Source organism: Amycolatopsis sp. NPDC043887 (assembly GCF_056435665.1).
Genome location: NZ_JBWKEB010000009.1, coordinates 30,378 through 85,605, shown reverse-complemented (window position 1 = coordinate 85,605; position 55,228 = coordinate 30,378). Strand labels below are relative to the sequence as shown.

General features: G+C 68.2%; 55 protein-coding genes (1 of these 55 running past the window's edge). 26 read left to right on the top strand and 29 right to left on the bottom strand.

Annotated elements, in window-relative coordinates; genetic code table 11:
- Together AC069H_RS24200 and AC069H_RS24195 are read left to right on the top strand one after the other, a co-directional pair.
- Positions 1 to 765 carry the 3' portion of a S8 family peptidase gene (locus AC069H_RS24200; RefSeq protein ID WP_478233908.1) on the top strand. It extends 648 nt beyond the left edge of the window, so the window shows 765 of its 1,413 coding nt (coding positions 649-1,413); its start codon lies beyond the left edge, outside the window; it ends in the stop codon at positions 763 to 765.
- A gap of 118 nt (positions 766 to 883) precedes the next feature.
- Entirely contained in the window at positions 884 to 2,101 is a 1,218-nt protein-coding gene (locus tag AC069H_RS24195; RefSeq protein WP_478233907.1) for a M14 family zinc carboxypeptidase, read from the top strand.
- 62 nt (positions 2,102 to 2,163) lie between these two features.
- Here AC069H_RS24195 and AC069H_RS24190 read toward each other — a convergent pair whose 3' ends face one another.
- The 5 genes from AC069H_RS24190 to sdhC are packed head-to-tail and all read right to left on the bottom strand — an operon-like array spanning position 2,164 to position 6,708.
- Positions 2,164 to 3,273, bottom strand: a complete 1,110-nt coding sequence (locus tag AC069H_RS24190) for a hypothetical protein (protein WP_478233906.1) — start codon at positions 3,271 to 3,273, stop codon at positions 2,164 to 2,166.
- Positions 3,274 to 3,284: 11 nt separating this feature from the next.
- Entirely contained in the window at positions 3,285 to 4,055 is a 771-nt protein-coding gene (locus AC069H_RS24185; protein WP_378444421.1) for a succinate dehydrogenase iron-sulfur subunit, read from the bottom strand.
- Positions 4,055 to 5,809 (bottom strand): succinate dehydrogenase flavoprotein subunit, encoded by a 1,755-nt coding sequence (sdhA, locus tag AC069H_RS24180; RefSeq protein ID WP_478233905.1) that lies wholly within the window; start codon positions 5,807 to 5,809, stop codon positions 4,055 to 4,057. The genes AC069H_RS24185 and sdhA overlap by 1 nt, the downstream gene beginning before the upstream one ends.
- A gap of 33 nt (positions 5,810 to 5,842) precedes the next feature.
- Complete coding sequence (locus AC069H_RS24175) at positions 5,843 to 6,262, bottom strand: succinate dehydrogenase hydrophobic membrane anchor subunit (protein ID WP_016331258.1); 420 nt, start codon at positions 6,260 to 6,262, stop codon at positions 5,843 to 5,845.
- A gap of 2 nt (positions 6,263 to 6,264) precedes the next feature.
- Positions 6,265 to 6,708, bottom strand: coding sequence for a succinate dehydrogenase, cytochrome b556 subunit (gene sdhC / locus AC069H_RS24170; RefSeq protein ID WP_478233904.1), 444 nt, complete (start codon positions 6,706 to 6,708; stop codon positions 6,265 to 6,267).
- A 543-nt stretch (positions 6,709 to 7,251) separates the two neighbouring features.
- Between sdhC and AC069H_RS24165 the strand changes: the two genes are divergently transcribed.
- From AC069H_RS24165 to AC069H_RS24140, 6 genes are all read left to right on the top strand, one after another.
- Positions 7,252 to 8,391, top strand: coding sequence for a BMP family lipoprotein (locus tag AC069H_RS24165; RefSeq protein ID WP_340684615.1), 1,140 nt, complete (start codon positions 7,252 to 7,254; stop codon positions 8,389 to 8,391).
- Positions 8,392 to 8,468: 77 nt separating this feature from the next.
- Complete coding sequence (locus AC069H_RS24160) at positions 8,469 to 10,046, top strand: ABC transporter ATP-binding protein (RefSeq protein WP_478233903.1); 1,578 nt, start codon at positions 8,469 to 8,471, stop codon at positions 10,044 to 10,046.
- The gene (locus tag AC069H_RS24155; RefSeq protein WP_478225091.1) at positions 10,043 to 11,140 is read left to right on the top strand and encodes an ABC transporter permease; all 1,098 of its coding nucleotides are present in this window, start codon (positions 10,043 to 10,045) and stop codon (positions 11,138 to 11,140) included. The genes AC069H_RS24160 and AC069H_RS24155 overlap by 4 nt, the downstream gene beginning before the upstream one ends.
- On the top strand, positions 11,137 to 12,411 hold the full coding sequence (locus AC069H_RS24150; RefSeq protein ID WP_478225092.1) for an ABC transporter permease: 1,275 nt from the start codon (positions 11,137 to 11,139) through the stop codon (positions 12,409 to 12,411). The genes AC069H_RS24155 and AC069H_RS24150 overlap by 4 nt, the downstream gene beginning before the upstream one ends.
- Position 12,412: 1 nt before the next feature.
- A complete protein-coding gene (locus AC069H_RS24145) occupies positions 12,413 to 12,802 on the top strand; it encodes a cytidine deaminase (RefSeq protein WP_340684611.1) in 390 nt (129 codons plus the stop codon).
- On the top strand, positions 12,799 to 14,079 hold the full coding sequence (locus AC069H_RS24140) for a thymidine phosphorylase (protein ID WP_478225093.1): 1,281 nt from the start codon (positions 12,799 to 12,801) through the stop codon (positions 14,077 to 14,079). Before AC069H_RS24145 ends, AC069H_RS24140 begins: the two co-directional genes overlap by 4 nt.
- Before the next feature lie 432 nt (positions 14,080 to 14,511).
- Here the strand turns inward: AC069H_RS24140 and AC069H_RS24135 are convergent, their stop codons facing one another.
- Positions 14,512 to 15,600: a PA containing protein gene (locus AC069H_RS24135; RefSeq protein ID WP_340684609.1), complete on the bottom strand. Its 1,089-nt coding sequence runs from the start codon at positions 15,598 to 15,600 to the stop codon at positions 14,512 to 14,514.
- Positions 15,601 to 15,810: 210 nt separating this feature from the next.
- Here AC069H_RS24135 and AC069H_RS24130 point away from each other — a divergent pair, with 210 nt between their 5' ends.
- Entirely contained in the window at positions 15,811 to 16,920 is a 1,110-nt protein-coding gene (locus tag AC069H_RS24130; RefSeq protein ID WP_478233902.1) for an adenosine deaminase, read from the top strand.
- Positions 16,921 to 16,976: 56 nt separating this feature from the next.
- Complete coding sequence (locus AC069H_RS24125) at positions 16,977 to 18,206, top strand: MFS transporter (protein ID WP_478234051.1); 1,230 nt, start codon at positions 16,977 to 16,979, stop codon at positions 18,204 to 18,206.
- A gap of 179 nt (positions 18,207 to 18,385) precedes the next feature.
- Here the strand turns inward: AC069H_RS24125 and AC069H_RS24120 are convergent, their stop codons facing one another.
- Entirely contained in the window at positions 18,386 to 19,633 is a 1,248-nt protein-coding gene (locus tag AC069H_RS24120; protein ID WP_478225096.1) for a primosomal protein, read from the bottom strand.
- Between the two features lie 151 nt (positions 19,634 to 19,784).
- On the opposite strand from AC069H_RS24120, the gene AC069H_RS24115 reads away from it, so the two are divergent.
- Entirely contained in the window at positions 19,785 to 22,304 is a 2,520-nt protein-coding gene (locus AC069H_RS24115) for a DEAD/DEAH box helicase (RefSeq protein WP_478233901.1), read from the top strand.
- Here AC069H_RS24115 and AC069H_RS24110 read toward each other — a convergent pair.
- Complete coding sequence (locus tag AC069H_RS24110) at positions 22,267 to 22,905, bottom strand: hypothetical protein (protein WP_478225098.1); 639 nt, start codon at positions 22,903 to 22,905, stop codon at positions 22,267 to 22,269. The genes AC069H_RS24115 and AC069H_RS24110 overlap by 38 nt on opposite strands.
- A gap of 54 nt (positions 22,906 to 22,959) precedes the next feature.
- Complete coding sequence (locus AC069H_RS24105; protein WP_478233900.1) at positions 22,960 to 23,550, bottom strand: NADPH-dependent F420 reductase; 591 nt, start codon at positions 23,548 to 23,550, stop codon at positions 22,960 to 22,962.
- A gap of 76 nt (positions 23,551 to 23,626) precedes the next feature.
- On the opposite strand from AC069H_RS24105, the gene AC069H_RS24100 reads away from it, so the two are divergent.
- Positions 23,627 to 23,986 carry a winged helix-turn-helix transcriptional regulator gene (locus tag AC069H_RS24100; RefSeq protein ID WP_478233899.1) on the top strand — a complete coding sequence of 120 codons (360 nt, stop codon included), beginning with the start codon at positions 23,627 to 23,629 and terminating at the stop codon, positions 23,984 to 23,986.
- A 25-nt stretch (positions 23,987 to 24,011) separates the two neighbouring features.
- On the opposite strand, the gene AC069H_RS24095 is transcribed toward AC069H_RS24100, so the two are convergent.
- Complete coding sequence (locus tag AC069H_RS24095) at positions 24,012 to 24,992, bottom strand: sugar-binding transcriptional regulator (RefSeq protein WP_478233898.1); 981 nt, start codon at positions 24,990 to 24,992, stop codon at positions 24,012 to 24,014.
- Positions 24,993 to 25,121: 129 nt separating this feature from the next.
- On the opposite strand from AC069H_RS24095, the gene AC069H_RS24090 reads away from it, so the two are divergent.
- From AC069H_RS24090 to AC069H_RS24075, 4 genes are read left to right on the top strand one after another with little or no spacing between them, the layout of a single operon-like run.
- The gene (locus AC069H_RS24090; RefSeq protein WP_478225102.1) at positions 25,122 to 26,126 is read left to right on the top strand and encodes a zinc-dependent alcohol dehydrogenase family protein; all 1,005 of its coding nucleotides are present in this window, start codon (positions 25,122 to 25,124) and stop codon (positions 26,124 to 26,126) included.
- Positions 26,119 to 27,459, top strand: coding sequence for an ABC transporter substrate-binding protein (locus AC069H_RS24085; RefSeq protein WP_478225103.1), 1,341 nt, complete (start codon positions 26,119 to 26,121; stop codon positions 27,457 to 27,459). Before AC069H_RS24090 ends, AC069H_RS24085 begins: the two co-directional genes overlap by 8 nt.
- Positions 27,459 to 28,394: a carbohydrate ABC transporter permease gene (locus AC069H_RS24080; RefSeq protein ID WP_478225104.1), complete on the top strand. Its 936-nt coding sequence runs from the start codon at positions 27,459 to 27,461 to the stop codon at positions 28,392 to 28,394. The genes AC069H_RS24085 and AC069H_RS24080 overlap by 1 nt, the downstream gene beginning before the upstream one ends.
- Positions 28,391 to 29,206 carry a carbohydrate ABC transporter permease gene (locus tag AC069H_RS24075; RefSeq protein ID WP_126735250.1) on the top strand — a complete coding sequence of 272 codons (816 nt, stop codon included), beginning with the start codon at positions 28,391 to 28,393 and terminating at the stop codon, positions 29,204 to 29,206. The genes AC069H_RS24080 and AC069H_RS24075 overlap by 4 nt, the downstream gene beginning before the upstream one ends.
- A gap of 59 nt (positions 29,207 to 29,265) precedes the next feature.
- On the opposite strand, the gene AC069H_RS24070 is transcribed toward AC069H_RS24075, so the two are convergent.
- Positions 29,266 to 29,460: a ferredoxin gene (locus AC069H_RS24070; RefSeq protein ID WP_034304647.1), complete on the bottom strand. Its 195-nt coding sequence runs from the start codon at positions 29,458 to 29,460 to the stop codon at positions 29,266 to 29,268.
- A gap of 8 nt (positions 29,461 to 29,468) precedes the next feature.
- Entirely contained in the window at positions 29,469 to 30,683 is a 1,215-nt protein-coding gene (locus AC069H_RS24065) for a cytochrome P450 (RefSeq protein WP_478233897.1), read from the bottom strand.
- Positions 30,684 to 30,900: 217 nt separating this feature from the next.
- Between AC069H_RS24065 and AC069H_RS24060 the strand changes: the two genes are divergently transcribed.
- A complete protein-coding gene (locus AC069H_RS24060; protein WP_478225106.1) occupies positions 30,901 to 31,539 on the top strand; it encodes a TetR/AcrR family transcriptional regulator in 639 nt (212 codons plus the stop codon).
- Between the two features lie 140 nt (positions 31,540 to 31,679).
- Here AC069H_RS24060 and AC069H_RS24055 read toward each other — a convergent pair whose 3' ends face one another.
- From AC069H_RS24055 to AC069H_RS24035, 5 genes are read right to left on the bottom strand one after another with little or no spacing between them, the layout of a single operon-like run.
- A complete protein-coding gene (locus AC069H_RS24055; RefSeq protein ID WP_340684597.1) occupies positions 31,680 to 32,546 on the bottom strand; it encodes an aldehyde dehydrogenase family protein in 867 nt (288 codons plus the stop codon).
- On the bottom strand, positions 32,539 to 33,972 hold the full coding sequence (locus AC069H_RS24050) for an aldehyde dehydrogenase family protein (RefSeq protein WP_478233896.1): 1,434 nt from the start codon (positions 33,970 to 33,972) through the stop codon (positions 32,539 to 32,541). The genes AC069H_RS24055 and AC069H_RS24050 overlap by 8 nt, the downstream gene beginning before the upstream one ends.
- Positions 33,973 to 33,975: 3 nt before the next feature.
- Positions 33,976 to 34,950 (bottom strand): deoxyribose-phosphate aldolase, encoded by a 975-nt coding sequence (gene deoC, locus AC069H_RS24045; protein WP_478233895.1) that lies wholly within the window; start codon positions 34,948 to 34,950, stop codon positions 33,976 to 33,978.
- A gap of 19 nt (positions 34,951 to 34,969) precedes the next feature.
- Positions 34,970 to 36,133 carry a serine hydrolase domain-containing protein gene (locus AC069H_RS24040; RefSeq protein WP_478233894.1) on the bottom strand — a complete coding sequence of 388 codons (1,164 nt, stop codon included), beginning with the start codon at positions 36,131 to 36,133 and terminating at the stop codon, positions 34,970 to 34,972.
- A gap of 22 nt (positions 36,134 to 36,155) precedes the next feature.
- The gene (locus tag AC069H_RS24035) at positions 36,156 to 36,764 is read right to left on the bottom strand and encodes a DUF1707 SHOCT-like domain-containing protein (protein WP_478234050.1); all 609 of its coding nucleotides are present in this window, start codon (positions 36,762 to 36,764) and stop codon (positions 36,156 to 36,158) included.
- A 105-nt stretch (positions 36,765 to 36,869) separates the two neighbouring features.
- Between AC069H_RS24035 and AC069H_RS24030 the strand changes: the two genes are divergently transcribed.
- From AC069H_RS24030 to AC069H_RS24015, 4 genes are read left to right on the top strand one after another with little or no spacing between them, the layout of a single operon-like run.
- Positions 36,870 to 37,313: a protein-tyrosine phosphatase family protein gene (locus AC069H_RS24030; protein WP_478225111.1), complete on the top strand. Its 444-nt coding sequence runs from the start codon at positions 36,870 to 36,872 to the stop codon at positions 37,311 to 37,313.
- 18 nt (positions 37,314 to 37,331) lie between these two features.
- Entirely contained in the window at positions 37,332 to 37,955 is a 624-nt protein-coding gene (gene upp / locus AC069H_RS24025; RefSeq protein WP_478233893.1) for a uracil phosphoribosyltransferase, read from the top strand.
- A gap of 54 nt (positions 37,956 to 38,009) precedes the next feature.
- Positions 38,010 to 38,603: an RNA polymerase sigma factor gene (locus tag AC069H_RS24020; RefSeq protein ID WP_340684592.1), complete on the top strand. Its 594-nt coding sequence runs from the start codon at positions 38,010 to 38,012 to the stop codon at positions 38,601 to 38,603.
- Positions 38,600 to 39,883, top strand: a complete 1,284-nt coding sequence (locus AC069H_RS24015; protein WP_478225112.1) for a hypothetical protein — start codon at positions 38,600 to 38,602, stop codon at positions 39,881 to 39,883. The genes AC069H_RS24020 and AC069H_RS24015 overlap by 4 nt, the downstream gene beginning before the upstream one ends.
- Positions 39,884 to 40,100: 217 nt before the next feature.
- Here the strand turns inward: AC069H_RS24015 and AC069H_RS24010 are convergent, their stop codons facing one another.
- Complete coding sequence (locus AC069H_RS24010; protein WP_378444722.1) at positions 40,101 to 40,694, bottom strand: TetR/AcrR family transcriptional regulator; 594 nt, start codon at positions 40,692 to 40,694, stop codon at positions 40,101 to 40,103.
- An 84-nt stretch (positions 40,695 to 40,778) separates the two neighbouring features.
- On the opposite strand from AC069H_RS24010, the gene AC069H_RS24005 reads away from it, so the two are divergent.
- The 3 genes from AC069H_RS24005 to AC069H_RS23995 are packed head-to-tail and all read left to right on the top strand — an operon-like array spanning position 40,779 to position 43,186.
- Positions 40,779 to 41,180, top strand: a complete 402-nt coding sequence (locus AC069H_RS24005; protein ID WP_340684589.1) for a MerR family transcriptional regulator — start codon at positions 40,779 to 40,781, stop codon at positions 41,178 to 41,180.
- On the top strand, positions 41,177 to 42,160 hold the full coding sequence (locus AC069H_RS24000; RefSeq protein ID WP_478233892.1) for an aldo/keto reductase: 984 nt from the start codon (positions 41,177 to 41,179) through the stop codon (positions 42,158 to 42,160). The genes AC069H_RS24005 and AC069H_RS24000 overlap by 4 nt, the downstream gene beginning before the upstream one ends.
- Positions 42,161 to 42,184: 24 nt before the next feature.
- Positions 42,185 to 43,186, top strand: a complete 1,002-nt coding sequence (locus AC069H_RS23995; RefSeq protein WP_478233891.1) for an aldo/keto reductase — start codon at positions 42,185 to 42,187, stop codon at positions 43,184 to 43,186.
- 48 nt (positions 43,187 to 43,234) lie between these two features.
- Here AC069H_RS23995 and hisS read toward each other — a convergent pair whose 3' ends face one another.
- The 8 genes from hisS to AC069H_RS23955 all read right to left on the bottom strand — a co-directional run bounded on the left by hisS (position 43,235) and on the right by AC069H_RS23955 (position 50,732).
- On the bottom strand, positions 43,235 to 44,521 hold the full coding sequence (hisS, locus tag AC069H_RS23990; protein WP_478225116.1) for a histidine--tRNA ligase: 1,287 nt from the start codon (positions 44,519 to 44,521) through the stop codon (positions 43,235 to 43,237).
- 10 nt (positions 44,522 to 44,531) lie between these two features.
- On the bottom strand, positions 44,532 to 44,924 hold the full coding sequence (locus AC069H_RS23985) for a hypothetical protein (protein WP_478233890.1): 393 nt from the start codon (positions 44,922 to 44,924) through the stop codon (positions 44,532 to 44,534).
- Positions 44,925 to 45,015: 91 nt separating this feature from the next.
- On the bottom strand, positions 45,016 to 46,200 hold the full coding sequence (locus tag AC069H_RS23980; protein WP_478233889.1) for an amidohydrolase family protein: 1,185 nt from the start codon (positions 46,198 to 46,200) through the stop codon (positions 45,016 to 45,018).
- Positions 46,197 to 47,330 carry an MAB_1171c family putative transporter gene (locus AC069H_RS23975; RefSeq protein ID WP_478233888.1) on the bottom strand — a complete coding sequence of 378 codons (1,134 nt, stop codon included), beginning with the start codon at positions 47,328 to 47,330 and terminating at the stop codon, positions 46,197 to 46,199. The genes AC069H_RS23980 and AC069H_RS23975 overlap by 4 nt, the downstream gene beginning before the upstream one ends.
- Positions 47,327 to 47,848, bottom strand: coding sequence for a hypothetical protein (locus tag AC069H_RS23970; RefSeq protein WP_016331300.1), 522 nt, complete (start codon positions 47,846 to 47,848; stop codon positions 47,327 to 47,329). The genes AC069H_RS23975 and AC069H_RS23970 overlap by 4 nt, the downstream gene beginning before the upstream one ends.
- Positions 47,845 to 48,237 carry a helix-turn-helix domain-containing protein gene (locus AC069H_RS23965; RefSeq protein ID WP_378444729.1) on the bottom strand — a complete coding sequence of 131 codons (393 nt, stop codon included), beginning with the start codon at positions 48,235 to 48,237 and terminating at the stop codon, positions 47,845 to 47,847. Before AC069H_RS23965 ends, AC069H_RS23970 begins: the two co-directional genes overlap by 4 nt.
- Before the next feature lie 403 nt (positions 48,238 to 48,640).
- Positions 48,641 to 49,093 (bottom strand): flavodoxin family protein, encoded by a 453-nt coding sequence (locus tag AC069H_RS23960; protein WP_478233887.1) that lies wholly within the window; start codon positions 49,091 to 49,093, stop codon positions 48,641 to 48,643.
- A gap of 1 nt (position 49,094) precedes the next feature.
- Complete coding sequence (locus AC069H_RS23955; protein WP_478225119.1) at positions 49,095 to 50,732, bottom strand: phospho-sugar mutase; 1,638 nt, start codon at positions 50,730 to 50,732, stop codon at positions 49,095 to 49,097.
- 29 nt (positions 50,733 to 50,761) lie between these two features.
- Between AC069H_RS23955 and AC069H_RS23950 the strand changes: the two genes are divergently transcribed.
- A complete protein-coding gene (locus AC069H_RS23950; protein ID WP_478233886.1) occupies positions 50,762 to 51,919 on the top strand; it encodes a glycosyltransferase in 1,158 nt (385 codons plus the stop codon).
- Positions 51,920 to 51,983: 64 nt separating this feature from the next.
- On the opposite strand, the gene AC069H_RS23945 is transcribed toward AC069H_RS23950, so the two are convergent.
- From AC069H_RS23945 to AC069H_RS23935, 3 genes are read right to left on the bottom strand one after another with little or no spacing between them, the layout of a single operon-like run.
- On the bottom strand, positions 51,984 to 52,769 hold the full coding sequence (locus tag AC069H_RS23945) for a purine-nucleoside phosphorylase (protein ID WP_340684579.1): 786 nt from the start codon (positions 52,767 to 52,769) through the stop codon (positions 51,984 to 51,986).
- A complete protein-coding gene (locus tag AC069H_RS23940) occupies positions 52,762 to 53,193 on the bottom strand; it encodes an ABA4-like family protein (RefSeq protein WP_478225121.1) in 432 nt (143 codons plus the stop codon). Before AC069H_RS23940 ends, AC069H_RS23945 begins: the two co-directional genes overlap by 8 nt.
- Complete coding sequence (locus AC069H_RS23935) at positions 53,190 to 54,158, bottom strand: hypothetical protein (protein ID WP_478233885.1); 969 nt, start codon at positions 54,156 to 54,158, stop codon at positions 53,190 to 53,192. Before AC069H_RS23935 ends, AC069H_RS23940 begins: the two co-directional genes overlap by 4 nt.
- 75 nt (positions 54,159 to 54,233) lie before the next feature.
- On the opposite strand from AC069H_RS23935, the gene AC069H_RS23930 reads away from it, so the two are divergent.
- A complete protein-coding gene (locus AC069H_RS23930) occupies positions 54,234 to 54,908 on the top strand; it encodes a MerR family transcriptional regulator (protein ID WP_478225123.1) in 675 nt (224 codons plus the stop codon).
- The last annotated feature ends 320 nt before the right edge of the window (positions 54,909 to 55,228 follow it).

Genomic DNA, 55,228 nt, shown 5'->3' with positions numbered 1-55,228 from the left:
GGCAAGGACGCCGCACGCGGCTTCACCGGTGTCGCGCCCGGCGTCAAGCTGGCGTCGGTGAAGGTCGTGAACGACGACGGCCTGATCCTCCCCGAGGCCGCGGTGTGCGGGTTCATGTGGGCGGCGAAGCACCGCTTCCCGGTCACGAACAACAGCTACTACATCGACCCGGGCATGTTCTACTGCTCGAAGGAGCCGGGCGACGCGGCCGCGTACGAGGCCGTCCGCCGCGCGGTGTCCTACTCGACCGGCCGCGGCGTGCTGAACGTCGCCGCCGCCGGCAACAGCGGTTTCGACCCGGACGAGCAGACCACCGACCCGAACCGTCCGCACCCGGTCGACGAGAGCTGCGGCATCCTGCCCAAGGCCATCGACGGCGTCGTCAACGTCTCGGCCATCGGCTACGCGGGCACGAAGTCGTCGTACAGCAACTACGGTGACGACGTTTCGGTCACCGCCCCCGGCGGCGACCGCGCCCAGCTGCCGCCCGCCGGCCAGGGGGTGGGTTGCCCGCTGTCGACCATCTTCAACGGCGGCTACGGCGCCAAGTGCGGGACCTCGATGGCGTCTCCGCACGTCGCCGGTGTCGCCGCGCTGCTGGCGTCCCGTTTCCGGCACGCTCCGCCCGCGGCGCTGAGGTGGCTGCTGGAGCACCAGGCGGATGCGGTTCCGTGCGGGACTGCGGCGCCGGTCTGTGAAGGTCCGGAGAAGGACAACTCGTACTACGGCCACGGCCGCGTCAACGCTCTGGACGCGGTGAAGTAGTTTCGCGCGATCGCCGGGGCCGGTCCACGTTCGTGGGACGGCCCCGGTTTCGTTTTCCTGGCCCTTCCGATGGTGTCCTCGCTACGTTGTGAGCACCTTCGACAGTGGGGAGTTCACGATGTCGTTGTCCGGTCGGTTGGTTCCCGTGGTGCTGGGGCTGGCGATGCTCCCGCTCGTGAGCGCGCCCGCGGCGGTGGCGGCTCCGGTGGCGCCCTGCAGCGACGAGCCGCGGGAACTCCCCATCGACGAGTTCACCGACTATCACGAGATGGTGCGGGAACTCGGCAGGCTCGAACGGGTGAGCAAAGGGCGGGTGACGGTCAAGGAGGCCGGGCGGTCGAACCGCGGCCGGGTGATTCACCAGGCGATGGTCGGGACCGGACCGGAGGTCTTCGTGGTCTCCAGCGAGATCCACGGAAACGAGAAGACCGGCACCGACGCCCTGCTGCGCATCCTCGACTACCTCGGCACGTCGGAGTCGCGGGACGCCGAGCGGCTGCGGAAGACCATCACCTTCGTCGCGGTGCCGAAACTGAACCCGGACGGCGCCGAACTCGACCGGCGCGGCAACGACCTTTCGTGGGCGGAGGTGCAGCGGAAGTTCCCTCAGCTGAAGGACCGGCCGCCCGCCTGGAACTACCTCAGCGGCGTCCTCCAAGGCGACGACTACCGCAAGCGGCCGGGATTCGACGTCAACCGCGACTTCAACCCGGACCTGGCCTACGTCCCGCGCGCGGAGGACTTCCCGGGCGCGCCGGACCAGCCGGGGTGGTTCGTCACGCCCGAGGCGCGGGCGCTGCGTTCGGTTTACCTGGATCTGACCGCTTCGCGGGGGAAGGTGCCCGACGTCTATGTCGATCTGCACCATCAAGGCGCCTGCGTCCGGCAGGAAGGCAGCAACCGGCTGCTCGACGTCGGCATCGACTACCCGCCGCTGCCCGACAAGTTCTTCGAGCCCGGCCAGAAGTACGCGAAGTACCGCGATGTGTACACAAAGGACGAATCGCGGCAGCTGGCGATCAGCGCGTTCAACGGGATGACGTCGCGCGGTTTCGTCGGGGCGCGGTATCCGCACGCGCCGGACCGGGATCTGCCGGGGCAGGCGCGGTGTTCGTTCGCGCTGAACGGGACGGGGACGGTGCTGTTCGAGGTACGCGGGCAGACGCAGACGCTCGGGCAGCAGCACCGGGAGCGGTTCACGCGCGCGGTGATGGCGGGGCTGTACAACATGCTGCGGGACGTGAGCACGGGCGCTGTCGGGTACATCGACCCGGAGGACTTCGACCGGCTGCCGGGTACAGCCGACTCGGCCGCTCTCGCTCGGGTGCTGGAGTAGCGGCTTTCCGTGAAGGCCCCCTTCCCTACCCTGAGAGTAGGGAAGGGGGCCTTCACGGACCATCAGGCAGCCGTAGCGAGATGGACCTGGGGGCGTGGGCGGGAAGCAGCGACCTGCCACGCTGTCTCCAGATCCGAGACCACGGCGGCCGGATCGTTCAGCAGTTGCGAAGGCAGCGTCTGCACGACGACGAGCCCGGAAGTCGCGTATCGGGTGTTCCGGTCCACAGTCCGCTGATATCCAGCTCGGCGGAAATGGAATTCGAACGAGTCGATTTCCCAGACGAGGCCGACATCGTCCCACCACGCGTCAGGCCGTCCCAGATACTTGCCGGAAACGTCGAAGAGCTCGGCATTCCAATGACTTGGAGGGTTTTCCAGCCGACGGCTGAGCACCTTCGCCCGTGATTCGGCCATTGAGCGGATGTCCACCCAGTCGTTCAAGAGCCGCCTGGGCACAGCGGTTCCTCGCTGTGTGCCGTGATTCAGTTCCCCCAGTAGCGCCTTCGGGTGACACTTGCCCTGCTGGATCGCCTCGATGAGCAGCTCTTCCGACGACTGCGGATCAGTGAATCGCCGCACCGCGTCAGTTGTGGCACGGATCAAAGGCGCGAGCGGTACCCCGTTCCGTGTCGTCGGCGGCGGCAATCGCAAAGTGCGTTCCGTGGTTACGAACCCGACGCTTCGGATCTTCCGCTCGTGCGGGATCAGCAGGTGCAGCCCCTGATCGTCCGGAAGTGCGGACGGGCGCAGGCCGTGGAGCCTGCAGGCTTCGACGCCGGTGAGCATCGCCTTCGCGCCCGAATAGAGCAGCGCTGCCGTCACCAACTCCGACGAGGTCGGCTGCTGATCATGCAACAGGACGATTCCGGGAAGGAGCCGCTGCCATGGCCCACCGGGCAAGCATCGGTGGTAGATGGTCTTGCTGGGCATCTCCAGTGATTCCAGGTCGGCGACCCGGACGACGCCATTGTGGCTCCGTGCCAGCAGCAGTTCGGGATGCTGGGCCCATCTTCCTCTTTTGACCACGTGGCCAGCCTGACCGCCGGTCGCCGTCCGCGACAGCCTCACTTCGCGAACCTGTGGATAACTGGGGTCTTGTGGATAACCCCCCCCCCCGAACGCCGTGAAGGCCTCCTTCCCTACCTTGAGGGTAGGGAAGGAGGCCTTCACGGACCGCTCCGTCAGACGCGCTTGAAGAGCAGGGCGCGTTTGACTTCCTGGATTGCTTTGGTGACCTGGATACCGCGCGGGCAGGCATCGGTGCAGTTGAACGTCGTCCGGCAGCGCCAGACACCCTCGGAGTCGTTCAGGATGTCCAAACGCTCTTCGGCGCCTTCGTCACGCGAGTCGAAGATGAACCGGTGCGCGTTGACGATCGCGGCCGGACCGAAGTACGAGCCGTCGTTCCAGTACACCGGGCACGAGGACGTGCAGCAGGCGCACAGGATGCACTTGGTCGTGTCGTCGAACCGGTCGCGGTCGGCCTGCGACTGGATCCGCTCGCGCGTGGGCTCGTTCCCGTAGGCGATGAGGTACGGCTTGACGGCCTTGTACGCCTCGAAGAACGGGTCCATGTCGACGTAAAGGTCCTTGAGCGTGGTCAGACCCTTGATCGGCGCGATGGTGATGGTCGTCTTCTTGCCATTGGTCTCCAGCAGGTCCTTCATCAGGACCTTGCACGCCAGCCGGTTGATGCCGTTGATCTGCATCGCGTCGGAACCGCAGACGCCGTGCGCGCACGAGCGCCGGAACGAGAACGTCCCGTCGATGTAGTCCTTCACGTAGAAGAGCAGGTTCAGCAGCCGGTCGGTGCGCTGCGCCGGGACGTCGTAGGACTCCCAGTGCGGCTCGGTGTCGACTTCGGGGTTGAACCGGAGGATCTTCAGCGTGACGGTGATCGGCGTGTGGTCGGAGGACACGGCCTCCGACTTCTCGGGGGTGGCCGTGGTCATCAGTACTTCCGCTCCATCGGTTCGTAGCGGGTGAAGGTCACCGGCTTGTAGTCGAGGCGGACGTCGGCCGTCAGGCCTTCACCCTGCTTGTAGGCCATGGTGTGCCGCATGAAGTTCGTGTCGTCGCGGTTCGGGTAGTCCTCGCGCGCGTGCCCACCGCGGGATTCCTTACGCGCCAGGGCGCCGACGACGAGGACCTCGGCCAGTTCGAGCAGGAAGCCCAGCTCGACGGCCTCGAGGACGTCGGTGTTGTACCGCTTCCCCTTGTCCGACACGGTGATCCGGCTGTACCGCTCCTTCAGCGCCTGCACGTCGGTCAGCGCCTGCTTGAGAGTGTCCTCCGTGCGGTACACCGAGGCGTGCGAGTCCATGGTCCGCTGCAGCTCGGTGCGGATGTCGGCGACGCGCTCGTCACCGTGCTCCGAAAGCAGCAGCGCGAGCTGGTCTTCCACCACGCGAGTCGGGTTCTCCGGCAGTTCGACGTGCTCGTGCGCCAGCGCGTACTCGGCGGCGGCGATGCCGGCGCGGCGGCCGAACACGTTGATGTCGAGCAGCGAGTTGGTGCCGAGCCGGTTCGAGCCGTGCACGGACACACACGCCACCTCACCCGCGGCGTACAGGCCGGGGATGACGTTCTCGTTGTCCCGCAACGCCTCGCCGTGGACGTTGGTCGGGATACCGCCCATCACGTAGTGGCAGGTCGGGAACACCGGCACCGGTTCGGTGACCGGGTCGACGCCCAGGTACGTCCGCGAGAACTCCATGATGTCCGGCAGTTTCGCGTTCAGCGTCTCTTCCGGGATGTGCGTGACATCGAGGACGACGTAGTCCTTGTTCGGCCCGCAACCGCGGCCCTGCAGCACTTCCTGCACCATCGACCGGGCGACGATGTCGCGCGGCGCGAGGTCCTTGATGGTGGGGGCGTAGCGCTCCATGAACCGCTCGCCATCGGCGTTGCGGAGGATGCCGCCCTCACCGCGCACGGCCTCGGAGATGAGGATGCCGAGCCCGGCCAGACCTGTCGGGTGGAACTGGAAGAACTCCATGTCCTCCAGCGGCAGGCCCTTGCGGAAGATGATGCCGAGGCCGTCACCGGTGAGGGTGTGCGCGTTCGACGTGGTTTTGAAGATCTTGCCCGCGCCGCCGGTGGCGAACACGATCGACTTCGCCTGGAAGACGTGCAGCTCACCGGTCGCCAGCTCGTAGGCGACGACGCCGGACGCGATCGGGTTGCCGTCCTCGTCCGGGGTCAGCACCAGGTCGAGCACGTAGAACTCGTTGAAGAACTCGGTGCCGTGCTTGACGCAGTTCTGGTAGAGCGTCTGCAGGATCATGTGCCCGGTGCGGTCCGCGGCGTAGCAGGCGCGGCGCACCGCGGCCTTGCCGTGGTCACGGGTGTGCCCGCCGAAACGGCGCTGGTCGATCTTGCCCTCGGGCGTCCGGTTGAACGGCAGGCCCATCTTCTCGAGGTCGAGGACCGCGTCGATGGCTTCCTTCGCCATGATCTCGGCGGCGTCCTGGTCGACCAGGTAGTCGCCGCCCTTGATCGTGTCGAAGGTGTGCCACTCCCAGTTGTCCTCTTCGACGTTCGCCAGCGCGGCGCACATACCGCCCTGGGCGGCGCCGGTGTGCGAACGCGTCGGGTAGAGCTTGGTGAGCACCGCGGTGCGGGCACGCTGGCCGGATTCGATGGCCGCGCGCATGCCGGCGCCACCGGCGCCGACGATCACCACGTCGTACTTGTGGAACTGCATTGAGAACTCCGCTTTACGTGTGTGGTGGGGCCGTCAGTTGGCCGAGATGCCGGGATCGAAGGTGAAGATCACCATCGTGCCGACGGCGAGGATCAGCACCATCGAGACGTAGAGCACGATCTTCAGCCAGAACCGGGTGCTGTCCTTGCGGGCGTAGTCGTCGATGATCGTCCGCAGCCCGTTGCCGCCGTGGATCTCGGCGAGCCAGAGCATCGACAGGTCCCAGAACTGCCAGAACGGCGAGGCCCAGCGGCCGGCGACGAAGCCCCAGTTGATGCGGTGCACGCCACCGTCGAGGATGTTCATGATGAACAGGTGGCCGAGCACCAGCACGACCAGCGCGAGGCCCGAGATGCGCATGAACAGCCAGCTGTAGAGCTCGAAGTTGCTGCGGCGGGCGGCCGGGCGCTTCGGCGAACGCGGCTTGTCGAGTGCGAGAACTTCGGTTGCCATGGTCAGTGCCCCCCGAACATAACTTCGACGGTGCGCTTCATCATGAAGAAGGCACCGGGAATCATCACCACGACCCAGATGGCCAGGATGGTCCAGAGCATCGGCTTCTGGAACTTCGATCCCTTCTCCCAGAAGTCGACCAGCATGACCCGGATGCCGTTGAGCGCGTGGAACAGCACCGCGCCGACCAGGCCGACCTCGAGGAGGTTGACCAGCGGGGTCTTGTAGGTCTCGATGACCTCGTTGTACGTGTCGGGCGACACGCGCACGAGCGCGGTGTCGAGCACGTGCACGAAAAGGAAGAAGAATGTCAGCACGCCGGTGATGCGGTGCAGCACCCAGGACCACATACCGGGGTCGCCCCGGTAGAAGGTCCCTTGCCGGCGTGAGGCACCCGCCCGATCGCTCGCGGCCGCCTCGGTGGCGGTGCTAGCCGTGGTGGACATCGGTGAACGGCCTCCAACGTCATGGCTTGGGCCCGTTGACCGCTGGTTTCCGCGCCTGCCGCCGGGACGTCCACCTGGGGACGGCTCCGGCGACGGTGCCGAGATCATGGTCATCGAGCGTGGATACCAGGGATGCTAGACCCGCACCTCACGGTGGGCTCACCTCCGGGTTCCTCTGTGTGATGGACCAGACATCGGGACCCTTGCCCGATCGGGTGATGCGGGCCGGTAACTCACCGGTTCGTCCACTGTGGACGCGAGGGTTGTCGGGGGGCACCCTGAACGGTGCGTGACGATCTTGGGTCTTCCCCGCGGCCGGTGGGCCGAGTGCTGCCTGCGATTACTCCGTTGTGATCACGGTGAGTACTCCATTCGTCGCGCGTACGACTCATGAGTAAACGTTTGTGTTACGTAGCGTGCCTTTCCTATGGCGGCAAAGCGGCCGTTAGGTACCGTCTCTCGGTCGAACCCGGCAGCGTCGCCGGGTCGCTTTCTTCGGACCATCCGCTGGATCAGCGGGGAGGGAGACACACGTTGCGTCGCATGCGTGGAACCGCGCTGGCCGCCGCCGCCATGGCCGGTGCTCTGGTACTGGCCGGATGCGCGAAGGATTCAGGTGCGGGGAACAACAACAACGCGGGCTCTGGGGACCAGTCCGCCAGCTGCGTGACGGCGCCGAAGCCGCCCGCCGCGCCGGCCGCGTCGAGCAGCTCCGCGCAGTCGACCGAGAAGGTCGACGGCAGCAAGCTCAAGGTCGCGCTGGCCTTCGACGTCGGCGGCCGCGGCGACGCGTCGTTCAACGACTCCGCCGCCGCCGGTACCGACAAGGCGAAGGCCGAGCTCGGCGTCACGACGGTCACCGAAAGCACCGCCGCCGCGACCGAGGACGAGGCCGCCAAGTCGCAGCGTCTCGACCAGCTCGCTTCGCAGGGCTTCAGCCCGATCATCGCGGTCGGCTTCGCCTACGCCAAGGCCGTCGGCGCCATCGCGCCGAAGTACCCGAACACCCAGTTCGCGATCGTCGACGACGACTCCGTCAAGGCCCCGAACGTCACCTCGCTCGTCTTCGCCGAGGAGCAGGGCTCGTTCCTGGCCGGTGTCGCCGCCGCCTACAAGTCGAAGAAGTGCCACGTCGGCTTCGTCGGTGGCGTGAACACGCCGCTGATCCAGAAGTTCGAGGCCGGCTTCCTCCAGGGTGTGAAGGCCGCTTCGACCAAGGCCAAGATCGAGGACGAGTACCTCACCCCGGCCGGTGACTTCTCCGGGTTCCAGGACCCGGCGAAGGGCAACGTGAAGGCCGCCGCCCAGATCGCCAAGGGCGCGGACGTGATCTATCACGCCGCCGGCGCCTCCGGTAAGGGCGTTTTCGAGGCCGCGAAGTCGAACAACGCGTTCGCCATCGGCGTCGACTCCGACCAGTACAACCAGAAGACGGTCGAGGCGTCGAAGGACGTCATCATCACCTCGATGCTCAAGCGCGTCGACGTGGCGGTGTTCGACTACCTGCGCGCGCTGGCGAAGGGCGACCTGACGTCGCTGCCGAAGCGGTTCGACCTCAAGGTCGACGGCATCGGCTACGCCACCTCCGGTGGCAAGGTCGACGACATCAAGGACGTCCTCGACGGGTACAAGGCGCAGATCGTCTCCGGGGCGATCACCGTCTCGGACAAGCCGCAGAAGTAAGCTTCACCAGGTACGGGGCTCGGGAGGGTAACCCCTTCCGAGCCCCAACCTGTTTACCCAGAACTGGATGGCTTTTCATGAGCGCTCCCCAGGCCGAGGTCACCGACGCCCCCGACCGGGGTGAACCGGCCGTGCAGCTGACCGGGATCACGAAGCGGTTCCCCGGTGTCGTCGCCAACTCCGACGTCAACCTCACCGTCACCAAGGGCGAGGTGCACGCTGTCTGCGGCGAAAACGGCGCGGGCAAATCGACCCTGATGAAGATCCTCTACGGCATGCAGCAGCCGGACGAGGGCGACATCGCGATCAACGGCGAACCGGTGAAACTGCGCAACCCGCAGGACGCCATCAAGGCCGGGATCGGGATGGTCCACCAGCACTTCATGCTGGCCGACAACCTGACCGTCGGGGAGAACGTCTTCCTCGGCGCGGAGAACCTGCACGGCATCGGCCGCGCGGCCAGGGCGAAGCTGGCGGAGCTGGCCGAACGCGTCGGCCTGCACGCCCGGCCGGACGCGCTGCTCGAAGAACTCGGCGTCGCCGACCGCCAGCGCGTGGAGATCGTGAAGGTGCTCTACCGCGGCGCCCGGATCATCATCCTCGACGAGCCCACCGCGGTGCTCGTCCCGCAGGAGGTCGACGCGCTGTTCGAGACCGTCCGCGCCATGCAGAAGGACGGCTTCACCTTCATCTTCATCTCGCACAAGCTCGACGAGGTGCGCGCGATCGCCGACACGGTCACCGTGATCCGCCGCGGCACCACCGTCGGCACGGCGGATCCGAAGACGATCACCTCACGTCAGCTGGCCGAGATGATGGTCGGCACGGAGCTGCCCAGTCCGGAGACCCGCGAATCCACGGTGACCGATCGGGACGTCCTCCGCCTGGACGACGTCTGCTTGAGCGTCGAGGGCTCCGAGCGCAACGTGCTCGACCACATCTCCTTCACCGTGCACGCGGGTGAAGTGCTCGGGATCGCCGGCGTCGAAGGCAACGGCCAGACCGAACTCGTCGAGACGATCATGGGCATGCGCAAGGGCGGCGGCCGGATCGAACTGACCGGGGCCGACCGCAAGACCGTCGAACTGCACAAACTGGGGACGCTCGCCCGCCGCGAGGCCGGGATCGGCTACATCGCCGAAGACCGCACACGGCACAGCCTTCTGCTCAGGCAACCCTTGTGGGTCAACCGGATCCTCGGCTACCAGACCCGCAAGCCGGTCGCGAAAGGACAGTTGCTCGACATCGACGGCGCGCGGGAGGACACCCGCCGCATCGTCGAGGAGTACGACGTCCGCACGCCGGGCATCGATGTCCCCGCCGCCGCGCTTTCGGGTGGTAACCAGCAGAAGCTGATCGTCGGGCGCGAGCTTTCCGGCAACCCCGTCCTGCTGATCGCGTCGCATCCCACGCGCGGTGTCGACGTCGGCGCGCAGGCGTTGATCTGGGAACAGATCCGCCAGGCGCGCGCGGCCGGGCTGGCCGTGCTGCTGGTTTCGGCCGACCTCGACGAGCTGATCGGGCTTTCCGACACCATTCAGGTCATGCTGCGCGGACGACTGGTCGGCGAGGCCGACCCCGCGACCGTGACCCCGCAGGAACTGGGCTCCGCGATGACGGGTGCCTCCGAAGACACTGAAGAAGGTGCAACGTGAGTAGCTGGCGTACGAGGCTGCTGCCGCCTCTGCTCGCGATCGTATTCGCGGTCATCCTGACGGCCATCGCGCTGATCATCTCGGGCGCCGACCCGCTCCAGGCCTACGGCACGATGATCGGCCAGCTCTTCAAGGGCTCGACCGCCGTCGACACGGTGAACCTCGCGACGGTCTACTACCTGTCCGGGCTCGCGGTGGCCATCGGCTTCCAGATGAACCTCTTCAACATCGGTGTCGAAGGTCAGTACCGGTTCGCCGCCATCGTCACCGCCATCATCGGCGGGGCACTGCAGCTGCCGCCGGTGATCCACGTGCTGGCGATCCTGGTCGTCGCGGTGGCCAGCGGCATGCTGTACGCGGCCATCCCGGCCGTGCTGAAGGTGACCCGCGGTGTTTCCGAGGTCATCTCGACGATCATGCTGAACGCGATCGTCGGCGGCATCGTGGCGTTCCTGGTCAACGCGGACCAGTTCGGTGTGCAGACCGGCAACAACATCGCCACCCGCGAGATCGCCGAGACCGGCCGGATCCCGGGGATCCCGATCCTTTCCGGTGAGCTGTTCGGCTTCGTGTTCATCGCGGCGCTGATCGGCGCGGCCTACTGGTTCATGCTCAACCGGACCCGGTTCGGGTTCGAGCTGAAGGCCTCCGGCGAATCGACGACGGCGGCCGCCGCCGGTGGCGTGAACGCCAAGAAGATGACGCTGATCGCGATGCTGCTTTCCGGTGGCGTCGCCGGCCTGGTCGCGATGCCGGAACTGCTCGGCCGCGACTTCAGCTACGGCATCACCTCGACCCAGATGTACGGCTTCACCGGTATCGCGGTCGCCCTGCTCGGCCGCAACCACCCGGCGGGCATCGCGCTGGGCGCCCTGCTGTGGGCGTTCCTCGACCGGTCCGCGGTGTCGCTGGAGCAGATCAACGTGTCCAAAGAGATCGCCACGATCATGCAGGGCGTGATCGTGCTGTCGGTCGTCATCGCGTACGAGATCGTGCGCCGCGCGGACCTGGCCGCCGAACAGCGTCGTGTCGGTCGCGCGCTGGCAGGCAACGGCCGCAAGGGTTCCAGCGTGTCCGAGGGAGGTGCGGTGTGACCACCGCGGACGTTCTTTCGCCCAACACGGGTGGGACCACCATGCCGGTGAAGCCGCCGAAGCGGCGCATGCCCGGCTGGCTCAAGGGAGCCATCTGGGGGCTGCTGGCGGTCGGTGTGCTCGCGATCGCGTCGTACGCCACCGGCGTCAACACACTGACCTCGACCAACACCGCGCACACCGCGTTGCGGCTGGCGCTGCCGATCCTGCTCTGCGCGCTCGGCGGCCTCTGGGCCGAACGCGCGGGCGTGATCAACATCGGCCTCGAAGGCATGATGATCCTGGGCACCTGGGGCGCCGCTTGGGGCGCGTACCACGGCGGTGTCTGGGCCGGGCTGATCGCGGCGGTCGTGTTCGGCGCGCTCGGCGGCCTGCTGCACGCCGTCGCGACGGTGACCTTCAACGTCAACCACATCGTCTCCGGTGTGGCGATCAACCTGCTCGGTCTCGGGGTCGCGAAGTACCTGGCGAACCTGGTGTTCACCCCGCTTTCGGGGAACCCGCGCCAGTCACCGCCGGTCCCGAAGTTCGACACCTATTCGGCGACGTTCCTCTCGGACTGGCTTTCGGATCTGGAGAAGATGCAGCGCGTCTTCATCTCCGACCTCGCCGGCATCCTCAACGGCCTGGTCACCGAGGTCGCGCCGCTGACGATGATCGCGATCGCGCTGGTCCCGATCAGCTACTTCGTGCTGTGGCGGACGCGGTTCGGCCTGCGGCTGCGGTCCTGCGGTGAGAACCCGGTCGCGGCCGAGTCCCTCGGCGTGAAGGTCTACCTGCACAAGTACGTCGCCATGATCATCTCCGGCGGGCTCGCCGGGATGGGTGGCGCGTCGCTCGTGCTGCTCGCCGGCGGCGCGGACTATCTGGAGAACCAGACCAACAACCGCGGGTACATCGGCCTCGCGGCGATGATCTTCGGCAACTGGCGGCCGGGCGGCCTGCTCGGCGGCGCGGCGCTGTTCGGTTACGCGGACGGCCTCCAGCTCGCCGGTGGCGGCACCGCGGTGCTCGCGCTGCTGTACGGCGCGGTGATCCTGCTGGCCGTGATCGTGGCGGTGCAGTTGTTCCGCCGTCAGTGGATCGCTTCCGCGCTCGGTGTCGTCGGCGCCGTCGCGCTGTACGCGATCTACTGGACCAACGACGACCTGCCCAGCGACCTTATCCCGTACACCGCGCACTTCGTGACGCTGATCGTGCTGGCGGTGGCTTCGCAACGGCTGCGGCCGCCCAAGGCGATCGGCGCCACCTATCGGCGAGGTGAGGACTGACATGGCGGAGTACGACTGGGAAGCCTTGAGGGCTAAGGCCGTCGAGGCGGCGAAGTCGGCGTACGCGCCTTACTCGGGTCTGCACGTCGGTGTGGCGGGCGTGGTGGACGACGGCCGGATCGTCGTCGGCTGCAACGTCGAAAACGCTTCGTACGGCTTGGGAATGTGCGCGGAATGCACGATGGCGGGGCAGCTGCGGCTGACCGGCGGCGGCAAGCTCGTCGCCGTCGCCTGCCGCAGCGGCGCCGGTGATCTGCTGATGCCGTGCGGGCGCTGCCGTCAGATCCTGTTCGAGCACGGCGGATCCGACTGCCTGGTGGACACCCCGAGTGGCATCCTGCCGATGTCCGCGGTGCTGCCGGACGCGTTCGGGCCGGATGACCTGCCATGAGCGCGTTCGCCGCCGTCGACGTCATCCGCGCGAAGCGGGACGGTGGACGGCTCACCGATGAGCAGATCGACTGGACGATCGACGCGTACACGCGCGGCGACATCGCCGAGGAACAGATGGCCGCGCTCGCGATGGCCATCTTCCTGCGGGGGATGGACTCCGGCGAGATCGCGCGCTGGACCGGCGCGATGATCTCGTCGGGGGAGCGGCTGGAGCTGAAGGTCAGCCGTCCGACGATCGACAAGCACTCGACGGGCGGGGTCGGCGACAAGATCACGCTTCCGCTGGCGCCGCTCGTCGCAGCCTGCGGCGCGGCCGTGCCGCAGCTGTCCGGGCGCGGGCTCGGGCACACCGGCGGGACGCTGGACAAACTGGAGTCGATTCCGGGCTGGCGTGCCTCTTTGTCGACATCGGAGATCATCCGGCAGCTCGACGAGGTCGGCGCGGTGGTCTGCGCGGCGACCTCCGGGCTGGCTCCGGCGGACAAGAAGCTGTACGCGCTGCGGGATGTGACTTCGACGGTGGAGTCGATCCCGCTGATCGCGAGCTCGATCATGAGCAAGAAGATCGCCGAGGGCTCGGCCGGGCTGGTCCTCGATGTGAAGACCGGTTCGGGCGCGTTCATGAAGACGCTTCCGCAGGCCCGCGAACTCGCGCGGACGCTGGTGGAGATCGGGACCGCGCACGGCGTCGCGACGACGGCGCTGATCACGGACATGAACGTGCCCTTGGGGCATGCCGTCGGCAACGCGATCGAGGTCGCGGAGTCGGTCGAGGTGCTGCGCGGCGGCGGCCCGGCCGACGTCGTCGAGCTGACCGTGGCTTTGGCCAGGGAGATGCTGGCGCTGGCCGGATTGTCCGATGTGGACCCGGCGGCGGTGCTCGCGTCGGGGAAGGCCTACGAGACGTGGTGCCGGATGATCGCCGCTCAGGGCGGGGATCCCGAGGCGGAGCTGCCGCGGCCTAAGCACGTCCACGTCGTCTCGGCGCCTTCGGATGGTGTCTTGACGTCTTTGGACGCGTACTCGGTCGGGGTCGCCGCTTGGCGGCTCGGGGCCGGACGGGCGCGCAAGGAGGATCCGGTGCAGGCCGCGGCGGGTGTCCTGTGCCTGGCGAAGCCGGGCGACACGGTGTCGGCGGGGCAGCCGCTGCTGGAGCTGCACACCGATACGCCGGAGGCTGTTCCTTCGGCTCTCGCTGCGCTCGAAGACGCCTACGCCGTCTCCTCGGAGGCCTCGGCCTCCGCTCCGCTCGTCCTGGAGACCGTGCGGCCCTGACCTGCGTTTAGCCCCCTAATCGCGATCTGTCGGCGGTGCCGGCCCTGGTCGCGATCCCCGTGTCCTGAAGGCCCGCATTTAGTCCTCTGGATGCGGTACTTGCGCGTGCAACTACCGCATCCGGAGGACGAAATGCCTGGGGCGCAGGGCGTGGCGGCTGGGTCTTGCCGGGAGCCAGTGTCCCCAATGTGGCATTGGGGACACTGGGCGCCTCCAATGCCACATTGGGGACATCGACCCGGCCCGACCGACGCCGGGCCCCGGACGTGCACCCTCGTCGAGGTTGGGCCCTGCCGCATCCAGAGGACGAAATGCCTGAGGGTGGGCGGATCGCGATTAGCCCGCTAAACGCAGGTCGTGGCCGGAGAAGCGTGAAGGCCCCCTTCCCTCGGCGGAGCCGGAGGAAGGGGGCCTTCACGCGTTAAGAGAGCGTCAGTCGGTGGTCTCGTCGGCGCCGTCGGCCTTCGCCTTGGCGTCGGCCGCCTTGGGCGCCCGGCCGTTGCGCGAGCTGCGGCGCGGCTGACGCGGGGCGGGCGGCGGCGGGGCGATCTGCTGCACGGCCGGTCCGCCGCCGAGCATCAGCTCCGCGAAGGTCGCCATGGCCTCGTCCAGCTGGCCGCCGATGCGGCGCACGGACTCGTCGTTGCTCTTGCGCACCAGCGAGTCGACCGAGTCGGTGTCCGGCTGCTTCTGCAGCGTGCTCTCGACCTTCGACAGGCCGGAGCGGATCGAGCCGTCGAGGTCGCCGAGGCGCCCGGTGAAGCCGTCCTCGACCTTGTCGAGCCGCTCGGCCAGGTCGTCCAGTCGCGAGGTGACCTTCTCGAGGCGGTCGCCGAGGCCGTCGAGGCGCTCCGAGGCGTCGATCATCTCGCCGGTCTCGGTCAGCGCGGTCTTCAGCGCCTCGGTGTTCGCGGTGAGGCTTTCCTTGGTCGCCTTGTCGAGGTTCTCGACGCGGGTGCGCAGCTCGCGGTCGACGGTGTCGACGCGGTCCCGCAAGGTGGACTCGGCCTGCTCGACGCGCTCGCGCACCGGCCCGATCACCGACTGCGGCAGCGCGTCGGTCCTCACGTCCTGCTTGTCGAGGTGCGCGCCGAGCTCGTCGAGGCGGCGGTGGATGTTCTGGAGCTTGTCCTCGAGCCCGTCCATCCGGCCCCCGACGCCTTCCAGACGCGCGGCCATGCCGTCGAGGCGGCCGTCGAGCTGAGCGAACGGCTTGGCCAGCTTGTCGACGATGCTTTCGACGGCGCGGGTCAGCGCGGCGATCGCGGTGTCCTGCGCTTCGAGCCGCGACATGGTCTCGTCGAGACGTTCGGCGAGCACGCTGGTCTCGGTGCGGTCGGGCATCTCCGAGAGCCGCTTGCGCACCGCGCCGAGCGAGTCGACGGGGGCCAGACGTGCGTAGATGTCGTCGAGCGCGTCGAAGATCTGCTGCTGTTCGCTCTCGCGCACTTCGGCCGCGCGCACCAGCATGTTGCGCATCCGGTCGAAGGACGGGGCTGCAATGTGGTTGTCAGTGGTCACTGCGGTGTCCTTCGTGGGCGGGGAAATGGGAGGGACGTGACGTGAAGCTTATCCATTGCGAAATTGCTCTGTGTATGGCCCCCGGGTATCGGACAATGCCGAGCTCTGCCCCTGATGGCCGATTCAGCCCGTGATCGACAAAGCCGAGGGTTAACCGGCTCGCGGAAGTTACCACCATGTAGGGGAATGACAGGCTGGTTACCGTTACGTATGTCCTCTGAAAGCAGCAGACCCAGCATCCCGGAGGCGGTACTGGCCCGCGCTCCCAAGGTTCTCCTCCACGACCACCTGGACGGCGGATTGCGGCCCGCCACGGTCGCCGAACTCGCCGAACAGACCGGGTATCGGGCCTTGCCGACCAGCGATCCCGTCGAACTCGGCCGATGGTTCCGCGACGCGGCCGATTCCGGCTCCCTCGTCTCGTACCTTGAGACGTTCGCGCATACGTGTGGCGTCATGCAGACCGAGGAAGCGCTGGTCAGAGTGGCCGCCGAGGCGGTGGAAGACCTCGCTGCCGACGGCGTCGTCTACGCCGAGGTGCGTTACGCCCCCGAACTCTTCGTCGAACGCGGACTGTCACTCGATGCGGTGGTCGAGGCCATTCAGGCCGGGTTCGTCGAAGGTGAACGGAGAGTGGCGGCCGGCGGCGGCCGGATCCGCGTCGGGACGTTGCTCTGCGCGATGCGCCAGCACGCCAGGGCGCTCGAGATCGCCGGCCTCGCCGTCCGCTACCGCGACGCCGGTGTGGTCGGGTTCGACATCGCCGGACCGGAAGACGGATTTCCGCCTACCAGAAATCTCGACGCATTCGAGTTCCTGCGGACGAATAATGCGCATTTCACCATTCATGCGGGTGAGGCGTTCGGGCTCGCGTCCATTTGGGAGGCGATTCAGCATTGTGGCGCCGAGCGGCTCGGTCACGGCGTGCGCATCGTCGACGACATCAAGACCGACAGCGACGGCACGGTCCATTTGGGACGGTTGGCCGCCTACGTCCGCGACCGGCGGATCCCGCTCGAGATCTGTCCCACGTCCAATGTCCAGACGGGGGCGGCGCGCTCGATCGGCGAACATCCCTTCGGCCTGCTCGCCAGGCTGCGGTTCCGGGTCACCGTCAACACCGACAACCGGCTGATGAGCGGCTGCTCGATGACCAGCGAATTCGCGGCACTGAGCGACGCGTTCGGCTACGGGGTGGCCGATCTCGAGTGGTTCACGATCAATGCGATGAAATCCGCCTTCCTCGATTTCGACCAGCGGCTCGACATCATCAACACGGTCATCAAGCCGGGGTATGCGTCCTTGCGTTCGTTAGCATAGCCAACTATTGTTCACTATGTAGGAGTTGATTCCCATATAGTGAAACGGTGGCGAAGATGGCGCAGGTCGTGGACGTGAGGAACGGCGGCAAACGACGCTGGCTCATCCTCACGCTCGGTCTCGCCGCGCAGACCGCGAGCTGTTCGTTCCTCTACGGAATCCCGTTCCTGGTGCCGTCGATGCAGAGTGCGGAGGGGCTCTCGCTCGCCGAAGCGGGGACTGTGGTCGCGGCGCCGAGCCTTGGCCTGTTGTTCACCTTGATCTTGTGGGGTGCGGCGGCGGACCGTTACGGAGAGCGTTTGGTAATGGTCATCGGGCTCGGCGTCTCGGGGTTACTCCTCGTGTACGCCGCCGTCGGCGACCACTCGCTCGGAACCCTCTTTGGGGTGTTTCTGCTCGCCGGCGCGAGCACCGCGTCAGTGAACGCCGCGAGCGGCCGGGCCGTCCTCGGCTGGTTCGGCCCGGCCGAACGCGGCCTCGCGATGGGCATCCGCCAGATGGCCCAGCCGCTCGGGGTGGGTGTCGCCGCCTTCGGGCTCCCGCCGCTCGCGGACCGCTGGGGCTTCCAGGTCTCGCTCCTGCTGCCCGCGCTGACCGCGATCGGTGTCGCGCTCCTGGTCGCCTGGCTCCTGGTCGATCCGCCGCGCCCGGAGGCCGAAGCGGGCAAGGTGGAGAAACCGCCGTCGCCGTACCGGAAGCCGGCGTTGTGGCGGGTCCACGGCGCGAGCGCGCTGCTCGTCGTCCCGCAGTTCGCGGTCTCCGCGTTCACCCCCGTGTACCTGGTGACCGTGCACGGCTGGACGGCGGCGTCCGCGGGCTGGTTCGTCGGCGCCGTCCAGATCCTCGGCGCGCTGGGCAGGATCGCGTCGGGCTACTGGTCCGACCGCGCCGGCAGCAGGCTGCGGCCGATGCGGCGGCTGGCGGTCGCGAGCGCCGCGGTGATGCTGCTGGTCGCGCTCGGGGACGCGGCGTGGCCGTGGCTGGTGCTGCTCGCGCTGGTCCTGGCCGCGGTGATCACCGTGTCCGACAACGGGCTCGGGTTCACCGCGTCGGCGGAGATGGCCGGGCTCGCGTGGGCGGGGCGGGCGATGGGCACGCAGAACACCGGCCAGAACATCGCCGCGGCCCTGACACCGCCGATGCTGGGGCTCGTGATCGGTGATTCGCGGTACGCCCTGGCGTTCTGCGTGGCCGCGGTCTTCCCCGCACTCGCCGTGGCCCTGGTCCCCGTCAAACACGAAGCGACCATGGCCACGGCCCCAAGACCAGCGCGCCCCACCAAGTGACCGGCAGACCGTCTCTCGGAAGCGCGCCAGCGCGACGAGAGACTTCACCTCGCGCGCCCTCTTTCGGGCCGAAGGCCCACGAAAACGCGCCGAAGGGGCGCCTCCCCGCTCAACTCGACGTTGAAGCGGAACGACGCCCCTTCGGCGCGCTTTTCGTCAGCGCGCGACAATCAACACAGTCAGCGCGCGACAGCTAAACGGTTCTCGAAGGTCTCGACGAGTTTGCGCCACTCCGACTGCTCGGCGTCGAACGGAGCGCTCGGCTCGAGGCGCGAGGGGTCCGGCCGCAGCACGAACGACACCAGCCAACCGAGGCTTTCGTTGGCGGCCAGCGCGGTTTCGACGCTGTCGTCGTCGGCCCACTCGGCGGCGTCGGTGATCAGCTCGACGGCCAGCTCCAGCTGGGTCGGGTCGATCGACTCCGGGCCTTCGGCGATGTCCTCGGCGATGCCGTTCAGCACGTACGTGTTCTCGGCGTCGACCTCGATCTCGAGCTCACCGGCGGTGGCCTTCGTGGCCACCTCGTCCCAAGTGGACACTTGGGCGAGGTCGTTGTCCGCCAGGTCCTTGCCGTCCGCGATCGCGCGGATCAGGGCCTTCTCGGAGGTGAAGACGTCGATCTCGCCTTCGCTGCCGAGGAAGATCGGCTTGTCGTCGAGGTAGCAGCGCAGCGTGTAGTACTCGGCGCCGGAGGTGATGATCTTGATCGGGTCGATGCCGACCTCGCCCCAGAAGCCGACGGGCTCGTCGTCTTCGTCGTCGTCCTCGTCCGCGTCGTCCACCAGGTCCGCGTCGACGGCGGCCGCTTCGGCCTCGGCGGACTCCGCGAGGAAGGTCGCGAGTTCCTCCGCGGTCTGCTCCAGCACCTTCTCGTCGACGTCGGGGACGGTCACGAGACCGTCGATCGCGTCGAGCACGGTGTCCCACTTCTCGGAGACCGCCTGCGACAGGTCCGCCCAGAGGCGCTCGCCGTCACGGCCGGAGAAGGGCAGCGTGCCCTGGTCCAGCAGCGAGAAGCTCTCGTGCGCGTCGAGGACTTCGTGGACCTCTTCGAGCTCGCACACGTCCGCGAGCGAACGCACGATGCCGATGATCTCGGCCAGCTCGCCGAGCGTCCACTGGTCCGGCTTCTCGGCGACCAGCTCGGGGACGCCCACCAGGTCGTAGGTGTGGTCGTCGTCCGGGATGAGCTCGGGCACGTTCAGCGCCGGGACGACCTCCCACGCGGGGTGGTCGAGCAGGTCGTGCTGCTCGGAGGTCCGTACGAAAGCGGCGAGATGCGCGGCGTCCGGGAAGGCGTACAGGTCTTCCTCGTCGCCGAGGAAGGCTTCCCACTCCTCGCCGTCTTCCCGCCAGCGCGGCGCCCAGAGAGTGACGACGTCACCCTGTGGCAGGCCGAGTTCGATCGGGATGATGTCCTGTGCCATTCCTTTAGCCCTCTCGGATTACCGCCTGTGTGCGCGGCCGGGTGATGGTGCCCGGAAGGTGCGCGGTACCGCGAAGCCTACGGGTTTCCGGCGGAGGGCGCGATCACCCCTGGGCAAGAAGCGACCAACGGATGGCACGATAGGTCCTCTGATGACACTTACAGACCTCCTGCCTGCGGATCCCGATCCCGACTCGCTGTTCGAAGCCTTCTCCGCCTGGACGGCCGAGCGCGGGTTGGAGCTGTACCCCGCGCAGGAAGAGGCCATCATCGAGGTGGTCTCCGGAGCGAACCTGATCCTGTCGACGCCGACGGGCTCGGGAAAGAGCCTGGTCGCGGTCGGGGCGCACTTCACCGCGCTCGCGCACGGCCTCCGCAGCTACTACACGGCCCCGATCAAGGCGCTCGTCTCGGAGAAGTTCTTCCAGCTGATCGAGATCTTCGGCCCGGAGAACGTCGGCATGATGACCGGTGACTCGGCGGTGAACGCCGACGCGCCGATCATCTGCTGCACGGCGGAAATCCTGGCGAACATGGCGTTGCGCTTCGGTGCCGACGCGCCGGTGGGCCAGGTCGTCGCCGACGAGTTCCATTTCTACTCGGAGCCGGATCGCGGCTGGGCGTGGCAGGTGCCGCTGCTGGAGCTGCCGAACGCGCAGTTCGTGCTCATGTCGGCGACGCTGGGCGACGTCTCGTTCTTCGAAAAAGATCTCACCCGCCGGACCGGCCGTCCGACCGCGGTGGTCACCTCGGCGCAGCGGCCGGTGCCGCTCACCTTCCGCTACGCGCTGACGCCGTTGCACGAGACGATGTCCGAGCTGCTCCACGGCGGGCAGTCGCCGGTCTACGTCGTGCACTTCTCGCAGGCCGCGGCGATCGAGCGCGCGCAGACGCTGATGAGCATCAACGTCACCTCGAAGGCGGAGAAGGAGGCCATCGCCGAGATGCTCGGCGACTTCCGCTTCTCGGCCGGGTTCGGGAAGACGCTGTCGAGGCTGGTCCGGCACGGGATCGGCGTGCACCACGCCGGCATGCTGCCGAAGTACCGGCGCCTGGTCGAGCAGCTCGCGCAGGCCGGGTTGCTGAAGGTGATCTGCGGGACCGACACGCTCGGCGTCGGCATCAACGTACCAATCCGCACAGTGGTCTTTTCGGCGCTGACGAAATACGACGGTGTGCGGCAACGGCATCTCAAGGCGCGCGAGTTCCATCAGATCGCCGGCCGCGCGGGCCGTGCGGGCTACGACACCGACGGTTACGTCGTCGTTCAGGCGCCGGACCACGTCGTCGAAAACGCCAAGGCGCTGGAGAAGGCGGGCGACGATCCGAAGAAGAAAAAGAAGATCGTCCGCAAGAAGGCGCCCGAGGGGTTCGTCAACTGGACGGAGAGCACCTTCGACCGGCTGATCGCGGCCGAGCCGGAGCCGCTGACGTCGAGTTTCCACGTCAGTCACTCGATGCTGCTGAACGTCATCTCCCGGCCGGGCAACGCCTTCGACTCGATGCGGCATCTGCTGGAGGACAACCACTCCGACCGTCCCGCCCAGCGGAAACTGATCCTGCGCGCGATCGCGATCTATCGCGCGCTGCTCGCGGCGGGTGTCGTGGAACGGCTCGACGAGCCCGACGAGCAGGGCCGCATCGTCCGGCTCACCGTGGACCTGCAGTTCGACTTCGCGCTGAACCAGCCGCTTTCGCCGTTCGCGCTGGCGGCGATCGAGCTCCTCGACGTCGAGTCGCCGTCCTATCCGCTCGACGTCGTGTCCATTGTGGAATCTACTGTGGACAATCCGCGTCCGGTCCTGTCACAGCAGCAGTTCAAGGCGCGCGGCGAGGCCGTGCAGGCGATGAAGGCCGAGGGCATCGAGTACGACGAGCGGATGGAACTGCTCGAAAACGTCACGTACCCGAAGCCGCTGGAGGAACTGCTGGAAGCGGCGTACTCCCGCTACCGGCAAGGGCATCCGTGGGTCGAGGACTACGAGCTCAAGCCGAAGTCGGTCGTGCGCGACATGTACGAGCGCGCGATGAACTTCGTGGAGTACATCGGTTTCTACCAGCTGGCCCGCTCGGAAGGGCTGGTGCTGCGGTACCTCACCGACACGTACGACTCGTTGCGGCACACGGTTCCGGACGAGGCCAAGACCGAGGGATTGCAGGACCTCATCGAATGGCTCGGCGAACTGGTGCGCCAGGTCGACTCCAGCCTCCTCGACGAATGGGAAGCCTTGCGCCATCCCGAAGAGGAAGGCCCGGTCTCGACGCGGCCGCCGTCCGAGCCGCCCGCGGTCACGCGGAACGAGCGGGCGTTCCGGGTGCTCGTGCGCAACGAACTGTTCCGCCGGGTGGAGCTGGCGTCGCGGCGTGCCTACGGGACGCTCGGCGAACTGGACGCCGCCTCGGGCTGGGACGCGGACGCGTGGGAAGACGCCATCGAGGACTACTTCGACGAGCACGAAACGCTCGGCATCGGGCCGGACGCACGCGGGCCGAAGCTGCTGATCATCGAGCAGGAGAAGGAGATCTGGCGGGTGCGGCAGATCTTCGACGATCCGGCGGGCGACCACGACTGGGGTATCAGCGCCGAGGTCGACCTGGCGGCTTCGGACGAGGCGGGCTCGGCGGTCATCCGGATCACGGCGGTGGACCAGCTGGGACTTTCGGCCGGGTGACGGCGCGGCGGCGGACCAGCTGCACGATCAGCACGATCAGCGACAACGCCGGCAACGGATAGCCGAGCATCAAGCCCACCGTGATGTCGGTGAGCGGCGCGAGGACAGCGGCGACGAACACCCACGTCGGCGCTGTCGGCAGTTTCGCGCCCGAGCGGACCTTGCCCCATGGCTTCGCCACCGAAAGCCACGCCTGGAACGCGAGCGCGCTCGCCATCAGCGCGGTCCCGGCGACCAGCGCCACCGGTGCCGGATCACCGCCCACGGAATCCCGTAAAGCCCCCGACAGCAGGAAGATCCCGGCGTAGAGCTGGACGAGCGTGATCACGAACTTCGCCAGCACCCACCAGTGCCGGGTGAACCCCCAGGCCGTCCCCGCGGCGAGCATGAAGCCGGTGAAGGCCGAGGCGTTGGCAAGTGGGGCCAGCAGGAGCGTGTCGATTTCGTGCGCCATCGATGTCGCCGCGACGCGGACCGCGCCGTCCTCACTCGCCCGGCTGATCGCCAGGAGGGTGAACAGCGCCAGGGCCTGCCCCATCCAGCCCACCGAAGTGACGACGTGCAGCCACACGGTCAGCTGCCGCCAGGTCTTCGTCCGCATGCCGCACAGGCTCGCGTGACCGCCCGGCCCGGCACATCGGGGACGACCCTGAAATCACACCGGAAGGGGCGGGAAGCAGGCCTGGGCGTCGTGGCCGTCGAACCAGAGCCCGACCATGAACGCCATCGTCGCCTCCATGAGCGCGGCCCGGTCGAGGCCGCCCGCGACCAGCGGAACGCACCCGATGTCGCGGACCAGTTCGCTCACTTCGCCGACCTTGTCGCCGCAGATCGGGACCGCGAGCGGACGGCCGCCGAACACCGGCGGAGTCATCCGCCAGACGTCCACATGGCACAGGTTGAACGCCTTGACCACGTGCGCGTCCGGTGCGGCGGCGGCGATCCGGGCGGCCTGGTCGGGGACCGTGAGCGCGGCGCCCGGGCCGACCGCGTTGGTGCAGTCGATCAAGACCTTTCCGGCAAGATCCCCCGCGGCGGCAAGGATTTCCGTCACCGACGCGGCGGGAACGGCGAGGAGGATCACGTCACTGGCGCGGGCGGTCTCCTCCCAGGTCCCCACTCGCGGGGAGATTTCGGCGGCCTTGGCCAGGTCGCGGGCGGCGACCATCACCTCGTGCCCGGCCTCGGCCCACTGGCCGCCGAGCGCCTCCGCCATCCCGCCCGCGCCGAAAATACCGATACGCATGTGCTGCTCCCTAAGATCGAGTGGACAACACGACGGTAGAAAGCCGCGCGGGTACCGAATGGTTACCGGAGGTCCGATGAACGACGTCTTCCTCGCCGATTGCCGTGCCCGGCTGGCCTTCGACCTGATGGCGAACACGTGGAACCCGGTCGTCCTGTGGGCCCTGCGCGAAGGACCACTGCGGCCGGCGGAACTGCGGCGACGGCTGGGCGGGATCAGCACGAAGGTGCTCACTGAGACGGTCCGGCGGCTGGAGTTCAACGGCCTGGTCAGCAGGCGTGACTGTGGCCGGACGGCGAAGGTCGAGTACTCGCTGACGGAACTCGGGACCACGCTGCTGGCGCCCATCGAAGCCTTCGGGGAGTGGGCCTTCAGGCATGGCGACCAGGTGATGGAGGCGCAGGACGAGGCGTCCCGTTTACGCGAACTCGCGTGATTGGGCGGCGAACACGTGCGGGCGGCTAGGGGAGCGGGCGGGCCTCGGCCAGCTTGAGCAGCGGGACGGCCGCGGCGGCGTCGGTGATCAGCGTCGAGACCATGCCCGAGCGCAAGACGGCGTCGATCGCTTCGGCCTTCGGTTCCGTGTAGCCCAGCGCGATCACTTCGGGGACGGCCAGGAGGTCCTCGGCGCTGATGGCCAGCACGTGGTGGGCGAGGCCGGTGGACATCGGGGTCCCGTCGGCGTCGAACAGGCGCGCGGAAACCTCGGCTTTGGCCCCGCGTTTCGCTATGGCGCTGCGCTCGGCCTCGTCGAGCGCGTCGTAGACCGTCGACTCCTCGGGCTTCCAGGCACCGATGCTGACGACGGCCTTGGTCAGGTTCTTGAACTGCCCGAAGGTCTCCGCGATGCCGGGCTGCCTGCGCAGCGTTTCGGTGGTGCGGCGGTCGGGGAGCACGAGCGGGCCGAAGATCGGGTACGGCTCGCCGCCGGACACCGACGCGACCCGGCTGACCGTCTCCACCGACCGGTCGCGCATGTCCATCCCCGCCTGCACCCCGCACAGTTGCACGATCGGGCATTTCGGCAGTGACTCGATCGCGTCGGTCATCGCGTTCACCGAACGTGCCCACGACAGGCCGAGGACGTCGCCGGGAGTGACGATTTCGGTCAGGAGGCGGGCGGCGAGCGTGCCGATCTTGCGCCGCGCCACTTCGCGGGATTCCGGTTCCGGTGCTCGTTCGAGCACGAGGACCCGGTCGAGCCGGTACGCCGCGCGGATCTCCTCGGACAGCACGAGATCGACCGGCGCCGGTAGCCGGAACTCGACCCGGACGATGCCGGTTTCCCTGGCCGTGTCCAGCATCCGCGCGACCTTGAACCGGCTGATCCCGAACTCCTCGGCGATCTCCAGTTTCGAGGCGCCCTGTTCGTAGAACCGCCGGGCCACCGCGGCCAGGCGAAGCGACTCCACCAGGCCGGAACCCTGCTTCTTCCCGCTCATATGAGCACTATATCGCGAAATCAACCTGAAAGGTTGACGTAACACCAGGGAAAAGTTCACCATGCCTGAACATGCAGTCCGAAGCATAGGCCCATCCCGCTCATCTGAGCGGAGAGAAGAGGAGCTGGCATGCGTGCCGCGATCGTGGACAAGCCCGGGGAGATCAGGGTCGGCGAGGTACCCGATCCCCAACCGGGGGATCGCCAGGTCGTCGTCAAGGTGGGTGCCTGCGGGATCTGCGGGACCGACCTCCACATCGCCGACGGGCACTTCCCGCCGACGCCCTATCCGATCGTCCCCGGCCACGAGTTCGCCGGCGAGATCGTCGAACTCGGCGCGGACGTGCCGGGCGGCTGGAAGGTCGGCGACCGGGTGGCCGTCGACCCGTCGCTGTTCTGCGGCTACTGCAAGCCTTGCCGGTCCGGCCGCGGCAACCTCTGCGAGAACTGGAACGCCACCGGCGACACCGTGAACGGCGCTTTCGCCGAGTACGTCGCCGTCCCGTCCGCGAACTGTTACCGCATGCCGGACACGATGACCTGGGAACAGGGCGCCCTCGTCGAGCCGGTCTCCTGCGCGGTCCACGGCGTGCGCCGGATCGGCGTCGAGGCGGGGGAGCGGTTCCTCGTCGTCGGCGCGGGCACGATGGGGCTGATCATGCAGCAGTTGCTGCAGCGCGCGGGCGCCCACGTCACGGTGGTCGACCGCAACACCTCGCGGCTCGGCCGCGCCATGGACCTCGGCGCGGCCGCGGTCGCGGGTGACGTGAAGGACCTCGACGACGAGAAGTTCGACGCCGCGGCGGACTGCACCGGCGCCGCGCCCGCCATCGAAGCCGCTTTCGACTCGCTTCAGCGCGGAGGCCGCCTGCTGGTCTTCGGCGTCGCGCCCGCCGAAGCACGCGTCGCGCTTTCGCCGTTCCGGATCTACAACGACGAGATCACCGTCGTCGGCTCGATGGCCGTCATGAACAGTTTCGGTGCCGCGCTCGACCTGGTCGCCGACGGCGCCGTCGACACCGCCGCGCTGCTCACCGACACCCTGCCGCTGGAGCAGTACCCCGACGCTCTCGCCCTCATGCGCAGCGGCGCCGGCCTGAAGGTGCAGGTCATACCGGGAGGCGAAGGTGCGTAAAGCAGCCGCTCTGCTCGCGGTCCTTCTGCTGACCCTCACCGGTTGCGCCGGTGCGGGCGCGCTCGGGACCGGTGACCGGACGCTCGTCGTCGCGATCGTCGCGAACCCGCAGATGAAGGACGCCATCGAGCTTTCCGGCGAGTTCGAGAAGGCGAATCCCGGCGTCAGCCTCAAATTCGTGTCACTGCCCGAAAACCAGGCACGCGCGAAGATCACCGCGTCGACGGCCACCGAAGGCGGCGAGTTCGACGTCGTCATGATCAGCAACTACGAGGCGCCGCAGTGGGCCGCGAACGGCTGGCTGGAGAACCTCGGACCGCATATCGCGGCGAACCCCTCCTACGACGCGGACGATTTCATCCCCAGCATCAAGGAGTCCTTGTCGCACAACGGATCGCTCTACGCGGTGCCGTTCTACGGCGAGTCGTCGTTCCTGGCCTATCGGAAGGATCTGTTCGAGCAGGCCGGGATCACCATGCCCGCCAAGCCGACGTGGACACAGATCGCCGAGTACGCCGCGAAACTCGACGACAAGGCCAAGGGCATCGCCGGGATCTGCCTGCGTGGCAAGCCGGGCTGGGGCGAGAGTCTCGCGCCGTTCACCACGGTCGCCAACACCTTCGGCGCGCAGTGGTTCGACAAGGACTGGAACGCGAAGCTGACCAGCCCCGAGTTCAAGGCCGCCGCGGAGTTCTATGTGAACCTCGTGCGGAACCACGGCGAGGTCGGCGCGTCGAGCGCGGGCTTCTCCGAATGCGGCACGCGCTACACGCAGGGCCAGGCCGCGATGTGGTACGACGCGACGGTCATGGCGGGGACGAACGAGGACCCGTCGGCCAGCAAGGTCGTCGGGAAGTCCGGCTACGCCCCGGCGCCGGTGGAGAAGACGCAGGCGAGCGGCTGGCTCTACACCTGGGCGCTGGCGATCCCGAAGGTCGCCAAGGACAAGGAAGCCGCCTTCAAGTTCATGTCCTGGATGACCGACAAGGCCTACGTGCAGCGGGTCGCCCAGGAGTTCGGCGACTGGAACCGGGTCCCGCCGGGCGTGCGTAAGTCGACCTACGACATCCCGCAGTACCGCGAGGCCGCGAAGGCCTACGCGCAGCCGACGCTGGACGGGATCGCGGACGCCGACCAGCGCAAGGCGATGGTGAATCCGGTGCCCTACCCCGGGATCCAGTTCGTCGGCATCCCCGAGTTCCAGGATCTCGGCACCCGGGTGAGCCAGCAGCTTTCGGCGGCGATCGCGGGCCAGATCACCGTGGACGAAGCACTGGAGCAGTCACAGGAGTACGCGCAGACCGTCGGCAAGTCGTATCAGGAGGTGCAGTGATGGCCACGATCTCCGCTCCCGCCCGCACCGAGCCCGCCCACGCGAAGAAGGCGGCTCCGAAGCGCGGCACCGATACGCCGTTCAAACGACGGCTGCCGCTCCTGCCCGCCCTGCTGTTCGTCGTCGCCGTGACGCAGTTGCCCTTCGTGCTGACGGTGTTCTACTCGTTCCAGTCGTGGAACCTGGTGCGCCCTGGCTCGCGGCATTTCGTCGGGCTGCGGAACTACATCGACGTCTTCGCCGACTCGACGTTCCTCGGGGCGCTGCTGAACACCGTGGTGCTGACGGTCGTGTGCGTGTTCTTCTCGCTGTTGCTCGGCCTCGGGCTGGCGATCCTGCTCGACCGCAAGTTCCTCGGCCGCGGTGTGGTCCGCACCCTGCTGATCACGCCGTTCCTGATCCTGCCCGCGGCGGGCGCGCTGCTGTGGAAGACGACGATGTTCGACCCGACCTACGGGCTGCTGCACTTCGTGTTCGGTACCGACGTCGACTGGCTTTCGGAGTTCCCGCTGGCCGCCGTGATGGCCCAGGTCGTCTGGCAGTGGACGCCGTTCATGATGCTGCTGATCCTGGCCGGGTTGCAGAGTCAGCCGAAGGACGTGCTGGAGGCCGCGTCGGTCGACGGCGCCGGCCGCTGGCGGACGTTCACCGCGATCACGCTGCCGCATCTGAGCCGGTTCCTGCAGCTGGCGACGCTGCTCGGCGCGATCTACATCGTCAACAGCTTCGACGCGATCTTCCTGATGACGCAAGGCGGTCCGGGGACGGCCAGCACGAACCTGCCGTTCTACATCTACCAGCGGGCGTTCCAAGGTTTCGACATCGGGCAGTCGTCCGCGATGGGCGTGATCGTCGTGATCCTGACGATGATCGTCGCGACCTTCGCGCTGCGGCTGATGTTCCGCACGTTCTCGGTCCAGGGAGGCGCGAAATGAAAAGCCGCTTCGGCCCCGGCGCGCTCACGGTCGCGACCTGGGTGATCGCGATCCTGTTCGTGTTCCCGCTGCTGTGGATGATCCTCACGGCCTTCAAACAGGAGGCCGACGCCTACACCGATCCGCCGCGACTGTTCTTCACCCCGACCCTCGACCAGTTCGCGGGCGTGCTCGAACGCGGCTTCCTGCCGTACCTGTCGAACTCGGCGTTCGTGACCGTCGTTTCGACGCTTTTCGTGCTGCTGCTGGGAATCCCGGCGGCGTACGCGCTTTCGCTGGCGCCGGTGAAGGGGACGAGTAACGCGCTCGGCTTCTTCCTGTCGACGAAGATGCTGCCGATCGTGGCGGCGATCATCCCGCTCTACGTGATCTCGCAGAACACTCAGCTGCTGGACAACGTGTGGGCGCTGATCATCCTGTACACCTCGATGAACCTGCCGCTGGCGATCTGGATGATGCGGTCGTTCTTCCTGGAGGTGCCGCACGAGATGATCGAGGCGGGCCGGATCGACGGGGCCACCCTGCCGATCCTGCTGCGGAAGATCATCATGCCGGTGGTCGCGCCAGGGGTGGCCGCGACCGCGCTGATCTGCGTGATCTTCTCGTGGACCGAGTTCTTCTACTCGGTCAACCTCACCGCCGCGCGCGCCGGGACGGTGCCGGTGTTCCTCGTCGGGTTCATCACCAGCGAGGGCCTGTACTGGGCGCAGCTCTCCGCGGCCGCGCTGCTCGCGTCGCTGCCGGTGATGATCGTCGGCTGGATCGCGCAGAACCACCTGGTCCGCGGCCTGTCGATGGGCGCGGTCAAGTAACGGCCTCGTGAGTGGTAAGGACGGTTAGAACCGTCCTTACCACTCACGAGCCCCACGCCTCACGCGAGCGACAATGCCTGCCCAGGACAAATATGCACGGCGGTGCGGGCGTTCTCTTCCGCCTCTTCGCCTTCGGGCTCGGCGTTCAGCACGAGGACCGTCCCGTCGTCCTCGCTCTGATCGAACAGATCGGGATCGGTGAGCACGCACTGGCCCGCGCCCACACATTTCCCGGTGTCCGCGATGATCTTCATGGCTCCTCCTACCAGGTGACCGGAAGGGCGTGGAGGCCGTAGATCGTCGAATCGTGCTTGAACGGCAGTTCGTCGACCGGAACGGCGATCCGGAGGCCCGGCACTCGCCGGAACAACGTATCGAAGACGATCTGGAGTTCCAACCTCGCCAAGTTCTGGCCGAGGCATTGGTGCACCCCGAATCCGAAGGCGACGTGATGCCGCGCGCCGCGTTCGATGTCGAAGGTGTCCGGGTTCTCGAAGCCCTCCGGATCGTGGTTGCCCGCGTTGCTCAGGCCGACCACGCCTTCGCCCGCGCGGATGAGCGTTCCGCCGATCTCGACGTCGGCGGTGGCGAAGCGTGAGGTCGCCGTTTCCGCGATCGTGAAGACCCGCAGGAGTTCCTCGATGGCGGCGAGGGTCTTGCCCGGGTCCGCCTTGATCTTCGCCAGCTGGTCGGGATTCTCCAGCAGGGTCACCGTGCCGAGCGAGATCATGTTCGCCGTGGTCTCGTGTCCGGCGATGAGCAGCAGGAACGCCAGCCCGACCAGCTCGCCGTGGTCGGCCTCGCCCGTTTCCCGCTGCTTCAGGATCTGACGGCCGAGGAGGTCGTCCTCGGTGGCGTCCGCCTCCTTCTTGGTGACGAGTTCGTCGAGATAGTTTTCGAGCTGCTCGAACGCGGTCATCCGTTCTTCGGCGGTGACCTCCCGGCTGAGCATCCTCGAACTGCAGGACTGGAAGAACTCGTGGTCCGCGTAGGGGACGCCGAGCAGTTCGCAGATCACCAAGGACGGAACCGGCAGGGAAAGCGCCTGGACGAGATCGGCGGGTTTGGGGCCCGCGAGCAGGGCGTCGAGATGTTCGTCGACGATCTGCTGAATACGCGGCTGGAGCGCCTTCATGCGCTTGACGGTGAATTCCCCGACGACGTCACGCCTGGCCTGGCTGTGTTCCGGCGGGTCCATCGCGATGAGGGAGGGGCGGAACGGCTTGTCCTCGCGGCGGATCTGCCGCGCGACCATCAGCGGGAACGACGGGCTCTGCCGGTCGGAACTGAAATGCGGGCTGCTCAGCATTTCGCGGATGTCTTCGAGCCGGGTGAGCGCCCAAGCCGTTTGGCCGGAAGGGAGACCGACCCGGGAAACCGGACTTTCCCGGCGAAGCCGCTCGTATTCGGGCGGTGGTGAAAACGGGCATTTCCGGGCCAGCGGCAAGGTCGCGGTGGTTTCCTCGACGTCAGTCATCGGGTTGTCCTTCCCCAGATGTCGGGTGGTTCGGGCGATAGCGGACAGGGGGCCCCAAAAAACGTATGCGGATGGTTTCATTCCGCTTATGTCACCAAGGTACTCAAGTGGAGACGGGTCGTCCACTCGCGAAGGGGTGGTTTCGCGGGAGGCGTGAAGGGCACGCCCTTACGTGCGAGAATCACGGCCCTGAAGGACCTTTCGAGAGGCGAGGATCATGACAGCCGACCCCGAGACCCGCTTGCGCGCCGACGCGCGCCGGAACCGGGATCAGATCCTGGCCGCCGCGAGAGCCATCTTCGCCGCCCAAGGCGCCGAGGTCCCGATGGAGGAGATCGCGCGCTCGGCCGGCGTCGGCGTCGGCACCCTGTACCGGCGGTTCCCGGACCGCGACGCGTTGATCAGGGCGGTCGCCGTCGACAACTTCGACCGAGTCCTCAGGGACGCGAAGGCCGCGAGGGATCAAGAGGCCTCGGACTGGGAGGCGCTGGTCCGGCTGCTGCACCAGTCGATGGAGCTGCAGCTGAGCATCCAGCTCGCGATGGTGTCGCCACGGGCATTGGCGATCTTGAAGAGTGATCCCGCGATCAAGGCCCTGCGGGACGAGTTGCTCCTGGTGATGGACGCCTTCGTCCGGGGCGCGCAGGCGGAAGGCCGGCTCCGGACGGACGTCGCCACCGGTGACGTCGCGATCCTGTTCGCGACGCTGCTGCGGCAGATGCCGGGCAAGAGCGAGGAGGTCGCGCGGATGGCGACGAGGCGGTGCATCGGGATCATGATCGACGGCCTGCGGGCCGTCGGCACGCACGAGCCGCTGCCGGGACGGGCGCTGACCGGGGCGGATCTGGACCCGTGAGTCCGTGAAGGCCTCCTTCCCTGCTCCATCCATGCCCCCGCCGCCGCCCTCAACGGACGCGCTGCGCGCGCAGCCTGGATTCAGGGTAGGGAAGGAGGCCTTCACGGACTTCAGGTGTCCAACTGCGCAAACCGGGCGGGTCAGACACCCAGTGGATGCCAGACGGTCTTCGCCTCCAGGTACCGTCGCAGCCGCGAGATGTCGGCGTCGGCGGTCCAGTCCGGCTCGGTGTCCGGGACGGTCAGGACCCGCTTCACGGTCCCCGCGGCCTCGCGCGCCAGGTCCGCCCGAGCGGACGGCTCGGCGCCGGTCGGGTCGAGGGCGTTGACGTCGCCGTGCGACGCCAGCCACGAGCCCAGCTCCGACGCGCGGCCGGTCAGGATGTTCGCGACCCCGCCGGGCAGGTCGGATGTCGCCAGCACCTCCGAAAGCGTGATCGCGGGCAGCGGCCGGTCCGCGCTGGAGACGACCACCGCGGTCGAGCCGGTCGCCAGCACCGGGGCCAGCACGCTCACCAGGCCCAGCAGCGACGACTCCTGCGGAGCCAGCACTCCCACGACACCGGTCGGCTCCGGCACGGTGAAGGAGAAGTACGGGCCCGCGACCGGGTTGGCCGCGCCGAGCACGGTCGCGATCTTGTCCGTCCAGCCCGCGTACCAGACCCAGCGGTCGATCGAAGCGTCCACAAGGGACTGTGCCTTCTTCGCCGCGACGCCTTCGGACGCCGAAACCTCCGCGACGAACTGTTCGCGGCGGCCTTCCAGCATCTCCGCCACCCGGTACAGCACCTGGCCGCGGTTGTACGCGGTCGCCGCCGACCAGCCGCCGAAAGCCTTGCGGGCGGCGGAAACCGCGTCACGGACGTCCTTGCGGGACGCGTGCGAGGCGTTCGCCAGGAACTTGCCCTTGGTGTCGGTGACCGGGTACACGCGGCCGGATTCCGAGCGCGGGAACTTGCCGCCGATGTAGAGCTTGTAGGTCTTCGCCACCGAAATACGGTCAGACATCGAGGTAGGCCTCCAGTCCGGTGCGTCCGCCTTCGCGGCCGAAACCCGACTCCTGGTAGCCGCCGAACGGCGCGGCGGGATCGAAGCGGTTGAACGTGTTGGCCCAGACGACGCCGGCCCGGAGCTGGTTCGCCATCCAGAGAATGCGCGAACCCTTCTCGGTCCAGATTCCGGCGGAGAGTCCGTACGGCGTGTTGTTCGCCTTGGTGATGGCCTCGTCCGGCGTGCGGAAGGTCAGCACCGAAAGCACCGGCCCGAAGATCTCTTCGCGGGCGATGCGCATCGACTGCTGGACATCGGAGAACACGGTGGGGGCGAAGAAGAAACCGCGTTCCGGCACCGGGCACGGGCTGGTCCAGCGCTGCGCGCCCTCGGCGTCGCCGGACTCCACGAGGCCCTTGATCTTCGCGAGCTGCTCGGCGGAGTTGATCGCGCCGATGTCGGTGTTCTTGTCCAGCGGGTCGCCCAGCCGCAGCGTCGAAACGCGGTAGCGCAGCTTCTCGAGCAGCTCCTCGGCGATGGACTCCTGCACCAGCAGGCGCGAGCCCGCGCAGCACACGTGGCCCTGGTTGAAGAAGATCCCGTTGACGATCCCCTCGACAGCCTGGTCCAGCGGAGCGTCATCGAAGACGACGTTCGCCGCCTTGCCGCCCAGCTCCAGCGTCAGCTTCTTCGCGGTGCCCGCGATCTGACGCTGGATGGCCTTGCCGACCTCGGTCGATCCGGTGAAGGCGACCTTGTTCACGTCGCCGTGGCCCACGAGCGCGGCGCCGATGTCCCCGGCGCCGGGCAGGATGTTCACCACGCCGGGCGGGAGTTCGGCCTGCTGGCAGATCTCCGCGAACACCAGCGCGGTCAGCGGCGTGGTCTCCGCGGGTTTGAGCACCACGGTGTTGCCGGTGGCCAGCGCGGGCGCGATCTTCCACGCCAGCATCAGCAGCGGGAAGTTCCATGGGATGACCTGGCCCGCGACCCCGAGCGGCTTCGGGTTCGGACCGTAGCCCGCGTAGTCGAGCTTGTCGGCCCAGCCCGCGTGGTAGAAGAAGTGCGCGGCCGCCGTCGGCACGTCGGAATCGCGCGATTCCTTGATCGGCTTGCCGTTGTCGAGGCTTTCCAGCACGGCCAGCTCGCGCGACCGTTCCTGGATCAGCCGCGCGATACGGAACAGGTATTTGGCGCGTTCGGAGCCCGGCATCTTGGACCAGACACTGTTGTACGCCTTGCGCGCGGCCTTCACCGCGGTGTCCACATCGGACACCGATGCGGTGCCGACCTCGGCGAGCACCTCTTCGGTGGCCGGGTTGATCGTCTTGAGCGGCTCACCCGAGCCGTCGACGAATTCGCCGTTCACGAACGGACGGTAATGCGGTTTGAGGTTCGCGAGGTCGCGCGATTCGGGCGCGGGCGCGTACTCGAAGATGCCCATGGATCAGTCCACCGTCACGTAGTCGGGACCGCTGTAGTGGCCATCGGCCTGGGTGCGGCGCTGCAGCAGGAGGTCGTTGAGCAGGCTGGACGCCCCGAACCGGAACAGGTCCGGGTTCAGCCACTGCTCGCCGGCGACCTCGTGCACCGCGACCAGGTACTTGATCGCGTCCTTGGTCGTCCGGATGCCACCGGCCGGTTTGACGCCGCGCAGTTCACCGGTCTGGACGAACCAGTCGCGGACGGCCTGCAGCATCACGTGGGTGACCGGCAGCGTCGCGGCGGGTGAGACCTTGCCGGTGGAGGTCTTGATGAAGTCGCCACCCGCCAGCAGCGCGAGCCAGGACGCGCGGCGGACGTTGTCGTAGGTGGCGAGCTCACCGGTCTCGAGGATGACCTTGAGGTGAGCACTGCCACAGGCGGCCTTGATGGCCTGGATCTCCTCGAAGACCTCCAGGTAGCGGCCTTCCAGGAACGCGCCGCGATCGATCACCATGTCGATCTCGGCGGCGCCGGCGTCGACGGCGATCTTGGTGTCGGCCAGCTTGATCTCGCGGCTCGTGCGGCCTGCCGGGAAGCCGGTCGCGACACTCGCGACGTGGATGCCGGTGCCGCGAAGCGCCTCGACAGCCGTCTCGACCATGTCCGGGTACACGCAGACGGCCGCGACCTGCGGAGTGTCCGGGCGTTCCGGATCCGGCCGCATGGCCTTCGCGGCGAGCGCGCGGACCTTGCCCCGGGTGTCGGCGCCTTCGAGGGTCGTCAGGTCGACCATCGAAATGGCGGTGTCGATCGCCCAGAGCTTGGCGGCCTTCTTGATGCTGCGCGTGCCGAGTCCCGCCGCCCGCTGCTCGACGCCGACCTGGTCGACACCAGGCAGCCCGTGCAGGAACCGGCGCAGGCTCGCCTCGTCGCGAGTCGCGTCCGCCAGCGGCGACGGGGTGGCCGTCGCCGCTGACGAGCTGGTCGTAGCTGTCATACGGGTGAGTGTAAGCGGCCTACAAGCTGGGCACCGGGGCCTGGGCGACCGCCCTGGTCGAGGGCACCGCCGGGGCGCAGAACTCGGAGATCATCGGCAGCTGACGCTTGAGCGCGGCGTCCGGCGACGCGGTGATGTCCACGGTGGCCAGCGTGGAGATGTTCTTGCCGGAGTCGTCGTGGAAGCTGAGGGTGGCGAACCCCGGAAGGTCGCCGCCGTGCCCCCAGATCGAGATGTCCTCGGCACAGGCGCCCGCCGCCTTGAGATTCAGCTTCATCAGGCCGAGCCCGTACTCCATACCGCCGCCCACCGGGACGGTCTTCTTCATCTGCGTCACCAGATCGGCGGGCAGCAGGCGCCCGCCGAACAACGCCTCGAAGAACCGGTTGAGGTCCTTGCCCGAGGACACCATGCCGCCCGCGCCGAAGTAGCGCGAGTAGTTGTAGGTGGTGACGTCGGTGAGGCCGCGCGGCGCGTCGTACAGCTGCTCGTAGCCGCGGGCGGCAGGGCGGATCAGGAACGGGAAATCGCGGGGGAGCGACGTGTCTCGCAGGTGCAGCGGCCCGGTGACACGCTCCGCGAGCGCACGTTCCAGCGGCTTCCGTGTGATCTTCTCGACCAACAGGCCGAGGACGTTGTAGCCGGTGTTCGAGTACGCCCAGCTCGTGCCGGGCTTGAATTGCAGCGGCTGCTTCGACACGCTCAGACGGATCTGGTCGTCGCTGTCGAAGTGCTCGAAGCGTTCGGTGTCGACCTCCGGCCCCGTCGCCCAGGAGTCCTCGGGGGCGAGGTCACGCGGGAGCCCGCTGGTGTGTTGCAGCAGCTGGCGGACGGTGATCGGCTCCGGATACGGCAACAGCCCAGGCAGGTAACGCTGTACGGGCTCGTCGAGCCCGACGCGCTTTTCCGCCACGAGCTGCAGGACCAGCGTCGCGACGAACACCTTCGACACACTCGCGATCCGCCAGCGGCCCGACGCGTCGGGTTTGCCCGGCCGTTCGATGTTCGCGACGCCGCTGACACCGCGGAAATCGTCTGAGACGGCGACCATGCCGGGGATGCCCGCGGCGACCGCCGCGTCCATCGCGGCTTGGCGCGGATCGGTCCTCTCGGCGGCCACCGCCGGAAACGCGGTGGCCGAAAGCAGTGCGGCACAAGCGATCGCGACGAAACTTCGGCGCATGTGGTGAACCCCCCAGTCCAGGTCAGGCTTCCAGTTCGGGTACGTCCTTCTTACGTGGCTTCCGTATGACGGTGACTCCGCCCCAGAAAGCCAGGCCGGTGATCTTCACCGTCGGCGCCGTCGGCGGCGCCGGGGGAGTCCCGGCGCGATCCTCCAGTTCGAAGGCGCCCATGAAGCCGATTCCGGTGACGTCCACGTTGATGTCGTCGGGCACGACGATGTCGATCCCGCCCATGATCGCGACCGCGGTGATCGTCGAGTGCTTCTCGGCGAACCGCGCGTGCCGCAGGTCGAGATCGGCGCCGCCCCAGAACGCGAAACTGTTGTGCTGCTGCGGGACCACCCAGCTGCCCTTGCGCGACGCGCCCGACATGACGGCGATCGAGGCGCCGGAGCCAGGATGCCCGCCGATGCGGTCGTCGGGCAGGCCGAGCGCGCGCGAGGTCGCCGGCTGGATCGCCGTACTCGACTGGGGCAGATCCGCGGTGACCGGCTTGAGGTCGCCGACGGTCTTGGCCGCGTAGACGGTGGTGAGCCGCTCTTCCAGCTCGTTGATGGTGATGCGCCCTTCGGACATCGCCGCGTGCAGCACCTGCGCGACCTGCTCGCGATCGGCGTCGGAGATGCGCATCTGTTCGGGGCCCGGCAGGGCCGGCTCTTCACTCACCTGGAGGAGCCTAGCGCCGACGAGAGGGCCAAGCGTCCATCTTCTGGTCGACAGTGGCATCCTCCCGTGATGGGGAACTCACTACCCGGCGCCGTCGAGCTGCCGGACGGGATCAAGGTGCGCGGGCGGGGCCTGGGTCGTCCCTGGCCAGACGGGCCCTCACCGGATTTCGGACTGTATTTGGGCGGCGCGAAACTGCGCCGGAAGCACGATCACAAAATGGACTGGGAGCGGGCGTGGATCCGCTGGCCCGACTTCCTGCTGCCGACGGACTGGTCGGACGCGCGGCGCCGGATCGTCGACCTGCACACCCGGGCGGCGGCGGGCGAAGGCGTCGAGGTCGCCTGTTACGGCGGAGTGGGGCGAACCGGCACGGTGCTGTCCTGTCTCGCCACCCTTTCCGGGCTGAGCGCCGGCGAGGCGGTGGCATGGGCGCGGGCCAACCACGACAAGCGTTCGGTGGAGACGCCCTGGCAGCGCCGCTGGGTCGGCTGGTTCGCGCGGCAGGCGTGACGGGCTAAATTGACCGGCATGGATGTGCACGTCGTTGATCACCCGCTGGCCAAAGCCAGGCTCTCCACCATGCGCGACGCGCGCACCGACAGCGCCGCCTTCCGCGCGGCACTGCACGAACTGACCGTCATGCTGGTCTACGAAGCCACCCGCGACATGCCCGTGCGGATCGAGCGGATCCACACGCCGGTGGCGCGCACCGACGGTTACGCGCTGGCGAGCCCGCCGCTGCTCGTACCGGTGCTGCGGGCCGGGCTCGGGATGGCGGACCAGGCGCACAAGCTGATCCCGGACGCCCAAATGGGTTTCGTCGGCCTCGCCCGCGACGAAGAGACGCTCAAGCCGACGCCGTACCTCGAGTCGCTGCCCGAATCGCTCGCCGACCGGCCGGTGATGGTGCTCGACCCGATGCTCGCGACCGGCGGCTCGATGGAGTACACGATCCGGTTGCTCACCGACCGGGGCGCCACCGACGTCACCGCGATCTGCGCGCTCGCCGCGCCCGAGGGCATCGAGCACCTGGAGAAGGCCGGGCTGCCGCTGCGCGTGGTGACCGCGAGCATCGACGAGCGGCTGAACGACTCCGGGTTCATCGTGCCCGGCCTCGGGGACGCGGGGGACCGGCAGTACGGGGCCGTCTGACCCGGTTCGCAACAACTCCGCCGTTGCCGGTCACTGACAGGTGTGACCAGAACAGTGACCGGAACGGTGGGGGTGCCGGTGGACTCGTGCGAACCTCCTCCCGACAGGAGCGACACGGAGCTTTGGCGGGCGGCCGCGGGCGGTGATCACCCGGCGTTCACCGAGCTGTTCGAACGGCATGTCCAGTCGGTGTGGAACCACGCCTACCGGCTCACCGGGTCGTGGGCGTCGGCCGAAGACCTGACGTCGACGACGTTTCTCACCGCCTGGCGGCGCCGGGCGGACATCACGCTCATCCGCGACAGCGCGCTGCCGTGGCTGTACACCGTCGCGGGGAACCTCGCGCGCAGCGAACACCGCAGCACCGGGCGGCGGCTCCGGCTCGTCCGGCGGTTGCCGGAGCCCCGGTCGGTATCCGACCACGCCGACACCGTCGTCGACCAGCTCGACGGCGAAGACCGCCTCCGGCAGGTGCTCGCCTTGGTCGCGAAGCTGCCGAAATCGCAGCGGCAAGCCGTCGAACTCTGCCTGCTCGGAGATCTCTCCTTCGCCGACGCCGCCGAACTGCTCGGTGTCGCCGAGGTGACCGTTCGCGCCCACATCTCGCGGGCCCGTACGCAGCTGCGGGCCGCCCTGGAGGAGAAATGACCGACGACCTCGGCCTGCCCGGCAGGCGCGAACTCCCTCCGGAAGTGCTCGACAACCTGCGGATGTCCTTGCGGGAGGGCATGGGAAAACCCGAGCGGCGGCGATGGCCGATCGCCGTCGCCGCGGCCGCCGTGGTCCTGATCCTCGCGGGAGCTCTGGTCACGACCGTGCTCATCCGGGAGCCGGACGGGCCGGGACCCGCCGTCGCGAGCGACCCTGATTTCGCTCTTGACCTGCCGAAGGCCGTCCCGGCCATGGATCGGTGCTGGGCGGCGCTCCAGACCCGCGGCAGGGCCGCCGGTTTCCCCGCCCGTGACGAATGGGTGCCGCAGTTCACCGTCGCCCCTTCCTGGACGTCCGTGACGGTCGTCGCGGTGCGCGCGGGCGGCAAGGTCTTCTTCTGTGAAACCACGTCGATCACGGTGACGGTGTCCGACCCGGACGCCGCCCCGTCCTACGCCACGGGGACCAAGGCCGCGGCACTGCTGATGAGCCGCGCCGGAACGGTCGCCGGGGTGGCCGACCCCGGCTGGGAGAAGATGGAGCTCTTCAGCCGGACCGCCGATTCGACGGCCTCGTCCGATGTGCCGATCTTCCGGAACGGGAACCTGTTCGTGGTGCTTTCGCAGTCCAAACCTTCGCGGACCACGTACTCGGTCGGGCCGTACACCGGGGAGCCGGGCGACGGCGTCACCGTCGCGCCGCACGGCCTTCGGCCCGCGCCCGAACCGGCTGTGACGGACATCGATCGCGTCCCGCCCGTGGTGCCGGACCGGGGCACACCGGCGGGGAAGTTCTTCCAGACCTGTGTGGAGGGAGCGACCGAACCGCTGTCCGACGTGGACGCGTACGAGACCGGGACACTGCTCGAAGGCGATGACGTCAAGGTGGTCGTCGCCCGGCTCGGCGACAGGTTCGTCGTCTGCCAGGGCGGGCTCGGGTATCACGACGGCACGAGCGAGTACTACCGCGTCTTCGCCGGCCCGGACGCCGATCCGCGATCAGTGGGCAAACTGTCGACCGAAACGCTCGGCGGCTCCGAGCAGGGCGGGGTCGGCAGCGCGAAGAATCCGTTCATCGGGATCGTGCCGCGGACCGCGACCACGGTGAAGCTCGATTTCGGGGCGGGCAAGAAGGTCGAGGCGGCGGTCACCGACGGGACTTTCGCGGTCTGGCGACCGGAGCTTCCCGGGGCTATGGACCCGAACGCGCAGGTGGGCGTTGTCGTCCTCGATGCCGCAGGGAAGACGCTCCATGAGGGCACCCTCGCGCTCTACTGAGTACCCGGATCGCGTTTAGCCCGCTAAACGCGATCCGGGGCTTGGGCGCGTTATGAGGAAGTACCTGAAGGACCTTCATGTACTTGCCGGATCGACGAGGTAGTGAAGGCCTCCTTCCTTACTCTGAAGGTAGGCAAGGAGGCCTTCACGGACTCGCGCGCCCGGCGCACCCCAGTCCCGAAGTCCCCCGGATCGCGTTTAGCCCGCTGAACGCAGGTCACCGGCGCAGCCAGCCCGCGGCGTTCACCCGCAGCGCGGTCTCGTAAGCCGTGCTCACGGTGTACTGCTCCGGAAGGTTCCCGTTCAACTCCAGCGACACGAGCCCGTGCACGAACCCCCAGCACGCCACCGTGACGACCTCGGGCGGCACGTCGAGGAAGACGCCGTCGGCGACGGCCTTGCGGATCGTTCCCTCCAGCGGCGCCATCGTGGCGCGAGCCTGCTCGGACGTCTCCTCCGCCGGTTCGAAACCCGGCACCGACTTCGTGAACATGATCGCGTAGAGATGCGGGTCGGCCAGCGCGCTTTCCCGGTACGCGACGCCGAGCCGCACCAGATCCTCGACCGGGTCACCGCTCAGCGTGACCCCGGACATCCGGCGGCCGAAGCGGCGGAAGCCCTCGGTGAAGAGGGCGCTGACGAGGTCCGTCTTGCCGCCGAAGAGCGAATAGACCGCGGTGGTGGACGTGCCGACGTCGGCGGCCAGTTTGCGGAGGCTCAGCGCCTTGGGGCCGTCGGCCGAGATGAGTTCACCGGCGCGGTCCAGCAGTTTCAGCCGGAGGTTCTCGTCGTGCGTCCTGGGGCGGGGCATGCGCAGAGGGTATCGCAACGCTGTTATCAATCGCTCGGATTCGGAGTTGACCTGGAGCGCACTCCAGGTCGTAGTGTCGTTCGCATGAGCTACTCGATAGCGGAAGCCGCGCGACGTAGCGGACTGTCCATCGACACTCTCCGGTACTACGAGCGCATCAAACTCGTCGAGCCCCCGGCGCGGGACGCCGCAGGCCGCCGCGCCTACAGCGACGACGACCTCGGGTGGCTGGGGTTCCTGACCAAGCTCCGCCTGACCGGCATGCCCATCAAGCGGATGCGGGAGTACGCCTCCCTGCGCCACCACGGGGCGGCGAGCGCGGGAAGGCGCAAGGCGATCCTTGTCGACCAGCGTAAATCGGTCGCCGACCGGATCGCCGAGTTGCAGACCTGCCTCGACATCCTCGACTACAAGATCGACCACTACGACCAGGTGGAGCGGAAGGTGCTCGGCACCGGAGCCACCGTGGAGGGAATTTCAGCGTGATCAGCACCAGGAGGCTCGGCGGTCTGGAGGTCGGGGCGCAGGGGCTCGGCTGCATGGGGATGAGCCAGGCCTACGGCGTCCGCGACGACGACACGGAGTCGATCGCCACCGTCCACCGCGCGCTCGAGCTGGGCGTGACCCTGATCGACACCGCGAACGTCTACGGCGCCGGAGCGAACGAAGAGCTGGTCGGCCGGGCGATCGCGGGCAAGCGGGACCAGGTGGTGCTGGCGACCAAGTTCGGCATCGTCTGGGACAAGGACGGCGGGATGTCCGCTCGCGGCGACGCGGCGTACGTCAAGCAGAGCTGCGAAGAGTCCCTTCGACGGCTGAACGTCGACCACATCGACCTCTACTACCAGCACCGGGTCGACCCGAACACGCCGGTCGAGGAGACCTGGGGCGCACTCGCGGAGCTGGTCCAGGAGGGAAAGATCCGGTTCGCCGGGATCTCCGAGGCCGGTGCCGAGACGATCCGTCGTGCGCACGCCGTCCACCCGGTGACCGCGCTGCAGAGCGAGTGGTCCCTGTGGACCCGCGGCATCGAAGGCGAGATCCTCTCGACCGTTCGCGAGCTGGGCATCGGCGTCGTGCCGTTCTCGCCGCTCGGCCGCGGTTTCCTCACCGGCAGCGTGACGTCGGTGAAGGACCTTCCGGCGGACGACCTGCGCCGCGGGCTGCCCCGGTTCGCCGAGGGCAACTTCGAGCGCAACATGGCCATCGTCGAGGCGCTGCGCGAGCTGGCCGAGCAGAAGGGCGTCACCGCGGGACAGCTCGCGCTGGCCTGGGTGCAGGCCCAGGGCGACGACGTCGTGCCGATCCCGGGCACCAAGCGCCGCAAGTACCTCGAAGAGAACGCCGTCGCCGCGGACCTGAAACTGTCCGAAGTGGACATGGAGGCCATCGAAAAGGCCGCGCCCGCCGAGGCGATCGCCGGTGAGCGTTACCCGGAGCGGCTCGCCCGCGCCGCCGGAAAGTAAACCCCAGAGAATCGCGGAGAAATCATGACGGGTTCCACCCTGCCCACCCGCGGGCTCGGCACGCTGGAAGTCGGCGCGCAGGGGCTCGGCTGCATGGGCATGAGCGAGTTCTACGGCCAAGGTGACGACACCGAATCGATCGCGACGGTCCACCGCGCGATCGAACTGGGCGTCACCCTGATCGACACCGCCGACATGTACGGCTTCGGCCGCAACGAGGAACTGGTCGGCCGCGCCCTCGCGGGCAAGCGGGATCAGGTGGTGCTGGCGACCAAGTTCGGCATCGTGCGCGACGAGGCAGACCCCTCGAAGCGCGGGATCCGAGGTGACGAATTCTATGTGCGCCAACAGGTCGAGGCTTCGCTTCGCCGGTTGAACGTCGATCACATCGACCTCTACTACCAGCACCGCGTCGATCCGAATGTGCCGATCGAAGAGACCGCGGGCGCGCTGTCCTCGCTGGTCGAGCAGGGGAAGATCCGGCACATCGGGTTGTCCGAGGCCGGCCCGGAGACGATCCGCCGGGCACACGCCGTGCATCCGGTGACGGCCGTGCAGACCGAGTGGTCGCTGTGGTCGCGCGACATCGAGAACGAGGTCGTCCCGGTCTGCCGGGAGCTCGGCATCGGACTGGTGCCGTATTCCCCGCTGGGCCGCGGTTTCCTCACCGGGCGCTTCAAGTCCAAAGAGGACTTCGCGGAGGGTGACTTCCGTCAGACGACCCAGCCGCGGTTCGCCGAGGGCAACTTCGAGCGCAACATGGCGATCGTCGACGCGTTGCGTTCGCTGGCGGAGCAGAAGGGCGTCACCGCAGGACAGCTCGCGCTGGCCTGGGTGCAGGCCCAAGGCGACGACGTCGTGCCGATCCCGGGCACCAAGCGCCGCAAGTACCTCGAAGAGAACGTGGCGTCCGTCGGTCTGAAGCTGACCGCCGAGGACGTCGCCGCCATCGAGGCGGCGGTCCCGGCCGACGCGGTCGCGGGGGAGCGCTACCCCGAAGCGGCCATGCGGATGCTGTCCCGCTGAGGCGAAAGAAGCCGGCGCCCCGGTCAGGGAGCGCCGGCTTTTTCGTTGTCAGAGCGAGGAAGTGACCGCTTCGACCACGCCGTCGACGGCCACCGTCTGCTGCTCGCGGGTCGCGAGACCGCGCACCGTCACGTTCCCGGCGTCCCAGTCTTCCTGGCCGACGATCACCACGGCCCGCGCCCCGGCCTTGTCCGCGCGGGTGAGCTCCTTGCCCAGCTTGCGGAGTTCGACGGGCGTGGACGTGCGCAGTCCGGCCTTCCGAAGCCGTCCCGCGACCTCGCGCGAGGCGTCGGTGAGTTCTTCGGTCACCGGGATCACCACGACGTCGACCTCGCTGCGCGGCTTCGGGGTGAGGCCGTGCGTGTCGAGGAAGTCGATCAGCGTGACGTCGCCCATGCCGAAGCCGATCCCGGGGATCTGCTGCGACGTGAACAGCGACGCCAGGTCGCTGTACCGGCCGCCGCCGAAGAGGGCGCGACGGTTCTCCGGAGAGGTGTCGAAGACCTCGAACACGGTCGACGTGTAGTACGCGAGCCCGCGCACGATCATCGGGTCGAACGTGATCAGGTCCGCGGCGCCGCTGTTCAGCACCTTGACCAGGTTCGAGTTCTCCTTGACCTGGTCCGGCAGCTCGTCGAGCAGGGCCACGCCGGAGGTCAGGATCTCGGTCAGCTTCTCGAACTGCTTGTCGGTCAGGCCGATCTCGCTCGCGGTGTCGCTCAGCTTCGTCCGGTCCGACTTCTCCCAGCGGTCCACCAGGGTGAACACCTGCGGCAGCTGTTCCGCGGTCACGCCGACGATGTCGGTGAGCGCCGAAGAGAGCAGGTTCCGGTCGTTGGCTCGCACCTGGAACATGTCCGGGGTCGCGCCGAGCGCGCTCATCATGTCGTGGACGAGCTCGAAGATCTCGATCTCGCAGTTCGCGCTGTCCGAACCGAAGATGTCCGCGTTGATCTGCCAGTGCTCACGGACCCGTCCACGCTGCGGCCGCTCGTAGCGGTGGCAGTTCGGGTGGCTGTACCAGCGCACCGGGAACTGCAGCGACTTCGCGTTGCCCGCGATCATCCTGGCGACCGACGGCGTCATCTCCGGGCGCAGCGCCAGCCGCTCGCCGCCCTTGGTGGTCAGCGTGTACAGCTGCTGGTCCGCGATCTCCTGCCCGGATTTCCGCTCGTAGATCTCGGCGGGTTCGAGGATCGGCCCGTCGTAGCGGAGGAAACCGCGCAGTTCGAGCACGTCGTAGAGATGGCCGAACACCTGCGTCCGGACGGACATCTCGGCGGGCAGGAAGTCGCGGGTCCCCTTGGCGGGGGCTGTCGGCAGGTATTCAGGCACGTCAACCAGCTTAACCAGCGAAGGCCACGCCGTACGCGGTGGTCAGGATCGCCGCCCCGAGCAGCACCGCCCCGGCGCTGGTGACCCGCCCGCCGAGCTTGCCCTTGCCCGGTGCCAGGTGCAGGAAGAAGCCGCCGGACTGAGCGAGCACACCGAACAGCAGCAGGAAGCAGACGATCCACAGCGCGGCGGACGGGAGCTCGGTCTGCCCGAGGATCTGCAGCGCGACCAGCGCGAGAACGAGCAGGACACCGGCGTGTGCGTGGCCGGCGCGGAACATCCCGCGCTGGTGTTCGGTCAGCTTCTTGTCACGCAGGACACCCATCAGCGCGTAGCCGCCGTACATCACCGTCGGCAGCGAAACGAGCGCGATGACGGTGAAGAGCCTGATCGGGCCTTCCATGGTGGTTCCTTTCGCGGCGGGTGGGGAGCGACGAAAACGATAACACCGTTTTAAAACAGTGTCACCAAAGTTGGCGTCCCACTTTCGGGAATCAGGCTCGGACGCCCCGCGAAAGGACCAGGCGAACGTTCCGGAGCGCGGAAAGATCGGCGAGCGGATCGCCGTCGACCACCAGGACGTCGGCGCTCAGACCGGGGGCGAGCCGCCCGGTGACGTCGCCGAGGCCGAGCCCGGCGGCGGAGTCCTCGGTCGCGATCTCGAGGATCCGGCGCCTGCCGAAACCCAGCCATTCGTAGAGTTCGAGGGCGCCGACGGGATCGTCGAAGACCGAACCGGGCAGCCCGGCGTCCGTCCCCGACAGCAGCGGGACACCCAGCTCCTCCAGCCAGGACAGCCGTCCGTAGACGGTCTTCGCGAGCTCCTCGCCCATGCGCTCGGCCAGCATCCGCCAGTTGCGGCTGCTCGTCGAACACGCCGCGATACGCTCGGCCGCCATGCGCTTGGCGACGCCTTCGCGCCTGTCCTGACGCTGGGGCCCGGTCATCCAGGTGCAATGCTCGATCGTGCGGACGCCCGCCTCGACCGACGCCTCGATCGCGTCGGAGCCATGGGCGTGCGCCGCGACCGGGAGCCCGTGGCGCGCCGCGTGCTCGACGATCAGGCGCAGCGCCTTGACGTCGAACTGGGACTCCCACATGTCCGCGCCGCCCTCGGTGATCTGGCCGCCGCTGGCCATCACCTTGATCACGTCCGCGCCGGCGGCCGCGTTGGCGTCGATCAGTGCCCGGATCGCGTCGTCGTCCGCGACCTCGCCGCCGAAGAAATGGCAGTGTCCTTTGAGGACGGTCAGGGGTGACCCCGCGGTCAGCAGGCGCGGAGCGGCGGCGCCTTCGGCGTCGAGTTCCGCGCGGACCCGTGCGCCCAGCGCGTCGCGATCGCCGAGATCCCGCACCGTCGTGACGCCGCTGCGCAGCAGCTGTCCCAAGCGTTCCTTGGCGCCTGCGCGCAGCGCTTCGTCTTCGCTCGCCAGGAAGTTCGGCAACATCTCGCGGGAGGCGTCGAACGCCAGGTGCACGTGGGCGTTGAACAGGCCGGGCAGCAGCGTCGCTTCGGGGAAGCCGAGCCTTTCGGCGTCCGGCGACGCCTGAGCCACGACCTCGGCGCGAGGGCCCGCCGCGAGAATCCGGCCGCCCTCCACGAGCACGGCGCCGTCCTCGACCGGTGTGCTCGGACGCGGCAGGACGCGGCCGGCCGTCAGCAGCAGTTGTGCGGTCATGCTTCGCTCCTGGAGACGGCGGCGGACAGGGCGAGCAGGGGGCGCACGTCGGATTCGATGTCGGAGGCGCCGCCCGGGAGCACGAGCTTCGCCCGCCCGTCGGTCTCCTCGCCCGCGGTCTGCCTGGCGATCGCCGTCTTCAGCGCTTCCGCCGCCGCCCGCGGGTCGTCGGTGGCGAGCGCGGTGAGGTCGGTTTCCAGATAGGGGCTCAGCTGTACGAGCCCGTCCCGGATCTCGATCACGCGGCGGTAGTACCGGCGGTGGACCGTGCGCGGGCGCCACCGCTCCCACCTGCCCTGCGGCGTGGTCCGGAGCACGATGTTCGGGTAGATCCCGGCCAGTGCGGTCCACAACGGGGTGAGCTCGTCGTGGTGGCGCCGGTGCTGGCGGCGGCGCCGCAGCGCGGCGAACCGCGCGCGGACGCCGGGATAGGTGATCCCGGCGAGGAAGAGCGCGATCCCGAGGATCACCAGCGGGACGGCGACGGTGAGCAGAAGCCGGACCGACGGTCCGAACGCCCATGCGATCACGATGTAGAGCGCGCGGAACACACTGCCGGCGGAAAGGCAGATCAGCCCGGCGGCACTGAGTTTCAGCCCGGTCTTCAGATGGCGGTCCGCGGTGCGGATGTAGCGGAAGATCCACCAAGCGCACGCGGCGAGGCCGTAGATCAGGTAGATCCCGGCGCCGAGGTAGAACAGCGCCACTCCGGGCACGTGCACGAGCTTCGGGCTCAGCGCGAGCCCGCGTACCTCCGGCGGAGTGAGGGCCATCGCGACCAGCATGAGCGCGATCGCGCCGGACAGCGGGACGAGCTCGAACAGGACGCGCCGTGGCCTGCGCGGGCCCAGCGCGGAGCCGAGGAAAACGATCAACAGCGCGCACACCCCGATGGCGAGCATGATGTTGTTGACCAGGCGCCCCGTGCCCTTGCCGGTCAGGCCGTCGAGCCAACCGGAGATGACCTTCTGCTGGGCGAGGAAGGATCCGGCGACGCAGACGATCGTGATGGTGATCGCCCAGTTCGGCAGCAGCCGGGGCGCCCGGTACGTCTGGTAGATCCGCCAGGCGAGCGCGGTCGCGAACAGCACCATCGCCACGACGTTGAGAGGGGAGAACAGCGAGTTCACAGCCACCCTTGATGGTCGCCCAGTGCGCCTTGGACGCGGCGGACGTCATCGTCGTCGGCGCGACGGGGAATCGTGTAGTTCAAGACCGACGCCCATTCGAGGATGATGGTCGCCACGGTCTCGGCTTCCCATTCGTGCGCCTCATCGTAGGAGGTGCGGCGTAAAGCGCGGTGTACCGCGTCGCCGTCGAGCCCGGGCGCGGGGCCGCGCAGGAAGTCGGCGGGTTCGGCGTCGCCGCCGGGATGGTGATCGGCGAGCATATGCCCGAGTTCGTGCAGGATGATGTGATCCTGGTGGGACTTCGTGGTCTCTTGCTGGAAGAAGATGTAGTCCGCCGAACCGGTGGCGATCCAGCAGCCGAACGGACCGGGTACCTCGAGCGGATACGGCATCAGCCGGATCGGCCTGCCACGCTGTTCGCCGAGCCGCTCGCAGAGCACGCCGACGTCGAGCGGTGGCTCGATGTCGAGCTTGTTCAGCATCTTGCGGCAGCGTTTGCGGAGCTCCCGTTCCTTCATCGGCTTTCGTCCGGCTGGTCGCGCTCGGCCCGTTCGTATCGCTCGACGAGCTCCAGCAGGTCCATGACCTGGCGACGGCCTTGCGGGGAAAGCTCCTGCGCGCGCATGGCCATGAGCTTCGCCTCTCCGACGGGCTGCGGTTCCTGGTCTTCGAAGAAGTAGGTGATCGGAACCCCGAACAGCTTCGCCAGCGCCTCGACGTAGTGGATCTTCGGGTTGACGCGCTTGCCCGTGGCGAGCTGCTGGAGGTACGCGGGCGACATGGTGGGCCCGCCGGCGCGATCGATCGCCGCGGACAGCTCGCGATAGCTGTGCGGGGCGCCTTCGTTCGCGCGTGCCGAATCGATCAGCGCGCTCAGTTTCTGGGCGAAGGTCTGGTACGGCGACATGACCCCCCATCCGTTCACTGGTCCCGTTCCGTAGTGGAAGTGTAACGCGATACAGCCTGTCCGCAGCTGTTGACAGCTCCTGTATGCAGTGGTTTACAGTTGTCAAGCGGTTTCGTGCCGTGTCCGGTCTCTCACTCCGGAATCCGTGCCCTGGGGGTGTACGGACGCCGGAGTGAGAGCCGTTTTTCCCGGTGGGTGCACAAGATCGTGCCGGATGTAGTACGCTGAGGCAGCCAAGGTTGATCGCCGTCACGGCGAACCCTTGGTCTCGGCCTGTTGCCGGAGGTCGACCCCCAGGGCTTCCGGTGACAGGCCCCTTTACTTTCTCCCGCGTTTAGTCCTCTGAATGCGGTCGTTCGTATGGCCAACTACCGCATTCAGAGGACTAAACGCGGCGAAGGGGTCAGGGCATCAGCGTGGCGGCCAGGGTGCCACCCAGTTCGAAACAGGCTTCCAAATCCGCTTTGCCCGGTTCTCCGGTGACGAGCACCGGAGAAGCCGCGCTCTCCCAGCCGAGTCCGGTGGTGATGCTCTCGATTCCGCGCACGGTGCCAGAGGTGTCGTTGTTGCCGTGCACGAAGAACCCGAACGGCCGTCCTCGCGTGGAATCCAGGCACGGGTAGTAGACGGTGTCGAAGAAATGCTTCAGCGCGCCGGACATGTACCCCAGATTCGCCGGGGTGCCGAGCAGGTAGCCGTCGGCGTCCAGGACGTCGGGCACGGTCGCGCCCAGCGCCGCGCGGCGTACGACGTCGACGCCCTCGATGTCCGGATGATTCGCGCCGGAAAGCCCGGCCTCGAACATCGCCTGCGTCGAGGGCGACGGCGTGTGGTGGACGATCAGCAGCTTCGGCATGTCAGGCCAGCCGGGACTCGATGTCGGCCCGCAGCGCGGCCAGCCGCGCGTGCGCCGCGGTGCGTGCCTCGGCGAGATCGCCGGAGACCGGCTCCTTCACCTGCAAGTACGCCTTCAGTTTTGGCTCGGTCCCGGACGGCCTGATGACCACGCGCAGGCCCTCGCCGGTCAGGCGCAGGACGTCGGCGTCGGGCAGGAGGTCCTCCATCGTGACGCCGGTGCCGCCCAGCGACGCCGGGGGAGTGGCGCGCAGGCCCGCCATCAGCCGCTCCCGCACCGACAGATCGGTGACCCGCAATGAGACCTGATCCGTCACGTGCACCCCGTGCTTCACGGACAGTTCGTCGAGGACGTCCAGCGGCCCGCGGCCCGCCGCACGCAGGGAAGCGGTCAACGACGCGGCGAGCACGGCGGCGGCGATGCCGTCTTTGTCCCGTACGAAACCGGGGTTCACGCAGAGGCCGAGGGCCTCTTCGTAGGCGAAGACGAGCCCTTCGCCCGCGCGGACCAGCCATTTGAACCCGGTCAGGGTCTCCGCGTAGCGCGCCCCGAATTCCTCCGCGACCTCGCCGAGCATCGACGACGACACGATCGTCGTGGCCACGAGCGGATCAGCACTATCCACAGTGGACAGAACATGCCACCCGAGGAGCACGCCGGTTTCATCGCCGCGCAGCATCCGCCACGAACCGTCCCGTTCACGCACGCCCAGCGCGCAGCGGTCGGCGTCGGGGTCGAGCGCGATCGCCAGGTCCGCGTCCACTTCGGACGCCAGCGCCAGCAAAAGGTCCGTCGCGCCCGGTTCTTCCGGATTCGGGAAGGCGACCGTCGGGAAGCCGGGATCGGGTGTGGCCTGCTCGGCCACCAGATGGAGATCGCCGAAACCCGCGCGCTCGAACGCGGCGCGCAGGGTGTCCGCGCCGACGCCGTGCAGCGCCGTCGCGGCGACCTTGACCTCGCGCTCCGGGCCACGCGGCAGAAGCGCGACCTTCGCGAGGTACGCGTCCAGGAGTTCGTCGCCCAGCACCTCGGCGCCCGGCTCGCGCGGCACGCTGATCGCCGGGGGAGCGGTTTCGATGGCCCGCTCGATCTGACCGTCCGAAGGCGGGACGATCTGGCCGCCCGACGCGTCGTAAAGCTTGTAACCGTTGTCGGCCGGGGGATTGTGCGACGCGGTGATCTGGATGCCCGCGACCGCGCCGAGTTCCAGCACGGCGAACGCGAGCACCGGGGTGGGCAGCGGGCCGGGCAGCGTCTTCACCTCGAACCCGGCGGCGGTCAGCACCTCGGCGGCGGCCTCGGCGAAGGCTTCCGAACCGTGCCGTGCGTCGCGGCCGACCACCACGACCCCGCCCGCGTGTCCTCGCGAGCTCAGCCAGGCCGCGACCCCGGCCGTGGTCCGGGTCACGACCGCGACGTTCATCCCGTTGGGGCCCGCGCGCACCGGGCCGCGCAACCCGGCGGTGCCGAATTCGAGCGGGCCCGCCATCCGGTCCGCGAGCTCGTCCGCCGCGCCCGCTTCGCCGCCCATCGCGCGCGCGAGGATGTTCTGCAGCTCGACACGGGAATCGTCGTCCGGGTCGTCGGCGATCCAGCGGAACGCCCGATCCCGCAGCTCCGAGGTCAAGGAAGTCGTCACCGAGTCAGCCTACGGGTACGTTGGGGAGGGTGCGATTGATCTTCACTTCTCTGGTGAGTCATGGTCATCTCTATCCCCTACTACCGCTCGCCGTCGCCGCGCGCGACGCCGGGCACGAAGTCCTCTTCGCCACGGGTGACGACATGCTGCCGGTGGTCGAAAAGGCCGGGCTGGCCGCGGAAAGCGCCGGATTCGGGATGCGGGAGGCGTTCGAGTCGGTCGCCGGACCCGATGCTCCCAAACCCAGCGCCTCCGATGTTCCGCCCGAGTCGTTCCATCCCGTTATCGGCGAAGTGTTCGGAAATGTGATGCCTCGGCGGTTCGTCGCCGATCTCACGCCGTTGCTGGAGCGGCACCGGCCGGATCTCGTCGTCTACGAAAGCGGCAACGCGGGGGGCGCCATCGCCGCCCACCTCGCCGGCATCCCCGCGATCGGGCACGGTTTCGGCCGGTTCTCGCGGGATGACGTCATGGACGTCATTTTCGGCCGCCTCGCGGAATTCGCCGCGGAGGTCGGTCTCGACGGCGTGAACGTGCCGTCCTTCGGCGACCCTGTCGTCGACATCTGCCCGGAATCGGTGCAGGCGCCCGATTTCCTGGCGGAAGCGAACAGGATCCCGTTGCGTCCCGTCGGCTGGGCCGAGCCGGGAGATCTCCCGGCGGGCGTGGTCGGCCGGGACAAGAGCCGTCCGCTGGTCTACCTCACCCTCGGGACCGCGTTCGGCGACGAAAACGTGTTGAAACGAGCGATCGGCGGTCTGGCGCGGCTCGACGTGGACGTCATCGTCGCGGCGGGTCCGACGGTGGATCCGGCGGCGCTGGGCGACGTCCCCGGCAATGTCCGTGTCGAGGCTTGGGTGCCGCAGGTCGACCTCCTGTCGCACGTCGACCTCGTGGTCCACCACGGCGGCAGCGGGACGACGCTCGGGGCCTTCGGCGCCGGGCTGCCGCAACTGGTGCTGCCGCAGGGTGCGGATCAGTTCACTAACGCCGAAGCCGTCGTCGCCGCTGGAGTCGGTACGCAGCTGATCGGAGCCGGCGTCGTCGAGGACGCCATCTCCGAGCAGGCGCGAAAGCTGCTCACGGACGAAACGGTGTTCGGCGCGGCGCGGAAACTCGCCGACGAGGTCGCCGCGATGCCGTCACCCGCGGAGGTCGCTCAGCGGCTTCCCGAGTTCGCCGGCTGAGAAGCGCGTGAAGGCCCCCTTCCCTCGGCTGAGCCGAGGGAAGGGGGCCTTCACGCGCAAAGCGTCAGGCGCGAGCGACGAGTTCCTTGAGCAGCGTGCCCATGCGGGTCGCGGACTGCCGGCCCGCCTCGAGGACCTCTTCGTGGTTCAGCGGTTCCCCGGTCATCCCGGCCGCCAGGTTGGTCACCAGCGAAAGGCCGAACACCTCGACCCCGGCGGCGCGGGCGGCGATGGCCTCCAGCACCGTCGACATGCCGACGAGATCGGCGCCGAGTGTCCGCAGCATGTGGATCTCCGCAGGCGTCTCGAAATGCGGCCCGGTCAGCCCCGCGTAGACGCCTTCTTCCAGCGAAGGGTCGATCTCGCGTGCGATGTCGCGCAGCCGCTTCGCGTAGAGATCCGTCAGGTCGACGAAGTTCGCGCCGACGATCGGCGAGCGCGCGGTCAGGTTCAGGTGGTCGGAGATCAGCACCGGCTGCCCGACCCGGAAGCCCTCGCGCAGGCCGCCCGCGGCGTTGGTCAGCAGCACCGTCCTGGCGCCCGCCGCCGCGGCGGTGCGCACGTTGTGCACGACCGGGTCGATGCCCTTGCCCTCGTAGAAATGCGTGCGGCCCAGCAGGATCAGCGCGCGCTTGTCGCCGACGCGGACCGACCGGACTGTCCCCCCGTGCCCGACCGCGCCCGGCGCGACGAATCCGGGCAGCTCGCCCAGCGGGATCTCCGCTTCGGGCTCCCCGATGACGTCCGCCGCCGGGCGCCAGCCCGAACCGAGCACGACGGCGATGTCGTGCTTCTCGACGCCGGTGCGTTCGGCGATGGCGGCGGCCGCCGCGACCTCGTTCTCACTCATGCGACGAGCGTATCCGGACGGTTCTCACGAGCAGGAACGCCACCAGCCCGAACGGGGACAGGAAGATCGTGAGCGCCAGGATCGGGCCGGTCACCAGCGGGTGGATCCGGTGCTCGCGGGATTCGAGGTACATCCAGCGGGCGACGAACAGGTCGAAGGCGATCAAATGGGCCCAGATCGTGGCCGCCCCGTACGGCGTGCCGGTGAACGCGCTGAGCACGTCGAGGTCCGGCCTGCTGACCGCCGTCCAGAGTTCGCCGAGATGCGCGATGGCGAGCACGAAGTACGGAATCAGCGGCAGCAGCGGCGTCCAGGGCGAGGACATGATCCGGCGGGTCCAGGACCAGCCCGGCAGGAAGATCATCAGCAGCCAGAACGGCGTCGCCAGCGGGAAGGTCCAGGTGAACAGCGTCTCGACGCTCATCGCAGCGAGACCTCCAGCTCCCGCGACGGCCGCCCGATCGCGATTAGCCCGCTGAAGGCGACGCCCGCCACGAGCAGGGCGAAGGCGGTGAGGGTCTGGGAATCGGGGGCGACGATCGACTGGCCGCGCAGCGCCTGCCAAGTCAGCAGCGCGAGAAGGCCTGCGTAGCCGACACCGGCGATCACCACGAGCCGCAGCCGGAGGACGTCGTCGCGAAGCCGCGGGTAGCGCGCGGCCAGGACACCGAGGGCGAGCGCGAGCAGCGGAAGCGCCTGAAGACCATGCAGGCCGAGGAAATGCGGGATCCGCAGGTCGCCGCCGACCGTGCTCCAGCCGAGGACCGGCAGGCCGGGGCCGCCGTCGGGGAGCCCGACGGTATGCGCGCCGATCATCGCGGACTGGCCGGTCGCGTCGAGCAGGGCCTGCTGGTCCGGGGTGGGGCCGCTCATCAGCGTCGCCAGCGAGATCCCGATCATGCCGAGGATCGCGCCGATCCTGGCCGCCCACGCCGTCGCGCGGTCGGGGATCCGGGTGAACAGGACGGCGATCGTCAGCACGAGGTTGACCATCCACAGCACGGCGATCATCCCGCCCATGACCTGGAAGATCGTGTTGTCCAGCGGGGTCGCGTTGTTGAAGTGGCTCGCGCGGACGCGGGCGGCCTGGAACACCACCAGCGCGTACTCGGCCGCGAAGATCACGACGAGCGCGTTCGCCAGCCAGTCCGCGGTCCGCCGGAACTTCGGCAGCAGCGAGACGAGCCAGCTCCAGGTGAAGAAGTACAGCACGGCGGAGACGGCGAATTTGAACGGTTTCGCCCAGAGCGGCGCGCCGTTCAGCGTCCGCTGGTCGATCAGCATGGCCAGGACGCACAGCACGGTGATCACGGCGAACGCCTGGGCCAGCCGATAGGAACCCCGGTGCCAGGTGCGGGTTCTCTCCTGGAGATCGGTCAAGATGGTCATGGATCCCTCCCATAATGGATAGTAAAACTCTCCGTTATGGGAAGCTAAACTATCCATCCTGAGAAGTCTTCAGGGATGACCCTGGAACCGTCCCCGAGATCGGAGAACGCACGCGTGCGGATGGCCGAACTGAGCGAAAAAGCCGGGCTTCCGGTCGCCACGATCAAGTACTACCTGCGGGAAGGGCTGCTCCCGCCGGGTGAGCGGACCAGTCCCAACCAGGCGAAGTACGACGACGGGCACGTTCAGCGGATCAAGCTGATCAGGGCGCTGATGGAGGTCGGCGGCCTTTCGCTCGCGACGGTCGGCGAGGTGCTCGCCGCCGTCGATGCCGGGGAAGCCAGCCCCCACCACGTCCTCGGCATCGCCCAGCAGGGCATCACCACCTCTCGGCAGGTCGCCGACGACGAAGCCAGGGCATGGGCGCTCGCCACGGTCCGTGACCTCGCCGAACGCCGAGGCTGGCCCTGCAAGGCCGACGACGACCTGGTCATCCAGGCCCTGGTCGGCGTCCTGTGCACGATCCGCGAGGTCGGGCACGGCTGGTACCTCGACAAACTCGACGCCTACGCCGAGATCGCCGACCGGACCGCCGATCTGGACCTCGAAGGCATCGCCGGGATCGAGTCGCTGGAGCAGATCATCGAGATCGCCGTCGTGGAGACGGTGCTCGGGGACAGGCTGCTCTCGGTGTTGCGGAGGCTGGCGCAGCAGCGTGCCTCGAAGGCCTATTTCGCCCAGGAGGGCTAAAGCCGCTTTCTCGCGTGTCGGTACAGGGGCCGTGAGGCACCGAGACTTTCTTGCGTGCCCGATTTGAGCACTTTGCGGGGGAGGGGCAAGTCAACGTGTCAGGTCTCGAAAGCCTCGACCCGGTCGTCGCAAAGATCCGACGCGCTACGGCTGTCCATAAGGGACTTGAGATCGGTTTTCGGGGCCCGATTCGGGTACTTTGCGCAGCTTCGCGCTGGGGTCGTGGGGGGGGGTTTTGGGTTTTCCCCCCAAAACCCCCCCCCCCCCCCCCCCCCCCCCCACCCCCCCCAACCCCCCCCCCCCCCCCAAAAACGCCTTGA

Bases quoted from the DNA above. Each gene is read 5' to 3' on its own strand.
- AC069H_RS24195 (WP_478233907.1), top strand. From the start codon at position 884: ATGTCGTTGTCCGGTCGGTTGGTTCCCGTGGTGCTGGGGCTGGCGATG.
- AC069H_RS24185 (WP_378444421.1), bottom strand. From the start codon at position 4,055: ATGACCACGGCCACCCCCGAGAAGTCGGAGGCCGTGTCCTCCGACCAC.
- sdhA (WP_478233905.1), bottom strand. From the start codon at position 5,809: ATGCAGTTCCACAAGTACGACGTGGTGATCGTCGGCGCCGGTGGCGCC.
- AC069H_RS24175 (WP_016331258.1), bottom strand. From the start codon at position 6,262: ATGGCAACCGAAGTTCTCGCACTCGACAAGCCGCGTTCGCCGAAGCGC.
- sdhC (WP_478233904.1), bottom strand. From the start codon at position 6,708: ATGTCCACCACGGCTAGCACCGCCACCGAGGCGGCCGCGAGCGATCGG.
- AC069H_RS24165 (WP_340684615.1), top strand. From the start codon at position 7,252: ATGCGTGGAACCGCGCTGGCCGCCGCCGCCATGGCCGGTGCTCTGGTA.
- AC069H_RS24160 (WP_478233903.1), top strand. From the start codon at position 8,469: ATGAGCGCTCCCCAGGCCGAGGTCACCGACGCCCCCGACCGGGGTGAA.
- AC069H_RS24145 (WP_340684611.1), top strand. From the start codon at position 12,413: ATGGCGGAGTACGACTGGGAAGCCTTGAGGGCTAAGGCCGTCGAGGCG.
- AC069H_RS24140 (WP_478225093.1), top strand. From the start codon at position 12,799: ATGAGCGCGTTCGCCGCCGTCGACGTCATCCGCGCGAAGCGGGACGGT.
- AC069H_RS24130 (WP_478233902.1), top strand. From the start codon at position 15,811: ATGTCCTCTGAAAGCAGCAGACCCAGCATCCCGGAGGCGGTACTGGCC.
- AC069H_RS24125 (WP_478234051.1), top strand. From the start codon at position 16,977: ATGGCGCAGGTCGTGGACGTGAGGAACGGCGGCAAACGACGCTGGCTC.
- AC069H_RS24120 (WP_478225096.1), bottom strand. From the start codon at position 19,633: ATGGCACAGGACATCATCCCGATCGAACTCGGCCTGCCACAGGGTGAC.
- AC069H_RS24115 (WP_478233901.1), top strand. From the start codon at position 19,785: ATGACACTTACAGACCTCCTGCCTGCGGATCCCGATCCCGACTCGCTG.
- AC069H_RS24110 (WP_478225098.1), bottom strand. From the start codon at position 22,905: ATGCGGACGAAGACCTGGCGGCAGCTGACCGTGTGGCTGCACGTCGTC.
- AC069H_RS24105 (WP_478233900.1), bottom strand. From the start codon at position 23,550: ATGCGTATCGGTATTTTCGGCGCGGGCGGGATGGCGGAGGCGCTCGGC.
- AC069H_RS24100 (WP_478233899.1), top strand. From the start codon at position 23,627: ATGAACGACGTCTTCCTCGCCGATTGCCGTGCCCGGCTGGCCTTCGAC.
- AC069H_RS24095 (WP_478233898.1), bottom strand. From the start codon at position 24,992: ATGAGCGGGAAGAAGCAGGGTTCCGGCCTGGTGGAGTCGCTTCGCCTG.
- AC069H_RS24090 (WP_478225102.1), top strand. From the start codon at position 25,122: ATGCGTGCCGCGATCGTGGACAAGCCCGGGGAGATCAGGGTCGGCGAG.
- AC069H_RS24080 (WP_478225104.1), top strand. From the start codon at position 27,459: ATGGCCACGATCTCCGCTCCCGCCCGCACCGAGCCCGCCCACGCGAAG.
- AC069H_RS24075 (WP_126735250.1), top strand. From the start codon at position 28,391: ATGAAAAGCCGCTTCGGCCCCGGCGCGCTCACGGTCGCGACCTGGGTG.
- AC069H_RS24070 (WP_034304647.1), bottom strand. From the start codon at position 29,460: ATGAAGATCATCGCGGACACCGGGAAATGTGTGGGCGCGGGCCAGTGC.
- AC069H_RS24065 (WP_478233897.1), bottom strand. From the start codon at position 30,683: ATGACTGACGTCGAGGAAACCACCGCGACCTTGCCGCTGGCCCGGAAA.
- AC069H_RS24060 (WP_478225106.1), top strand. From the start codon at position 30,901: ATGACAGCCGACCCCGAGACCCGCTTGCGCGCCGACGCGCGCCGGAAC.
- AC069H_RS24055 (WP_340684597.1), bottom strand. From the start codon at position 32,546: ATGTCTGACCGTATTTCGGTGGCGAAGACCTACAAGCTCTACATCGGC.
- AC069H_RS24050 (WP_478233896.1), bottom strand. From the start codon at position 33,972: ATGGGCATCTTCGAGTACGCGCCCGCGCCCGAATCGCGCGACCTCGCG.
- deoC (WP_478233895.1), bottom strand. From the start codon at position 34,950: ATGACAGCTACGACCAGCTCGTCAGCGGCGACGGCCACCCCGTCGCCG.
- AC069H_RS24040 (WP_478233894.1), bottom strand. From the start codon at position 36,133: ATGCGCCGAAGTTTCGTCGCGATCGCTTGTGCCGCACTGCTTTCGGCC.
- AC069H_RS24035 (WP_478234050.1), bottom strand. From the start codon at position 36,764: ATGCGCATCTCCGACGCCGATCGCGAGCAGGTCGCGCAGGTGCTGCAC.
- AC069H_RS24030 (WP_478225111.1), top strand. From the start codon at position 36,870: ATGGGGAACTCACTACCCGGCGCCGTCGAGCTGCCGGACGGGATCAAG.
- upp (WP_478233893.1), top strand. From the start codon at position 37,332: ATGGATGTGCACGTCGTTGATCACCCGCTGGCCAAAGCCAGGCTCTCC.
- AC069H_RS24015 (WP_478225112.1), top strand. From the start codon at position 38,600: ATGACCGACGACCTCGGCCTGCCCGGCAGGCGCGAACTCCCTCCGGAA.
- AC069H_RS24010 (WP_378444722.1), bottom strand. From the start codon at position 40,694: ATGCCCCGCCCCAGGACGCACGACGAGAACCTCCGGCTGAAACTGCTG.
- AC069H_RS24005 (WP_340684589.1), top strand. From the start codon at position 40,779: ATGAGCTACTCGATAGCGGAAGCCGCGCGACGTAGCGGACTGTCCATC.
- AC069H_RS23995 (WP_478233891.1), top strand. From the start codon at position 42,185: ATGACGGGTTCCACCCTGCCCACCCGCGGGCTCGGCACGCTGGAAGTC.
- AC069H_RS23985 (WP_478233890.1), bottom strand. From the start codon at position 44,924: ATGGAAGGCCCGATCAGGCTCTTCACCGTCATCGCGCTCGTTTCGCTG.
- AC069H_RS23980 (WP_478233889.1), bottom strand. From the start codon at position 46,200: ATGACCGCACAACTGCTGCTGACGGCCGGCCGCGTCCTGCCGCGTCCG.
- AC069H_RS23970 (WP_016331300.1), bottom strand. From the start codon at position 47,848: ATGAAGGAACGGGAGCTCCGCAAACGCTGCCGCAAGATGCTGAACAAG.
- AC069H_RS23965 (WP_378444729.1), bottom strand. From the start codon at position 48,237: ATGTCGCCGTACCAGACCTTCGCCCAGAAACTGAGCGCGCTGATCGAT.
- AC069H_RS23960 (WP_478233887.1), bottom strand. From the start codon at position 49,093: ATGCCGAAGCTGCTGATCGTCCACCACACGCCGTCGCCCTCGACGCAG.
- AC069H_RS23945 (WP_340684579.1), bottom strand. From the start codon at position 52,769: ATGAGTGAGAACGAGGTCGCGGCGGCCGCCGCCATCGCCGAACGCACC.
- AC069H_RS23940 (WP_478225121.1), bottom strand. From the start codon at position 53,193: ATGAGCGTCGAGACGCTGTTCACCTGGACCTTCCCGCTGGCGACGCCG.
- AC069H_RS23935 (WP_478233885.1), bottom strand. From the start codon at position 54,158: ATGACCATCTTGACCGATCTCCAGGAGAGAACCCGCACCTGGCACCGG.
- AC069H_RS23930 (WP_478225123.1), top strand. From the start codon at position 54,234: ATGACCCTGGAACCGTCCCCGAGATCGGAGAACGCACGCGTGCGGATG.